Raw genomic sequence first — 55,896 nt, 5'->3', positions numbered from 1 at the left:
GGAGCCGAAGGGGCTGATGCGGGCGAGACGGTGGGTTCCCGCCTCGACGCTCAGGGTGCCGAAGGCGTAGGGCGCATCCACTTCGAAGGTCGCCGACTTGATGCCCGCACCCTCCGCGTAGGACGTGTCGAGCACCTTCACCGGGTACTTGTGGCGTTCCGCCCAGCGCAGGTACATGCGCATGAGCATCTCGGCGAAGTCGGTGGCGTCGTCGCCGCCCGCTCCCGATCGGATGGTGACGACGGCGCCGCGGTCGTCGTACTCGCCGTCGAGCAGGATCTGCACCTCGAACTCGCCGAGGGTCTTCGTCAGCGACGCGAGCTCGTCGCGGGCCTCCTGCGCGCTCTGCTCGTCGTCGCCCTCGATCGCCATCTCGACGAGCACCTCGAGGTCGTCGAGGCGGCGCTCGATGCCGACGATGCGGGCGAGCTCGCTCTGTCGGTGGCTCAGCGCGCTGGTGACCTTCTGCGCGGCGTCGGGGTCGTCCCAGAGGTCCTGCGCGCCGGCCTTCTCACTGAGGTCGGCGATCTCGGCTTCGAGTCGCTCGACCCCGATGACGCTGCGGATGTCGTTGAAGGTGCTGCGGAGGGCGGCGATATCGGCGCCGAGGTCGAGGTCGATCATGACCTCCTCAGACTACGGCGTAACGTGAGAGCCGATGGTTCCGTCCGACCGCCCGTTCCGCTGGAGATCCGTCATTGCGGTCGTCTTTCTGCCGACAATCGTGTTCTCGATGGGGCAGTACGCGATCATCCCCGTCATCCCGGCGCTCGCCCAGGATCTGGGGAGCGATCTCGGCGCCGCCGCGCTCATCGCCTCGATGCTCGTCGTCGGGCAGCTGCTCGGCGACATCCCGAGCGGTGCCCTCGTCGCCCGCATCGGGGAGCGCCGCGCGATGATCGCCGCGACCGGCCTGGCGCTGGTCGCCGTCGTCGCGATGCTGCTCGCGCCGCATCCGGCCGTGCTCGGTCTCGGGGTGCTGCTGCTCGGCATCGCCGGGGCGTCGTTCGGACTGGCCCGCCACGCGTTCATGACGAGTTTCGTGCCGTTACGCTCGCGGGCACGTGCCCTCGCGACGCTCGGCGGCAGCAACCGGCTGGGTGCCGTCGCGGGTCCGCTCGTGGGCGCGGCGCTGCTCGCGGCGACCGGCGAGCCGGCGAGCGTGGTGGTGCTGCTGGCGGTGTGCTGCTTCGCCGCCGCCACCGTGCTGCTCGTGCTGCGCGACCCCGCCGCCGCGGTGGTGCGCGGGCCGCAGACCTCGGGTGAGACCGAGGTGCGGGCGGAAGCCGTCGGGCTGTGGGCGACGCTCGCCGCACAACGGAACGTGCTGCTCACGATCGGCGTCGGCTCGGCGATCCTCTCCGGGTTGCGGCAAGTGCGCCAGGTGGTGCTGCCCGTGTGGGCGATCAGCATCGGCCTCGACGAGGCGACCACGTCGCTCGTGATCGGCGTCGCCGCCGCCATCGACTTCTCGCTGTTCTTCCTCGGCGGCTGGATCATGGACCGCTTCGGCCGGCTCTGGACGATCCTGCCCTGCGCCATCGGGCTCTCGGTCGGGCTCATCGCGCTCGCCTTCACCCACGACCTCGACGCGCGGGTCGGCTGGTACATCGGCATCGCGCTGTTCCTGGCCCTCTCCAACGGGCTCGGCGCCGGCATCCTGATGACCCTCGGCGCCGACCTCGCCGACCGGCGCAACCCCGCACCGTTCCTCGGCGCCTGGCGGTTCACGACCGACCTCGGCGGAGCCGGCGCGCCGGTGCTGGTCACCGCGCTCACCGCGGCATTCAGCCTGTCGATCGGGGTCGGCGTGCTCGGGGGAATCGGGCTGGTCGGCGCGGCGATACTGCGGTACTTCGTGCCGAGGTTCGTGTCGTCGCGTCCCGGGCACGACGCCTCCGCCTGATGGCGGAGACCCGCCCTCCGATGACAGAGAATGGCCGGGTGCCCAGCCCGCTCGCCCGAAGCCCCTACGCGGTGCTCGGCGTCTCGGAGCAGGCGAGTCACGCGGAGCTGCGGCGGGCGTACCGGCGCCGCTTGCGCGAGACCCATCCCGATACGGGCGGCAAGGCGGTCGACTTCGACCGGGTGCAGCGTGCCTGGGAACAGGTGGGAACCCCGGAGGCGCGCTCGGCGTACGACTCCGGCGCTGCTCGCGATTCCGACACCCCCAGTCGCACCTGGGCACCCGCGGCCCCCGCCAAGCGGGCGAGCGCGTCGCGTCCGCAGGCGCGCACACACGGGCATCCTGGCGGCTGGTACCGCGAGCAGTACCTCGCCCTGCTGCAGGAGTGGGTCGGGCGCGGCGCCGCGATCCCCAACCCCTATGACCCGACGCTCGTGCGGTCGGCGCCGGGCGAGATCCGGCACCTGCTCGCCTGCGCGATCGCCGAGGAGGAGACGGCCGTCGTGCTCGCCGGTCTCGGGATCGGCTTCACGGTGTGGCATGACGTGCTCAGCGACCCGGCCCGCGGAGGCGCCGGCAAGATCGACCACATCGTGCTCGGACCCACCGGGCTGTGGGCGATGCTCAGCGAAGACTGGGGCGACCACGTGGCGACGCGACGCGGCGACCTCATCGGCCCCGGCATCCGCCCCGACGAGCGGCCGATGCACGACCTCGCCGGCCGTGCGCGGCGCTTCGAACGTCAGGCGAAGGTGCGGTTCACCGCTCTCGCGATCGTCATCCCCGACGACACCAGCGCCGAAGGGGTCGTCGCGCTCGGCACCGTGCGGGGTGCGCGCGCCTTCCTGGTGCAGCGCGCCCGCCTGGCCGATCTGGTGCAGACCCGCGCCGCCGGTGTCGCGTTCGGCGGCACCGACCACTTCGAGGTGCGCACCCGCGTGCAGGGTGCCGCGCAGTACGTGTAGCTCTACCCGAACACCGCACGAGCGGTCGCCGTGGTCTCGATGCGCACGCCCTCCGGGAAGAACACCGTCACGATCGGCGGACGCCAGATCGCCGACAGGGTCACCGTCGCCGTCTCGCCGTCACGGGTGGTCGCCTGCTCGAGCACGAGCTGCTCGAATCCGCCGTTGGGCGTCGAGGCGAGAAACGCCGCGACGTCGCGATGAACGTCGGCGGGCTCGAGCCGCACTCCCGGCCGCCCGTCGGTGACGGTCACCTCGGAGAGGTCGAAAGCTTCAGCCCCGACGAGTGCGGCGCCGTCGGCGAGGGTGAACAGCTGTTTGCGTTCCAGGTAGAGCGAGGATGCGGCGGCCGCGACCAGCACGAGGGCGAGAGCGAGGGCGCCGAATCCCGCCACCAGCGGGAGGGTCGATCCCTCCTCGTCGCTCATCCGCCGCGCGCGCATCATGAGCCGGCGAACCGCGACACCTGCTCGGTCGCGACCGCGTCGATCGGAACCCCCGGCGGGATGTCGGCGTCGAGCACCGCGGGAAAGAACGGAAGCGGAGCGACCGTCGTGATCGTGATGGTGACGTAGCCGCGCCGGGTCAGGCAGTCCGCGGGGTTCGGCCGGCAGGTGATGACGACCTGAGCGTCGTCGGCGTCGAGTCCGTAGTCGGCGAGTGTCACCGCGACCGCCCGGGACGCCGCCGCCTGCCCCTGCGCGACCGTCTCGGCTTGCACGAACACCCGCGCCGCGTGCCGAACCGCCCCTTCGACGGCGAACGACGCGCTCTGGATCGACGACAGCGCGATCACCAGATAGACCGTGGGAACGAGCAGCAGCATCCCGACCGTGATGAACTCGATCGCCGCCGAGCCGTCGTCGCGCGCGACACGGGCGACGACGGCGTCAATCCAGCGTCTCGATCGCCGCATGACCCGACACCTCCAGCGCTCCCCCGACCCCGAGCAGCCCGACCACCGGCAGCGTCGTGCGCACCGTCACCGTCACCGCGGGATGCCCCATCCAGTCACCCGTGCCGACCGTGATGTCGGTCGCATACTCGGCCCCGATCGCCTCCGTGATGAGGGTGCGGGTGCGGGCGACCCCATCGGCGGGCGCGTTGTCGGCGAGCGCCCCGAACCGCGCGCCCTCGGCAGCGGCATCCAGCACCGTGTTGCGCACGTGCAGCGCGAGACCGAGCTGGATGACGGCGAGCGTCAGGATCGTCAGCAGCACCCCGACGAGGGTGAACTCGACGACCGCCGAGCCCGACTCGTCGCGGAGCCTGGGCATCGACTCAGAACCCGGTGACGCGAGCGAGTGCGCTCTCGAAGATCGCCCCCAGCGCCGGCCCGGCGATCGCCCAGATCGCGATCACGAGGCCCGCCGTCATCAAGGAGATCAGCACCCAGCCCGGAACGTCGCCACGCTCCTCGAGAACCTTCTTGGCGATTCTTCCCCTGGTTTTCATGGGCAACAGGGTTGCGCAAGTCGACGCGGACGGTCCGAAGTAGTCCACAGGTGGTGACGACGAACGACTCCCGAACTAGGCGACCCAAGCACCCCAGATCGGATGGCTGTCTCCAGGTCGGCGAGCGCGTCACCGAACCTCGCGAGCCGGTCCAGGTATCGGCATGGGTGCTCTTCCGCGAGGCGCGGATCGTGGCGACCGCCTGGACAGAGCGCGCCATCCGGGTCGAGTTCGCGAAGCGCGACGGGACGAACCTCGCCGCATGGGTCTGGGCGTCTGCTGTCAGACGGACGTGAGTGGAAGGATCGGCGCGTGAAGCCGAAACCGCCGCCGCCGCCTGACATTCATGCGAGTGCGTTCGCAGACCTGAATCGAGACTTCTACCGCGCGGAGCCCGCCGAGTACCTAGACAATCGGCTGTGGTCGCTTCTCACGATGATCGGCGAGACAGGCCGCCCTCGACCCGCACGTCAACGACGGCGCTATGGCGAACGGACGTATTCCTGGACAAGCGACCCCGAAGAGGTCCGAGATCGATACGCCGCTCTCGAATCGACGGTACTTCTGCATCACGCTTGCGAGGCCCTCCTCCGGCTGTATCTTGCTCACGCATTCGCAGAACCATGCCCATGGCTCGCGATCTCGAAACTTCGTGGACCCGGAGTGTTTCCATCCGCCACTGACCTCCTACGAGAAGACCTGCGCAATCCGAAAAGAGTCACAGACCTTCTGCTCACGTTCACCGCGTCCAAGACCGCGGCTGAGTTCAATCCAGCTTGCACAGCGGAGGCGTGGGAAAGTCACGAGAAAGGGCTCATCGCACTCATTCGCTACGCGGCGCGAACAGTTCGCGAGGATGCTCCGTTCTACAACAGTGCAAAGCACGGGCTAGCGATCCTTGCTGGACCCATGATGTTTTCGTTGACAGCCGAGGACGGGAGCGGATTTTCTCAGGCCGGGCCAACGCTTGAAGTTCTCGATGCCGAACTCGTGGACAAGGCCACGAAAGCGCGCGAGTGGCGGCGGTCCGCTCGGTGGCTCGACCCTCCCGTCGCCGTGGAGATCGCCGCCGCGATAGTAAAGGTGATCCAGTCACTGTGGGACGCTGCTCGCCTCCGCAACGGCCTCCCCTGCGAGCCCCGTCGAATCGTTCTCCTCGACGCGGCACAGATCGAGGGGCTCGTGCTGCGAGCGAACTCTTCAGGCCCGCTCACGCGCACCTCTTTCAACATCCCGCACGTTTAGCGCTCGCGGCTGGCCTCCGCTTCCGCGGACTGGTCCGTAAGGTCTGGGCCGGTCGTGTTCACCCGTCCAGGCCCCGCACCCAGAGCCGTTAGGGGCTCGTGATCGTCACGAGATCAACCTCGTCACGGCTGTATGCCGTCGGGTCGTCGTATCCAGGCACGCTGAAAAGGAACGAATCGGCCGCCTCAGGGACGCCGTCGATCTTGAAGTAGGCATTGCAGACCGCGTGACCGTCCACAAGGCCATAGGCAGAATGCGTCAACTCGCCAACGCCGAGTTCCTGTCCGCGGTCATCGCGCACGGTGACCGATCCGTCCGGGTATTCGCATGGTGCGGCCCAAACCGCTCCAGCCGCGGATGTTGGGAACTGCCAGGAGCCCTCGATGGTGAATGTGGCCGCACTCGCACAGCCTGATAGAACCAAACCGGAAACGACGATTGATCCGACGAGCACGCTTGACCTGGGCACGCTCCGAGGCTATTGGGTCGAATCGGTGGCGACTTACCGAGGCTCACTGGGTCGGGCCTGAGGTCATCAGCGAGATCAGCACCCAGCCCGGAACATCTTCGCGTTCCTCCGTAGCCCTCGCCGCGAGCTTTCTCCCGACCGTCTTCATGGTGAGCATCGTGCCTCGGGCAGACGCCCCGGCGGGAAAGGTTTCCACAACCCGTCCTGCGCTCGCGTGAGCGAGCAGGACGTTCACACCTTGACGACTAGCCCAAGGCCAATTGCGACGCCCATGGCGACCGTGATCACGATCGTCGCCCCTCCGCTCACCAAGAAGCCGACCATGAGAGCACGGGAAGGGACCTTGCCGCGCAGCCGCACGACGAGCCCTGCCACCGCGAACGAGCTGACCGCGAGACCCGAAGCACCAAAGGCCACGAAAAGGATCAGAGCGAGGGGCTGAACGGTGGCCATGACCGACAGGGTAGGGCAGTCCCGCTTGACCCCTGGCGGGAAGTGTGTTCGCAGAAGGTGGTGAACACTTCGACCAAATCAAGGAGATCGCTGACTGCGGCCCCAGGTGCTACGGAGCTGTCGTCCGACCGACGCGAATCTCCTTGATTTGGTCAACTGCCGGTTCGCTCGATCTCGGGCATCGGCCGTCGCTCAGGCGAACGCGAACAGCGGTGGGAGCACGAGGATGACGACGAGCACCCAACCGAGGAACACCGGTAGGTAGGCGGTCTGCCACCTTTCGAGCTGAACGGGGCGGCTGCGGCCGGCGAGCAGGGTGGCGGTGAACCAGGCGGTGCCGACGAGGTTGACGAGCAGCACCAGGTTGAGACCGAGCGCCGCCGCGCGGTTGACGGTGAAGCCGAGGTCGCCGATGCGGGCGAGCATCGCCACGAGCACGAGGAGGTCGAGGGCGATCGCCGCGACGACGGCGACGAGGCGGATGACGTCCATCAGTCCGGCGCGCTGCGTCGCCGAGCGGGCCGAGATTCCGTAGACGACGAGGCCCAGCACGACGAGCAGCAGCACGTCGAAGACGGCCAGCAGGTCGCGGTCGAAGTCGCGGCCGAGGCCGGTGACGGCGTAGCCGACCGCGGCGACGACGAGCATCACGGCGAACAGCGGCGTGAAGATCGCGGTGAGCACCGGGGCGAGGTTCTCGATGATGCTCTTCTTCGCCTCGACGAGCCACGCGGCCACGACGACCGCTCCGGCCGCTCCCGCCGGGGCGATCCAGCCGATGAGGTCTTCGATGATGAGGTCGGGGGCGATCGGGGTGAGAACGAGGATGGTGAGCCCGAGCAGCACGAGACCGCCGAGGGCGATGAGGGCGTAGTAGATCGCCCACTCCCCACTGAAGCGGATGACATCCATCCGTCGAGCGGACGACAGCGCCTCGCGACCGGCGTACGCGATCCCGACGACGAACCACAGGGCGACGGGCAGGTGGATCCACACGAGCTGGTCGCTCGCCGACCCCGGCGCGTAGGGGAAGAGGTTGACGGCGAGCGCGAGCACCGCGACGCCGGCGGCGAGCACGAGCACCCGGCGCGTGGGGGTGCGGCGCACGACCACGAAGTAGGCGGCCAGCACCGGCAGAACGAAGAGTCCGAGATCGCGGATGAACCAGGGCGAGATCGGTCCGTTGAGCAGCAGCACGTCGCTCGCCGTCGAGGACGCCAGCAACCGGGCGATCAGCACGATGGCGGCGGCGAGCGCCGCGAACGCGAGCATCACCGCGATCGAGAGCCGCCCCGGCGTGTCGGGGGCCGGCGCGCGGAGCTGCTTCCACATCCGATCGCCGTGTTCGCGGGCGTACTCGGCGGTGAGCTGGTCGACCTTGCCGAGCCGCCCGACCGCGATCTGGAACGCCTCCTCGTCGGTCAGGCCGACGCTCTCGAGTTCGGTGATCTGGTCGCGGAGGTGGCTTTCGAGTTCGTCGGCGTCGGCGTCATCGACCGCGCCGCTGCGTTGCAGGGCGGCGCGCCAGTCGCCGATCCAGGTGTCCCGGGCGTTCATGGTCAGGCTCCCGTCGCCGGAAGGGCGAAGCCCCAGATGCCGCCGAGGGTGCGCGTGGCGGTCTCCCACTGGCGGCGCTGGTCGGCGAGCTGGGCGCGGCCGGAATCGGTGATGCGGTAGTACTTGCGGCGCCGGCCTTCGGGCGATTCGCCCCATTCGGCGACGATGTGGCCGAGGCGCTCGAGACGGTGCAACAGGGGATAGAGCATCCCGTCGGTCCACTGCACCTCCCCCGCCGAGACGTCGCGCACTCGCTTGAGGATGGCGTAGCCGTAGCTGGAGCCCTCGGCGAGGATCGCGAGCACGAGAGGCGTCGCCATCGCGGCGACGAGATCCTTGTCGATGTTCACGACCCGATGATACCTCGCGGTGCTACGTATACGCCTAGCTGTTCTATGTAAATTCTCAGACACGAGGGACCAACGGCCCTGCCCGTCGCCCGCGCCGGTGGCTACCGTCCCGGGCATGACAGCAGAGACTCCGCAAGCGCCCGCGCGTCGAAACGGCGCGCTCATCGCCGTGCTCATCGTGATCGCCGCCCTCGTGCTGCTGGCCGTGGGTGCGGCCGTCATCGCCACCGTCGTGCGGTCGCAGGTGCACACCGATCAGACGGTCGAGATCGGGGATCGCCTCGAGGTCGACATCCCCACCGCAGAACTCACCTTCGTCGCCTCCGACCGCGACGACGTGAGGATCGAGGTCGACGGCGCCTACCTGTTCGGCGCGCCCGAGGTGACGACCACGACATCGAACGGCCTGACCCGCATGACCGGCGGATGCCCGACGATCCCCTTCTCGATCTGCTCGGTCGAGGTGACCGTCGAACTCCCCGCAGACCTCGACCTCGACATCGTCGGCACCAACGGCCGCATCTCGATCGACGGGGTGACCGGCGCCATCGACGTCATCACGACTAACGGCGGCATCGACGTCAGCGGTGCGGAGGGCGACCTCGCGCTGTCGACGACCAACGGCTCGGTCACGGTGACCGACGCGTCGTCGACCGACGTCGTCGGGGCGACGACCAACGGCGCGGTGAGCCTGAGCTTCGCCACAGCCCCCGACCGGGTCGAGGCACGCACCACGAACGGGTCGGTCGCGATCACCCTGCCCGACGACGACGAGCCCTACGCGATCGACGCGCAGACGACGAACGGCTCCGTCGACCTCGTGCGGGTGACCAACGACCCGGATGCGGATCGCAGCATCTCGGCCCACAGCGTCAACGGAAGCGTCGAGATCGTCGCTGAGTGAGTGGCGGGGTGCCGGGACCTTGTGCCCTGTACCCCCTGTTCGCGGGGCGGAAGGATGCTCACAACCAGGGGCCCGCAGCCGAGGGAGTTGAGCCGCATGTTGATCCGACCGCAGTCCCGAGACGTCAGGCGTCTCGGTGAGATCCGCGCCCCGTGGTGCGTCACCATCTACGGCGCCGCCGACGACTGGGCACGCGGCAATCACCAGTCGGCGGCCGCCGGGTCGCAGATCCGCTCCGCCGCCGAACAGTTGCGTCGGGTCGGGGCGACACCCGACATCGTCGCGGCAGTGCGCAGTCGGCTCGAGCAGGTCGCGGAACACTCCGTCGAGGAGCCGGGACAACTCGACCCGCACGCTCGCGCCGTCGCGATCTTCGCGACCGATCGCGACCTCGAGTCGTACGTGCTCACGACGTCGCCGAAACCCTGGGTGGGCGTCGGCGACCGCTTCCTCATCGGACCGTTGCTCGAAGGCGTGCTCGGCCTTCATCCGCCGGTCATGGTGCTCGCCCTGTCCGAATCCGAGGTGCGGCTCATCGACGCGAGCGCGCGTCCCGTCACGACCGTCGACGTTCCGGGGCTCCCGCGCGACTTCGAGGATGCCCTTGCCCTCGACCTCGGCAACGACCGGCAGACCCTCTCCCACCTGCGTACCTCCGAGGATCCCAAGGGGCGCCTGCTGCAGTACTGCCGCATGATCGACGAGGCCATCGCGCCGGTGCTGCGCCGCGAGGGGACGCTTCTCGTCATCGCCGCGGCCGAGCCGCTCGCGAGCATCTTCCGCACCGCCACCCGCCATCCGCTGGTGGCGGCGGCGACGATCACCGGCAACCACGACGGCGACACGCCGTACGAGCTCGCCGACCTCGCCGCGCCCGCGATCGAACAGCATCGGCGCACCGGGGTGGAGGCGCAGCTCGCCCGCTTCTCGGAGCTCCCCGCCCGCGGCCTCGTCGCGGCCGAACTCCACGAGGTCGCGGAGCGGGCGCGGGCCGGCGCCGTCGACACGCTCTTCGTCGACGTCGACGAGCGGCATCCGATCGACGCCGAGACGTCGTTCGGGCCGGCGACCATCGACCTGGTCGACGAGATCGTGCGCTCGGCACTGGCCACCGATGCGACGATCGTTCCCGTGCACGCCGACGACCTGCCGACGACCGACCCGGTCGCCGCCGTACTGCGGTACGCGAACCGACCCTCGGAGCAGGCAGCGCCGCGCTCCCGGAGCTGACGGGCAGCGCCGTGCACGAGTTCCTGGACCGCGCGGATGCCGGACGACGACTCGCCGCTCGGCTGACGTCGCTGCGCGGGCCGGATGTCGTCGTACTCGGGCTGCCGCGCGGGGGCGTGCCGGTGGCCGCCGAGGTCGCCGCGGCCCTCGAGGCGCCGCTCGATCTCATCGTGGTGCGCAAACTCGGCATCCCGTTCCAGCCGGAGGTCGCGATGGGGGCGATCGGCGAAGGCGGGGTGCGGGTACTCGACGAGGCGCTCGTCGCCCGGGCGGGCGTGAGCGCGGCCGACGTGGATGCCGTGGAGCGCCAGGAGCGCGCGACCCTCGACTCGCGGGTGGCGCGATTCCGCACCGGCGCTGAGCGACTCGACCTCACCGGGCGCACCGCGATCATCGTCGACGACGGGATCGCGACCGGAGCGACGGCGACGGCCGCGTGCGGGGTGGCCCGGCAGCTCGGCGCGGCCCGGGTGATCGTCGCCGCTCCCGTCGGCGGGCCCGACGCGGTGCCCCGGGTCGGCGGGGCCGACGACGTCGTGTGCCTCATCCAGCCCCCCGGCTTCTATGCGGTCGGCGCCCACTATCGCGACTTCGGGCAGACCTCGGAGGAAGAGGTCGCCACGCTGCTCGCCGCGGCTCGCCGCCGGATGGCGGGAGGTGCGCCGTGATCGACCGCTCGCCGGCCGCGCGGGTCGCCGACATCCGTTCGCTCGCCCGCCCGCTCACGACCGACGCCGACCTCGACCCGCTCGTCGCCCGGGCCCGCGACCGGCGGTTCGTGGCGATCGGCGAGGCGAGCCACGGAACCCACGACTACTACGACTGGCGCAGTCGGCTGACGCGACGACTCATCCAGGAGCAGGACGTCGGCTGGATCGGCGTCGAAGGCGACTGGCCCGACTGCTGGCGGATCGACAGGTGGGTGCGGGGGCTCGCGGACCAGCACCTCGACGCCCGCACCCTGCTGGCCGGTTTCGACCGCTGGCCGACCTGGATGTGGGCGAACGCCGAGGTCGCCGAGTTCATCGACTGGCTGCGCGCCTGGAATGCCGACCGGCCCGAGGCGGCGCAGGTCGGCTTCTACGGACTCGACGTCTACTCGCTCTGGGACTCGCTCGACCGCGTCATCGGCTGGGTCGGCGCACACGCGCCGGATGCCCTGCCCGACGCGATGCGCGCCTGGGAGTGCTTCCAGCCGTACCAGGAAGACCCGCACCGCTACGCCTGGAGCACCCGGCTGGTTCCCCGATCGTGCGAGCTGGATGTCGTCGATCTGCTCGTCGAAGTGCGCCAGCTGGCCGCGTCCGACGGCGACGACGCCTTCGACGCGGCACAGAACGCGGCGATCGCGGTCGGCGCCGAGCGGTATTACCGGGCGATGGTGCGCACCGACCGCGAGTCGTGGAACATCCGCGACATCCACATGGCCGACACGATCGACCGCCTCACCCGGCGCCACCGCCCCGCCGCGAAGGGCGTGATCTGGGAGCACAACACCCACGTCGGCGATGCCCGCGGCACGCCGATGGCGGGCGAGGGGATGGTCAACGTGGGGCAGCTGCTGCGCGAACGTCACGGCGACGAGGGGGTGCTGTTGGTCGGCTTCGCCGGGTATCGGGGCGAGGTGATCGCCGGGTCGCACTGGGGTTCGCCGGAGCAGCGGATGCCGGTGCCCGAAGCCCGACCGGGAAGCCACGAAGACCTGCTTCACGAGGCGTTGCACGCGCCCGCTCTTCTCGACTTCGGCGACGACCGGGCCCGCACCTGGCTGTCGACGGCGGCCGGTCATCGGGCCATCGGGGTCGTCTACTCGCCGCAGCGCGAGGCGGGCAACTACGTTCCCACCATCATGGGTCGCCGATACGACGCCCTGCTGTGGCTCGAAGAGACCTCGGCGCTCACCCCGCTGCACCACGAGGGTCCGCCGGACGAGCCGGAGTTCGAGACCGAACCCACCGGTTTCTGACGCCCGGATGAACGACGATTCCGCCGCGACCGAGTGGCACGCGAAGCCGGCGGTCGACGCCCTGACCGCCGTCGGGGGCCGCCCGACGGGCCTGTCGGACGCCGAGGTCGCCGACCGGTTGCGGCGCGACGGCGCCAACGCTCTCACGACGCGCACCCTCGAGCCGTGGTGGCACGTTCTCGGCCGTCAGTTCGCGAGCGTCATCATCCTGCTGCTGCTCGCCTCCGCCGCCCTCACCGCGGTGCTGCAGCGCTGGATCGATGCGATCGCCATCCTCGTCGCGGTGCTCGCCGACGTCAGCCTCGGGTTCACGCAGGAGATGCGCGCAGCACGCGACGTCGCCGCGTTGCGCCGGTTCCAGGTGGGCACCTCCCACGTGCGGCGATCCGGCGTCGTGCGTGCCGTGTCGACCGAGTCGATCGTCGTCGGCGACATCGTCGTGCTCGAGTCGGGCGCCCGCGTGCCCGCCGACCTGCGGCTGCTCACGACCAACCGCCTGCGCCTCGACGAGTCGCTGCTCACCGGCGAGTCGGTGCCGGTCGCCAAGTCTCCCGAGGCGACCCCCGAGTCGACGCCGGCGGCCGAGCAGGCGGGGATGGCGTGGGGCGGCACCCTCGTCGTCTCGGGCCGCGCGGAAGGGGTGGTCGTCGCGACCGGTGCCGCCACGGTGATGGGGGTGATCGACACCCTCGTGCGCTCGGCCGACACGCCGACGCCGCTGCAACGACTCATGCGCCGATTCGAGACCAAGCTCGGCATCTTCGTGGGGGTCGTCGCCGCGGGGGTGCTCGTCGCGGGCGTGCTGCTCGGCCACGGCTTCGGCACCGCCTTCCTCACCGCCGTGTCGCTCGCGGTCGCCGCCGTGCCCGAGGGCCTCCCGATCGTGCTCACCGTCGCCCTCAGCCTGGGTGTGTCGCGGATGGCCCGACAGCGTGCCGTCGTGCGCACCCTGCCCTCGGTCGAAGCACTCGGCTCGACGACCGTGATCGCCTCCGACAAGACCGGCACGCTGACCGAGAACCGCATGACCGTCGAACGCATCTGGTCGCCCCGCGACTCGACCGTGGTCGACCCCGGCGTCGAACCCGAGTTCGGAGCGGGATGCCGTGACGTTCTGCGCGTCGCCGCCCTCAGCAACGACGCGCACCACGACCCGGCGACCCGCGACCTGGTGGGCGACCCCGTCGATGTCGCCATCGCGGCGCTCGCCCTGCGGGGCGCAGCCCTCGCCGACGCGGAGTTCTCGGCTACGCCGAACGCGCACGCGCCCTACGAGCCGGAGCGGCGACGTTCCACGACCGTTCGCGACGAGCACGGCATCCCGCAGCTGCTGCTGAAGGGCGCCCCCGACCTCGTGCTCGCCGCATCGACAACGATGACCGGTGCGACCGGGCCGGTGCCGATCGAGGCCGACGCGGTGCACGCGGCGCACGACGCTCTCGCCGCCGAGGGGATGCGCGTGCTCGCCGTCGCCCGCCGGCGAGTCTCGTCCGGCGATGACCCGCACGACCTGTTCGACGCGCTGCGCGACCTGGAGTTCGTCGGGTTGATCGGGATGTCGGATCCTCCGCGCGCCGGCGTGGCCGACGCGATCGCCGCTTGCCGTCGGGCGGGGGTGACCGTCATGATGCTCACCGGCGATCATCCGCGCACCGCGGTCACGGTCGGTCGACGGCTCGGCCTCGGCGGGACCGGCGAACCGGTCACGGGCACCGAACTCGCCGCCATCGACGACGACACGCTGGTGCGTCGGCTGCGCGGCAGCCGGGTGGCGGCACGGGTCACCCCGCACGACAAGCTGCGCATCGTGCGCGCCCTCGAAGCCGCCGGCGAAGTCGTGGCGGTGACCGGGGATGGCGTCAACGACGCTCCCGCGCTCCGCGCCGCGTCGCTCGGGGTCGCGATGGGGCGCGGCGGCACCGACGTGGCCCGCGATGCCGCCGACATCGTGCTCACCGATGACGACTTCCGCACGATCGTCGGCGCCGTCCGCGAAGGGCGCATCACCTTCGCCGCCGTGCAGAAGGCCACCTTCTTCCTGCTCTCCACCGGGTTCGCGGCGTTCGTCGCTGTCGTCGCCGACCTCGCCGTCGGCGGGCCGCTCATCTTCCTGCCGGTGCAGATGATCTGGTTCAACCTGGTCTCGAACGGCGTGCAGGATGTCGCCCTCGCCTTCGAACGCGGCGACGGCGACGAACTCGACCGCCCACCCCGCTCACACGCCGCGGGGCTGCTCTCGCGGCGACTCTGGGGGCGGGTCGTGCTGACCGCGGCCTCGATGGGCCTGGTCGTGCTCGGCGCGTTCCACGGTGCCCTCGCCACGGGCGCTCCGGTCGACCAGGCACGCACCTTCGCCCTCACGACGTTCGCGTTCCTCAACCTGTTCCAGACCTTCAACGCGCGCTCGGAACGCCGTTCGGTGTTCCGCCAGTCGCTCGCGACGAACCCGCTCCTGCTCGCGGCCGCCGCGGGCTCCCTCGCGCTGCACATCCTCGCGGTCACCACCCCGCTCGGCTGGACGCTGCTCGGTTTCGCTCCGCTGACCGGCATCCAATGGCTGATCGCGATCGGCCTGGGCGTGACGGTGCTCGGGGTCGTCGAAGCCGACAAGGTGGCCGCACGTCTCGTGCGCCGCCGCCGGGCCTGACTACGCTGACGGCAACCGCAGCGACATCCGCTCGCACTCCCGAAGCGGCTCGACCGGGAGCGCACGAATGACCGCAGGACACGTCAGCATCCGCAAGATCTACAGCCGCGACGGGCTCGCACCGGGCGCGAGCGAAGCCCGAACCTGGAACAAGCCACCCCAGAACACCGTCGTGACCTACTGGGCGGTGGCCCGGCCGCCCGCGGCATCCGGGCCGCACGGAACCTCGAGCGGCAAGGTGGCGATCACCCGAGTCGAGCACACCTACACCCGCGACAACTACAACGAAGACAGCTGGCGCTCGACGATCACGGTGAAGAACACCGGCGACGACGTCACCGGCTACGACGTCTGGCAGAGCTGGGTCGACCTCGAATAGCGACGCTACGACGACGTGTCGGGAACGTCGCCGAAGGTGCCCCAGCTGAGCTCCGGCCCGTTCGGGCCGAGCACCGAGAGCTGGAACGGGATCGAGTAGCCCTCGGGGTCGGCGTCGGCCAGTGCCGGATCACGCAGTTGCGCGTCGACCCGGGCCCGCTGCTCTTCGGTGAGATGTGCGACCCAGAGCTCGGGCCAGCGGTTGCCCTCCGACGTGAGCGACTGCAGCTCGACCTCGGCCTCGGGGTTCTCGACCGCGATCCTGATCACGGCTTCGATGGCTTCGGTCGACATCCGCTCGGGGATGTGTACGACGTGCAAGGTCGGGAGCTCGCCGACGTAGGAGTACGCGGCCCCCTTGGCGAATTGAGGAAGCGCGCTCAGTGTGCGGAAGGTCGAGGCGAAAGTATCGAGCGAGGTGAGCTGCACCGATGGCCAACCCTCTGCAGAGATGTGGGCGCTCGCGACATCCGGCAACTTCTCGAGGGCGAGCACCAGCGTCAGGTCCGCCTCGATCTCCGCGGGATCGCCGGGGTAGATGTCCTGGGTCCACGGCGACAGGGGTGTCATGTCGGTTTCGGGGTCCAGACCGGTGCTGGCGCGGGTCAGCGTCACTGAACCCGGCCAGTTTGCCTCATCGGCCCACGCGGCTGCGGAGCGGGCGACCGCGAGGACGGTCGGGTCGTCGGCATCCCGAGCGATAGACACGGTCAGGTACTCGTCACTTGGAGAGGCGTCAGCCGAGATCACGCCGTCCAGCGTCGTGATGCGTTCGAGCAACCATTCCGCGGGCGACGGCGACGGACTGGGAGACCCTGCAAGGTCGGCGCAACCCGTGATGGTCAGCAGGAGAAGGACGACGGAGAGCCCCCTGATCCGAATCCACACTCGGTCAGTATCGCGCCGAATCCTGAGAATCGATCACTCGGACGCCACTCCGGGCCGGGTCAGTGCGCGGCGGGCTCCGCCTGCATCGCCTCGATGTACTCCCTGATGGTCGGCATCGCGGTGAGCTTGTCGCGGAAGAACGTGTTGACGAGGTTCACGACCCGTGCCTGTGCACCGTCGACCTCGGCGGAACGCGCCTCACCGGGCGGCTGGAACTCGAGGGTGCGGCTCAGCTGCTGCAGCGCCTCGACGATCTCGGTCTCCTCGGCGCCCTCGAGCGCCCGCACGACCTCGAGCACCAGCGCGTCGGCCTGCGCGCGCACGTCGGAGATCGGGATGCCGGAGCCGGGCTGGGTGGCGTTGTCGAGCGTCACGATGAGCGACCAGACCTGGTACAAGATCGTCGTCGGCTCGTCGAAGAGCTCGCGCACGAACGCGGCATCCAGGTGTCGGCCGGAGAGCCGGAAGACGTTGTACATGCGCTTCGCGGCCTTGCCGTAGTTGAGGTGCTTCGTGAGGTACTTGCGCACCTCCCCCTCGAGCTGCTCGACGTACTCGTCGAGGGCGTCGTCGGAGACGTGCTGCACGACCTTGGCGAACGTCGGCACCGACTCGGCGTCGAGGTACACCTCCTGGAAGTAGGTGTCGAGGTAGCCGTCGAGCGGCACGATGTCGCCGTTCGGGGCCTCCCAGGTGACGTCGATGACGTTGCTCGCGTTCGACAGTCGATGGCGCGCCGGATCGGTGACCACCCAGTCGGCCTTCACCCAGCCCGGGTCGCGTGCGGCATCCTCCCAGCGCACCTCGCCGTCGACGGTCTGGATGACGCCGGCCTCGATGTCGGCGAGGGTCCACGAGATCGGGGCGCCCGCCTTCGTGCTGCCGAGCTTCGCTTCGAGGAACTGGTAGGTGGTGCCGCGGGTGAAGGCGAGCACCTTCTCTTTCAGCGACCGGGCGAGGATGGCGCAGGCCTCGTCGCGCGTCGGTGCCTTGATGTTGAAGCGCTGGAAGAAGTCGGCGTCGCCGGGGTAGCTCTGGATCTTCGACTGCGCCGCCGAACCCGAGAGCGCGAGCGCCCCCTCGGTGACGTCGGGATCGCCGGTGAGTTCGACGACCTTGCCGATCGCGCGGAACCGGGCCAGATCGCGCGGCGTGAAGTCGAGCATCGCGACCCGGTGCCCGAAGGTGCCGCTGGCTTCGTCGACCTCCAGGTCGGTCTCGGTCTCGGCGGCGATCGCGGTGAGCCACTGCACCGTCTCGGCCTCGTCGAGCTCGACGCCGAGGCGCCTCGCCGACTCGATGATGCTCTGGACTTCCACTTCGGGCGGGGTCGGGTTGTCGCTCACGATGCCTCCTCGGCCTGTGTGCTGGCGGCGCGCAGGGCTGCGGCGTCCGCTGAGATCGCCCTGAACAGCTCCGCCTGATCGCGCGCGTCACCGAGTGCGTTGTGCGACAACGGTCGCCCCGCGAGGTACTTCGGTGACAGGTGCCTCATGCTGGTCTGCTCCCAGGTGGAGCCCATCATGCCGACGTAGTAGGACTTGATGTCAAGACCCCCGTGCCCGAACGGGTTCTCGATGCCGTACCGCACGAAGTATTCGTTGACGAACATCCAGTCGAAGACGGCGTTGAATCCGACGAACACCGCGCGGTGGGTCTGCGGTGGGACGACGTCGCGGATCCACGCGGCGAACTCCTCCATCGCCTGCTTCGGCTCGGTGCCGTGGGCGCGGAGGTCGTCCATCTTCAGGCCGCTCACCTTCAGTGCCGACTCCACCACGGCATCCCGATCCGGCTTGAGCTCGACATAGAACCCGCGCTCGGGTTCGTCGACGAGGCAGGCGCCGATCGACACCATCGCGTAGTCGCCCGGGGTCGGCCCGGCGGTCTCGACGTCGACGCTGACAAGACGCTCGGGGCGCACCCGCTGCGCCCGCTCGGCGGGGGTCATCGCTGGCCGAGGTGCGCCGTGACCTCGATCTCGATCTTCATCTCCGCGCTCGACAGGCCGGCCTGGAAGGCCGTCGCGGCGGGGCGCACCTCGCCGAACACCTCCTGCAGAGCCGGCCAGGTCTTCTCGAAGTCGCCGAGGTCGGGCATCAGGTAGTGCACCCGCACGACATCCGCGAAGGATGCCCCCGCCTCGGCGAGGGCGGCGCCGATGTTGCGCAACGTCTGCCGGGTCTGCTCTTCGACATCGTCGGAGATCGTCATCGTGGAGTAGTCGTATCCGGTGGTTCCCGAGACGAACACCCAGTCGCCGGAGACCACGGCACGCGAGTACCCGATCTGCGACTCGAAAGTGGACCCGGACGAGATGAGCCTGCGCATCCCGTCAGGCTACCGGCGCAACCCCCTTCCCGAGTCGAACTGCGGCGCGCAGGCTGAGGGCATGGCTGATCACAAGGAACCGACCGACCACCTGCCCCCTGCCGACGAGCGCGAGCCCGACGACGAGCGCACGACCGCGGGAACCCCGTACCCGGGCGGCGGGGCCCCCGACGATGCGGGCGGCGTCAGCGAAGAAACCGCGGCCGAGCCCGACGAACCCCGGGTGCACGGCATGCAGAAGCCGCCGCGCTCACAGTTCTGATCGCAGGGTCAGCGTGTTGCGACCGGCTCAGTCGCCGTACCCAACTCTCGGTCTGACGGAGGTTCGTCGACGTCTCGTGGATGAAGCCTCTCGTTTCCGAGAGTTGGGTCGGGCTGCTTCTCGGAGCGCACGCACGCGATGCCCGCGAGGATGAGCACTCCCCCGAGCAGCTGGAACACCCCGAGGCCTTCGCCCAGCAGCAGCCAGGCGAACAGCGACGCGAACACGACCTCGAGCATTCCGACGAACGACATCAGGCGCGAGCCGAGCCGCTGCGACGCGGTGATGCTGAACGCGTAGCCGATCGCGGTGGTGGCGGCGAGGATCGACAGCGGCATCCACCAGGGCACGACGCCGCCGAGGGCGCTCACCTCGGTGAGCACGATCTCGAACGGCACGAGGCCGGCGAGCCCGACGATGCCGAGCGACAGTGACCCGAGCAGGAGGCCGAACGCGGCGAAGGCGACCGGCGGCAACCCGTGGGCCGGGCGCGCGGCGATCACGTAGTAGAGGGCGCAGCCGACCGCGGCGACACCGGCGAGGAGGTAGCCGAGGGCGTCTCCCCCGCCGACCGGGCCGATGATGAGCACGAGCCCGGCGATCGCGACGACCGAGCCGATGAGCACGATCGGCCGCGGCATCCGCCTCGTCGCGACGGCGACCCCGGCGACGAGCAGCAGGGGCGCGAGGTACTCGATGAGGAGGCCCGACGACACTGGGATGCGCTGAATGGCGGCGAAGTAGACGAGTTGCGTGCCGGCGACGCCGATGAGCGCCATGCCGAGGATGCGCCACCGCGCACGCCACACGGCATCCCACTTTCCGCGCAGCGCAGCCAGCGCGAACGGCACGAGCAGGATGCCGGCGAGCCCGGCCCGTACGGTGACCGCGGCGGCCGGGCTCCAGCCCGCCTCCATGAGCGGCTTCGCGAGCGCGCCGGAGGTGCCGAAGGCGACGGAGGCGAGCACGCCGATCACGAGTCCGGTGGACACGCGGGTGGAGGTCATCAGGCTGGCTTTCTCACATGCAGGCTGTCAGGAGCAAGAGTGGTTACGCTCGTGACGGTACTCTCCGCAACGGTAAGGGTTCAACTTGCATTTCACCCCTGACACCGAGGACACCCTCGCGTTCCTGATCGACCTCGCGAACACCCACCCCTCGGCATCCCGCAGCGGCGCCGACGAACTCGCCACCCCCGCCGAACTCACCGCGCTGCTCGACCACCACGGCTACACCGGACGCTTCGACCACGACCAACCCGAGCTGGCATCCGTCGTGCATGTGCGTGAGGATCTGCGCGCGCTCTGGTCACTGCCGCGCGACGAGCAGGTCGGCGAGATCAACCGCTGGCTACGCGAGGTGAACGCGCTGCCGTTCCTCGTGCGGCACGACCGCTTCGACTGGCACCTGCACGCCACCGGCCCCGACGCCCCGCTCGCCGACCGGATGCGCGCCGAGGGGGCACTCGCACTCGCCGAAGTCACCCGCGCCAACGCCAACGACCGCATGCGGGTGTGCGCCGCCGCCGACTGCACCGGTCTGCTGCTCGACCAGTCGCGCAACGGCTCGAAGCGCTTCTGCTCGGTGCGCTGCGGCAACCGGGTCAACCAGCAAGGCTTCCGCGAGCGGATGTCGGAGAGCTGACCTCAGGCAGGCGGTTCGGCGCTCGCGGCGGCGGATGCGGCGGCCGGGAGGGCGGCGAGGATGCGGTCGAGCGCGGGTTCATCGTGGGCGGCGCTGAGGAACCACGCCTCGAACACGCTCGGCGGCAGCGACACCCCCGCCTCGCGCATCGCGTGGAAGAACGGCGGGTAGCGCCACGCCTCCTGGTCGCGCGCGTCGGCGTAGTCGCGCACGGCATCCGATCGGAACGCGACCGAGAAGAGTGAGCCGGCGCGCGGGATGACGTGGGTGACTCCCGCGGCAGCTAGCGCCTCGTGCAGGGCCGTCGCGACGACCTCCGCCGCGGCGTCGACGCGGGCGTACACGTCGGGGGTCGCGTTCCGCAGGGTCGCGAGCCCGGCGGCGACGGCGAGCGGATTGCCGCTGAGCGTGCCCGCCTGGTACACCGGCCCGGCGGGGGCGAGCAGGTCGAGGATGCCGGCGCGGCCGCCCAGCGCGGCGAGCGGCATCCCGCCGCCGATCACCTTTCCGAACGTGACGATGTCGGGGGTCCAGCCGGTTTCGCCGACGAGACCCGCCGCTTCGAGGCCCCAGCGACCCGCGGGCCCGACGCGGAAGCCGGTGAGCACCTCGTCGAGGATGAGCAGCGCCCCGTGCTCGTGCACGAGACCCGCCAGATCGCGGTTGAACGACGGGTCGGGGGCGAGCACCCCCGCGTTGGCTCCGACGGCTTCGACGATGACGGCGGCGATGCGCCCGGGATGCTGCGCGAACGCCGCGCGCACCGCGTCGAGGTCGTTGTAGGGCAGCACGAGGGTCAGCGCGGCGATCTCGGGCGGCACCCCCGCCGACCCCGGAAGCGCGAAGGTGGCGAGGCCCGAGCCCGCCTCGGCGAGCAGCCCGTCGGAGTGCCCGTGATAGTGCCCGGCGAACTTCACCACGAGGTCGCGAGCGGTGGCCGCCCGGGCGACGCGGATGGCGGTCATCGTCGCCTCGGTGCCGGTCGACACCAACCGCAGGCGCTCGATGCCGCGAGTGCCGGCGACGGTGAGCCGGTCGATGACGACTTCGGCGAGTTCGGCTTCGGCGGGCGTCGAGGCGCCGAACGACAGCCCGCGCGCCGCGGCCTCCTGCACGGCGGCGACGACGTCGGGATGCGCGTGCCCGAGCAGCGCCGGCCCCCACGACCCGACGAGGTCGACGTACTCGGTGCCTTCGACATCGGTCACGGTCGCGCCCCGGGCCGCCACGATCGACAGCGGCGTGCCGCCGACCGAACCGAACGCACGCACCGGCGAGTTGACCCCGCCGGGGATGACGGCCCGGGCCCGGGCCGCGGCGTCGGCGTTGGTGGTCACGCGCCCCAGTCCTTCTCGGCCGCTTCGATCGCGTAGTAGGTGAGCACGGCATCCGCCCCGGCCCGCAGGATCGAGACGAGTGCCTCGGCGGCGGCGCGGTCGCGGTCGAGGTAGCCGGCGGCACCGGCGGCCTCGATCATCGAGTACTCGCCGCTCACCTGATACGCCCAGACCGGCACCGGAGAGCGGTGCGCGGTCGCGGCGAGCACGTCGAGGTAGCCGGATGCCGGCTTCACCATGACGATGTCGGCGCCTTCCGCGAGGTCGAGGGAGGTCTCGAGCAACCCTTCGCGCGCGTTGCCGGGCTCGAGCTGGTAGCTGCGGCGGTCGCCGACGAGCGATGAGGCGACGGCTTCGCGGAACGGGCCGTAGAACGCGGAGGCGTACTTCGCGGAGTAGCCGAGCAGGGGCACGTCGCTGCGGCCCGCCGCGTCGAGCGCGGCACGAACGGCGGCGACCTGGCCGTCCATCATTCCCGAGAGGCCGAGCAGCTGGGAGCCGGCCGCGGCCTGAGCGAGCGCCATCGCGCGGTAGCGCTCGAGGCTCGCGTCGTTGTCTACCCGACCCTGCGCGTCGAGCACTCCGCAGTGCCCGTGGTCGGTGAACTCGTCGAGGCACAGGTCGGTCTGCACGACGAGCGCGTCCCCCGCCTCGGCGACGGCGACGCGGGTGGCGACGTTGAGGATGCCGTCGTCGTCGGTCGCCCCCGACCCGATCGCGTCCTTGTGCTCGGGCACCCCGAACAGCATGATGCCGCCGATGCCCGCGGCGGCGGCCCGCGCGATTTCGGCCTTGAGCGAGTCGAGGCTGTGCTGCACGACCCCGGGCATGGATGCGATGGGTCGCGGTTCGCTCGCACCTTCGCGCACGAAGAGCGGCAACACGAGCTGGGTCGCGTCGACCCGGGTCTCGCGGTTGAGGCGGCGCCAGGCGGGCGTCGCGCGCAGGCGGCGGGGGCGGATGCTCGGCACGTCGTTCATCGGGATCCCCTGATCGGCGCGAGGTCGGCGGCACCGGCATCGAGCAGTTCGGTGGCGGCGCGCGCCGACAGCTCGCCCGCCGGATCCTTCGAGTCGGCCGCGTACAGGGCGTGCGACGCGGTGAGCTTGGCCGACCCGTCGAGGGCGTAGACGCTCGCGGTGAGGAACATCATCCCGTCCTCTGAGAACGCCGTCGCCGCGATCGGCGCCGAGCACCCGGCCTCGAGGCGGGCGAGCACCCCGCGCTCGGCCTCGGCGGCGAGCCGGGTGGGCCGGTGGTCGAGCTTCGCGGCGATGTTCGTGTCGCCGGCGCGGGTCTCGACGGCGAGGGCACCTTGCGCGGGGGCGGTCGGCCACCACGCGAGCTCGAGGTGCTGGGTGATCGCGTCGGCGCGACCGAGCCGGTCGAGCCCCGCGACGGCGAGCACGACGGCGTCGAGCGCGCGCTCGGGATCGTCGGAGCCGACGCGGGCCAGCCGGGTGTCGACGTTGCCGCGGATGTCGACGATCTCGAGGTCGGGCCGACGCGCGGCGAGCTGAGCCCGGCGGCGCGGTGACCCGGTGCCGACCTTCGCACCCTCGGGCAGGGTGTCGAGGGTGAAGCCGTCGCGGGCGCAGAGCGCGTCACGCGCGTCCGCGCGCGGCGGAACGGCGGCGATCGCGAGGCCGTCGGCCGGGGCGGTCGGCAGGTCTTTGAACGAGTGGATGACGACATCCACTTCGTTGGCGAGCAGCGCGTGCCGCAGGGCCGTGACGAACACGCCCGTGCCGCCCATGAGCGCGAGCGACTCGGTCGACCGGTCGCCCTCCGATTCGATGACGACGACCTCGGCGCCGAGCTTCTCGGCGATCGCCTGGGACTGGGCGAGGGCGAGGGCGCTGCCGCGGGTTCCCAGCCGGAGCTTGCCGACGCTCATGGCGCCACCCCGGCAGCGGCAGGCTTGAACCCCGCGCGGATGTTCTCGCAGCAGCCCGGGCGGCAGACGTCGAACCACGGCCCGAGGTCGGTGAGGGCGGGCCGCTCGGCGACCGGGGTGCCGTCGCGGCGCTCGAGCACGAGGTCGACGAGACCCTCGACGAACCGCTGGTGCGAACCGGGCGTCGGCGTGCGCACGGCGGCGAGACCGGCCTCGCGGGCCGACTCCAGCGCCTCGGTGTCGAGATCCCAGAGCACCTCCATGTGATCGGAGAGGAACCCGACGGGCACGATCGCGACGGCCCGCACGCCCTCGCCGGGCAGCTCGGCGATCCGGTCGTTGATGTCGGGCTCGAGCCAGGGTTGCGTCGGCGGGCCCGAGCGCGACTGGTACACGAGATCCCAGCCGAGGCGGTCGACACCGAGAATTCGGGCGGCCTCCGTCGCCACGATCTCGCTCACCGCGAGGTGCTGCGCGGCGTAGGCGCCGCCTTCACCGAAGGCGCGGTCCCGCGGGCCGGAGCGCTCGGCATCCGCCGTCGGGATCGAGTGCGTCGCGAACAGCAGTCGGATCCTGCTCGCGTCGCCGTCGACCTGGGGCAGCAACTCGCGCACTCCGGCGACGACGCCCTCGACGAACGGCTCGACGAATCCGGGGTGGTCGAAGTACTGGCGCACCTTGTCGATCGTGAGCTCGCCGCCGAGTCCCGTGGCGTCGAGAGCGATCGCGATGTCTTCGCGGTACTGCCGGCAGCTGGAGAACGACGAGTAGGCGCTCGTCGCGATCGCGAGCAGCGTGCGGTGACCATCCGCGTAGGCGGCGCGCACGGCATCCGCCAGATACGGGTCCCAGTTGCGGTTGCCCCAGTACACCGGCAGGTCGATGCCGCGGCGCTCCAGCTCGGCTTCGAGTGCCGCCTTGAGCTCGCGGCTCTGGTCGTTGATGGGGCTCACCCCGCCGAAGTGGCGGTAGTGGTGGGCGACCTCTTCGAGGCGTTCGTCGGGGATGCCGCGGCCACGGGTGACGTTGCGCAGGAACGGGATGACGTCATCCTGCCCCTCGGGCCCGCCGAAGCCGGCGAGCAGGATCGCGTCGTAGGCGACCGGCTCGGTGACGTGTTCGGGTCCGTCCGCGGCGGCCGGGGATGCCGCGAGCACGGCGGTTGCCACCGGTTCGGTACTCACGACAACACCTCGGCGACCTCGGCGGGGTCGAGCAGCCGCCCCGTGAAGAACGGCACCTCTTCGCGCACGTGCCGCCGGGCTCCGGTCGAGCGGAGGGCGCGCATCAGGTCGACGAGTTCGACCGGGTCGTCGGCTTCGAGCGCGAGAATCCACTCGTAGTCGCCGAGGGCGAACGAGGCGACGGTGTTCGTCTGCACGCTCGTGAACGCCGCTCCCGCGCGGCCGTGCTCGCCCAGCAGGCCGCGGCGTTCGTCGTCGGGCAGCAGGTACCACTCGTAGGAGCGCACGAACGGGTAGACGCACAGCCACGTCTTCGGCGGCAGGCCGCGGGCGAACGCCGGCAGGTGGTCGCGGGTGAACTCGGCATCGCGGTGCACCCCGAGGGCGTTCCAGGTGGGGTCGAGCACCTCGAGCTCGGCGCTACGACGCAACACCCGCAGCGCCGTCTGCAACACGTCGGCGGAGTCGCCGGTCAGCCACAGCATGAGATCGGCGTCGGCGCGCAGGCCCGAGACGTCGTAGATCCCCCGCAGCGTGGCACCTGCGGGCAGAGCGTCGATCGCGGCCGCGAGGGTCTCGCCGCCGGAGGGAGTCGCGCGCGTGCGGCGCAGCACCGCCCAGAGCGTGAAGTGGGAGGGCTGGTCGGCACCGGAGTCGGTCACCCGTCCATCCTCTCCCCCGTCGCGGCGGGGCGCGAATCGGTGAGGATCGCTGCCGCGAGCGACTCGGCGTGCGCGACGACGGCGGCGAGCCCGGAGCCGGCGACCGGCTCGCCCGTGCGCAGCGTGCCGTCGTCGTGCGTCTCGGGGGCCGGGCGGTGCCAGGTGCGCACGGCGCTGTCGAGCGGGTCGGGCAGGTCGACGCCGAAGATCGTGGATGCGTCGCGCCGCGCCTGCGCGACGGCGTCGGTCGGCACCCCGTCGTACGAGAGCCGCAGCGCGTGGGCGCCCTCGAACGCGTCGGCGATCCAGTCCCACTTCGCGGTGAGGTGGGTGAGCGCGCGGGCCTCGACGCCGCCGCCCGGCGCGACGAGCACCCCGGAGCCGCGGGGGGCGCCGTCGAGAAGCGGGGTGCGCACGACCAGCGTCACGACCGTCACCGTGCGACCGGGCGCGGCCCCCGGTGCGGGCGCGGCGAGCACGACCCGTCCGGGCGGCAGTGCGTCGACCCGCACCCCCGTGCGGAGGTCGACGCCGCTCGCTCGACACGCGTCGGCCAGCGCGGCGGCCAGTCGGAACATGCCGCCGCGCAGGCTCGCGACCAGCGACCCGGCGGGGGCGTTCGCGCGCAGACCCGCCACGGCCGCGGCCAGCGACCCGTGCTGCCGCAGCCGATCGAGCAGGGTGGGGGCCGCGACCGCGAGCGGCAGATCGCCGGGCTCGCGCGAGTACACGCCGCGCACGACGGGGGTGACGAGCGCGTCGAGCACGGCGCGGCCCATGCGCGCTTCGACCAGCTCCCCCAGCGTCGTCGCGTCGCCTCCGACCCGACGCGGCAGCACGGCGTCGAGACGCGCCCGCCAGGCGCCCGCGAGACCGATCGCGCGCACGACATCGGGAGCGAGAGGGTGCGCCGGGATGCCGAGCACCCCCGCCGCCGGGAGGGGCACCGCCCCGCGCGCCCGGTGCAGCCAGGCCGTGCCGCCCCCGGGGATGACGACGTCGCCGTCGAGGCCGAGCTCGGTGAGAAGGGCGGTGACCGCGGTGCCGCGCGTCGCGAACGACTCGGCGCCGGCATCCAGCTCGACTCCCGCGAGGCGTTGGGGGGCGAGCTGCCCGCCGAGGCGGTCGGCGGCTTCGAGGAGGGTCACGCGGTGCCCGCCTTCGGCGAGGCGCAGGGCGACGAGGAGGCCGGCGATTCCGCCGCCGATCACGGTCGTGGCGGGGGCTTCGGCGGGTGGGGTTTCGACACGCGTGTCGCGCGGGCTACTCAACCACCGAGTCCTTGGGCATGGACGAACTCGACGATGTGGGTGAGCACTCCCGGGTCGGCGTCGGGGGGAACGCCGTGGCCGAGGTTGACGATGTGGGCGGGGGCGGCGTCACCGCGGCGCAGCACGTCGGCGACGTGGCGGTCGAGCACTTCAGCGGGCGCGAACAGCAGCGCGGGGTCGATGTTGCCCTGCAACACGACACCCGGCAGCCGGCGCGCGGCTTCGTCGAGCGGCACGCGCCAGTCGATCCCGATCACATCAGCTCCGGCGGTCGGCAGCAGGTCGAGCAGGTGCGCGGTGCCGACCCCGAAGTGGATGCGCGGGATGCCGAGGTCGGCGACCGCGTCGAGCGCCCGCTTCGAGTGGGGCAACACGGAGCGCTCGTAGTCGGAGCGCGACAGCGACCCCGCCCACGAGTCGAACAGCTGCACGGCGCTCGCGCCCGCGAGCACCTGCGCCTGCAGGAATGCGCCCGTGACGTCGGCGCACCAGTCGAGCAGCGCGGCCCAGGTCGCGGGGTCGGAGTGCATGAGGGCGCGAGTCTGCAGCTGCTCCTTCGACGGCCCGCCCTCGACGAGGTAGGAGGCGAGCGTGTACGGCGCCCCGCCGAATCCGATGAGCGGGGTGTCGCCGAGTTCCGCGACGACGCGGGCAACGGCATCCGAGATCGGGGCGAGCGCATCGGGGTCGAGACGGGGCAGGCGCGCGACATCCGCCGCGGATCGCACCGGTTCGTCGAACACCGGGCCCCGACCCGGCACGATCTGCACCGCGACGCCGGCGAGCAGCACGGGCACGACGATGTCGCTGAAGTACACGGCCGCGTCGACCCCGTGGCGGCGCACCGGCTGGAGGGTGATCTCGGCGGCCATCTCGGGATTCAGGCACGCCGCGAGCATGTCGCCGCCGGCCCGCAACTCCCGGTACTCGGGAAGCGACCGGCCGGCCTGCCGCATGAACCACACCGGGCGCACGGGCGGGCGCGCGCCGCGAGCGGCCTGAATGAGCGCCGACGAACCGGTGCGCCCGTCGGCGAGGGGATGGTCGGCGGGAAGGGGCATCCTTCCACCCTAGGTAGAATCGGCTGGTGCTGTTCTGCCTGACGGCGAACCATCGCAACACCGAGTTCGACGTTCTCGACCGTATCTCGCGGGTCGCTTCGACGACCGCCGCGGATCTCATCGTCGAGTCCGATTTCGTGCGGGGCGCCGTCGTGCTGGCCACCTGCAACCGCTTCGAGGCCTACATCGAGCTCGACGAGCCGCTCACCGCGGGCCCCGAACTCGCGATCGAGGCGGTCATCGACGCGCTGGCGCTGCGGGCCGGTGAGGATGCCGAAACGCTGCGGGCGACCGCCGTCGCGCTGACCGGTCAGGATGTCGTGCGCCACCTCTTCGCGGTCAGCTCCGGGCTCGAGTCGATGGTCGTCGGCGAGGAGGAGATCGCGGGCCAGGTGCAGCGCGCCCTGCGCGAAGCGCGAGAGGCGGGCACCACATCCAGCGGTCTCGAGCTGCTGTTCCAGCGCTCGGCCCACGCCGCCCGCGAGGCGCGCGCGCACGGCGACCTCGCCGCGGCGGGCCGCTCGATCGCCCGCGTCGCCCTCGACATGGCCGACTCGCGCGTTCCCGACTGGTCGGATGTCGCGGTGCTTCTCGTGGGAACGGGCAGCTATGCGGCGACCACCGTCGCGGCGCTGCGCGCCCGAGGTGCGACCGACATCCGGGTGTTCTCAGCCACCGGTCGCGCACAGCAGTTCGCGGTGCGCTACGGGGTGGGTGCCGAGCGCGACCTGCGCGAGGCCATCCGCTCGGCCGCCGTCGTCATCACCTGCACCGCCCGCTACGTCGTGACCGCCGCCGACATCCCCGACGACGCGCCTCGGCTCGTCATCGACCTCGGGCTTCCGCGCAACGTCGAGCCTGCCGTCGGCGCGCTGCCGGGCGTCGAGCTGCTCGACCTGGAGTTGATCGGCCGCCACGCGGTGCTTCCCGAACTCGGGGCCGGAGTACACGAGGTCGTCGGCAACGCGGCCGCCGCGTTCGAGTCCGACCGTCGTGCCGCGCCGGCGATCGTCGCACTGCGCCGTCACGTCGACGAGGTGTTGCAGGCCGAGATCGCCCGGCACCGTGCCCGGCACGGCGTCGACGAGCGCACCGAGGCCGCGCTGCGTCACCTCGCAGGTGTGCTGTTGCATCAACCGTCGGTTCGGGCCCGCGATCACGCGGCCTCGGGCGACCTCGACGCCGTGGAACGCGCCATCGAGACGCTCTTCGGCGTCAGCCCCCAATCGCCGAAAGCCGTGGAGGACGACGCCGTCGGATGACGTCGGGGTGACGACCCGGGTTTGACTCCTCAGGTGGAGTGGATGTTAGGTTAGCCTGACCTAACAACGCTCGACCTGAAAGGCTCCCCTGCCGTGAGATTCCCCCGTGTCCTCGGGATCGTCGCCGTCGCGACCGTCGCCCTCTCCCTCGCCGCGTGCGCCACCCCGCCGACCGGCTCCGGTGGCACGGCGTCGGATGGCGCCTTCCCCATCACGATCGAGCACGCCTTCGGCGAGACCACGCTTCCCCAGGCGCCCGAGCGGGTCGCGACCGTCGCGTGGGCGAACCACGAGGTGCCGCTCGCACTCGGAATCGTGCCCGTCGGCATGAGCAAGGCCACCTGGGGCGACGACGACGGCGACGGCGTGCTGCCGTGGGACGAGGAGCGGCTCGCCGAGCTCGGCGCCGAAACGCCCGTGCTCTTCGACGAGACCGACGGCATCGACTTCGAGGCCGTCGCCGACACGCAGCCCGATGTGATCCTCGCCTCGTACTCCGGCCTCACGCAGGAGGAGTACGACACGCTCTCGAAGATCGCGCCCGTCGTCGCCTACCCCGAGACCGCCTGGGGCACCTCGTACGAGGACATGATCCGCCTCAGCTCGACGGCGCTCGGGCTCGCCGCGGAAGGCGACGAGCTGATCGCCGACCTGCACGCCGAGGTCGACGCCGCGCTCGCCGAGCACCCCGACCTCGCGGATGCCACGGTGCTGTTCTCGTACATCGACCCGAACGACCTCAGCCAGATCGGCTTCTACACGAGCCACGACACCCGCCCCGGGTTCCTCGAGAGCCTCGGGCTGCCGACCCCGGCGATCGTCGAGCAGGAGTCGGCCGGCACCGACGGGTTCTACGTCACCGTCAGCGCCGAGCAGGCCGACCAGTTCGCCGACGTCGACCTCTTCGTCACCTACGGCGACACCGAGGGCGCCCTCATCGCGGCGCTGCAGGCCGACCCGCTGCTGTCGCAAATTCCAGCGATCGCCGAGGGTCGCATCGCGATCCTCCCGGAGTCGACGCCGATCGCCGCCGCCGCGAACCCGTCGCCGCTGTCGATCCGCTGGGGCATCGAGCAGTACTTCGACCTGCTCGCCGCCGCCCTCACCCCGGCCGGGTGAGCACCGCACGACTGGCGTGGGTCGGTGCGGGCGCGGGATGCCTCGTGCTGCTGGCGCTGGCATCCGTCGCGTTCGGCAATCGCGAGATCTCCCTCCATGAGCTGATCGCGGCGTTGGCCGGCGATGCGAACGGGGTCGGGCAGGCCGCGGTCGCTGCTCGAGTGCCGCGAACGGTGCTCGCGCTGCTCGTCGGCGCCGCCCTCGCCCTTTCCGGCGCGACCATGCAGGCGGTGACGCGCAACCCGCTCGCCGACCCCGGCATCCTCGGTGTCTCGAGCGGAGCCGCCCTCGCCGTCGTGATCGGCATCGCCTTCTTCGGGCTCTCCGACCCCTACGGCTACATCGGGGTCGCGACCCTCGGCGCCGCGGTGGCCGCGGTGTTCGTCTACGCGGTCGGGTCGCTCGGCCGCGGGGGTGCGACGCCGCTCAAGCTCGCCCTCGCCGGGGCCGCGACCTCGGCGGCGCTCTCGTCGCTGGTGAGCGCCGTGCTGCTGCCGCGCGTCGACATCCTCACGACCTTCCAGTTCTGGCAGATCGGCGGTGTCGGCGGTGCGGAGTGGGATCGCATCGGCGTCGTCGCGCCGTTCCTGCTGGCTGGGGCCGTGATCGTCGTGCTGTCGGGGCGCGGCCTCAACACCCTCGCCCTCGGCGATGACCTCGCGGCGGGGCTCGGCACGCAGGTGCGACGCACGCGCCTCATCGCGGCGCTCGGCGCCGTGCTGCTCTGCGGGGCGGCGACCGCCGTCGCGGGCCCGATCGGGTTCGTCGGACTCGTCATCCCGCACCTCTGCCGGCTGGTCGTCGGCTCGGATCAGCGCTGGCTGCTGCCGTTCACGGCGATCGCCGGAGCCGGGCTGCTCGTCGCGGCGGACGTCCTCGGGCGCGTCGTCGCCCGGCCCGAAGAGATCGAGGTGGGGATCGTCACCGCGCTCATCGGCGCCCCGTTCTTCATCTGGATCGTGCGCCGCCAGAAGGTGCGTGCCCTGTGACCGCCACGACTCTTCGCGCCGGCCGGGTGCACCGCCGGCAACGGAATGCGCTGCTCATCGCCGGGCTCTGCGTCGCGCTGCTCGGCGTCGTCGCCGTCACTCTGATGGTCGGCAACACCTTCTACTCCCCCGACGAGGTGCTGCGGGTGCTGCTCGGTGAACAGGTGCCCGGAGCGTCGTTCACCGTCGGCGAGCTGCGGCTGCCGCGCGTCGTGCTCGGGATGCTCGCCGGCCTCGCCTTCGGCATGGCGGGGATCACGTTCCAGACGATGCTGCGCAATCCGCTCGCCTCCCCCGACATCATCGGCATCTCGACCGGGGCGAGTGCTGCGGCGGTCGTCGGCATCGTGGTGCTGTCGCTCGATGAGACGGCGGTGTCGTTCCTCGCCCTCGCCGGAGCCCTCGTCACCGCGACCGCGATCTACGGGTTGTCCTGGCGCCGCGGTTTCGCGGGGGCGCGCCTCATCCTCATCGGCATCGGCGTCGCGGCGATGCTGCACAGCGTCGTGTCGTACGTGCTGACCCGGGCGGCGGCGTGGGACATCCAGGCCGCGCTGCAGTGGCTCGCCGGCAGTCTCAACGGGGCCTCGTGGGAGCGGGTGGCGCCCCTCGCGCTCGCGACGCTCGTGCTCGCTCCCCTGCTGGTGTCGCGACGCCGCGACCTCGACGCGCTCCGGCTCGGCGACGACGCAGCGGCGGCCCTCGGCGTGCGGTTGCGCCCGACCCGGCTGCTGCTCATCCTCGCCGCCGTCGCCCTCATCGCCTTCGCGACCGCCGCGGCCGGGCCGATCGCCTTCGTCGCCTTCATGGCCGGACCGATCGCGGCACGCATCACGGCATCCGGAGCTTCGCTGCTCGTGCCCGCCGCGCTCGTCGGGGCGCTGCTCGTCGTCGCCGGCGACCTCGTCGGCCAATTCGCGCTCGGCACGCGCTACCCGGTGGGGGTCGTCACGGGCCTCATCGGCGCGCCCTACCTCGTCTACCTGCTCGTCAGATCGAACCGCTCGGGAGCCTCACTATGACCCTCACCCATCAGCTCGTCGCCGACGAGATCACCCTCGCCTACGGCGATCGCCTCGTCGTCGACGAGCTCGCGCTCGAGGTCGCCCCCGGCCGCATCACCGCGATCGTCGGGGCGAATGGATGCGGCAAGTCGACGCTGTTGCGGGCGCTCGCCCGGCTGCTGTCGCCGAAGTCGGGGCAGGTCGTACTCGACGGCGTCGAGCTGAACTCGCGCCCCACGAAAGAGGTCGCGCGCCTGATCGGTCTGCTGCCGCAGAGCCCGATCGCCCCCGAGGGGATCGTCGTCGCCGACCTCGTCGGCCGCGGGCGGCATCCGCACCAGGGGCTGTTCGCGCGCTGGAGCCGCGCCGACGACGAGGCGGTCGCCGCCGCCCTCGACGCGACGGGCATCGCCGACCTCGCCGACCGCTCGGTCGACGAACTCTCCGGCGGCCAGCGTCAGCGGGTGTGGATCGCGATGGCGCTCGCCCAGCAGACCGACATCCTGTTGCTCGACGAGCCGACCACCTTCCTCGACGTCGCTCACCAGATCGAGGTGCTCGACCTGCTCGCCGACCTCAACCGCGCGCGCGGCACGACGATCGTCATGGTGCTGCACGACCTCAACCTGGCCTCCCGCTATGCCGACGAGATCGTCGCCGTGTGCCGTGGGCGGGTGCACGCTCTCGGCGAGCCGGGGGTTGTTGTCACCGCCGAACTCGTCAGCGAGGTCTTCGGCCTCGACAGCGAGGTCATCGCCGATCCCCTGACCGGAAAACCGCTCGTTCTGCCCCGAGGAAGGCACCATGTCTCCTGATTCCCCGTTCGTGCTCGCCACCGCGACCGTTGCCGCTGTCGAAAGGGTGTCGCCGAGTTTCGTGCGCATCACCTTCGCCGGCGCCGACCTCGCCGACTTCGGAACCCCCGGGCGCGTGCTCGACCAGCGCATCAAGCTGGTGTTCCCCGCGTCGGGGGCTTCGGTTCCCCGGTTGCCTCCGAGCGCCGACTGGTACAGTGTGTGGCTCACCCTGCCCGACGACGAGCGTGGCTCGATGCGCACGTACTCGATCCGGGGCCTCGAGGTCGAGGGTGAGACGACCCGGCTCATCATCGACTTCGTCCTGCACCTCGCCCCCGGCTCGACCGGCCCGGCGTCACGCTGGGCCGACGCCGCCGCCGTCGGCGACGAGCTGCTGGTGATCGGCCCCCGCCGCGGACGCGCCGAGGACGGCGGCATCGAATACGCCCCGGGCGAGGCCCGCGCGATCCTGCTCGCCGGCGACGAGACGGCGGCCCCGGCGATCGCCCGCATCCTCGAAGACGTCGACCGCGACACCCAGGGGGTCGCCTTCATCGAAGTACCCGAGGATGCCGACATCCTTCCGATCGCGACCCCGCCGGGTGTCGAGGTGCGGTGGTTGCCGCGGTCGGGTGACGCGCACGGCACGCGGCTCATCCCGGCGGTGCTGGATCACCTCGGCGGTGGTGCGGCGGAGGTGCCGATTCGGGATGTCGACACCGAGGACCCCCTGTGGGAGACGCCGAAGTTCTCGAGCCTCGGCGAGTCGATCTCGCAGTCGCCGAACCACGCCGACCGCTACTTCTGGATCGCCGGCGAGAGCGGCGTCGTCACCACCCTGCGCCGGCACCTCGTGAAGGATCTCGGGGTCGACCGCTCCCAGGTCGCGTTCATGGGGTACTGGCGGCGCGGCGTCGCGATGCGCGGCTGAGGCCTCGGGCGCGTCAGCCTCCCGGCCGGATGGAGCCGATGGCGAGGAACGAGAAGATCAGCACGTCCTGCCAGAAGTGGATGAACCACGCCCAGAACAGGCCGCGGGTCTCGAGCATCGACCGGGCGAGCAGCCAGCCGAGGAAGAACGCCATCGCGACGCCGACCACCCCGTAGGGCACGCCGTAGTAGTGGCCGAGCCCGAAGTAGGCGGCCACCATGAGCAGCGCGTGGCTCCGGCCGACCGGGCCTTCGAGCACCGACAGGAACGACGCCTTGTAGGTGACCTCCTCGTTGAACGCGTTGAGCGCCGCGGCGGCGAGCACGACGGGCAGCAACGGAGCCGCCTGCACGACGAGGTCGGCGGGCGGCGCCCCCGCGATGAGCAGGAACGCGAGGGTGCCCCCGCACAGGGCGACGGTCGCGATCGGCCCGAAGCGACTCCATCGGGTGCCCTCCTTCGCCCCGAGCCAGCGGATGCGCCGCATCGGCGCCGACAGGGTGCCGACACTCAGGAAGAACCGTCTCGGATGCCGCCGCAGCACCATGAGCGCGACCACCACCAGGAAGGTCACCATGAGGCGCAGCGACTGCTCGGCCGGCATGTAGACGGCGAACGACGGGTCGCTCAGCCACGCGCGGTAGGCGGGATGCTGGTCGACCACCGAGAAGACGAGCCACTCGGCGCCGACGAGCACGACGAAGAGGATGAGGAACGGCAGCAGCGCACGCAGCGCGCGCCAGAAGACCGCGAGCAGCAGGGCGACCGCCAGCACCCCGCCGGAGATGAGCGCGGCCGCCGTCGCCGACACCTCGACGCGGAACACCTCCTGCAGGATGACCCGCGGCAGCAGCGAGGCGAGGATGACCACCACCCACGCCACGACGAGGCCCGCGCGGGCGATCTTCGGCTCATCGACGGTGACGGCCACCATGGCCCTCTCCTTGTGCCGCCCGGCTAGCTCGCCGGGTCGTACATGAACTCGCGCAGCTCCTGCGGGGTGCGGCAGGCCGCCGCGATCTTGCGTGCCCACTCGACCGCGTCGTCGCGTGTGGGCAGTTCGAGCACCGTGAACCCGCCCCGGATGTCGGACCCGGGATTGATCTCGCTGCTCACGGAACCGTCGGCGGTGACGAGCACCGGCGCGACCTCTTCGTTGACCCCGCCACCGAACACGTAGACGCCAGCCGCCTTCGCCTCCTCGATCACGGCGTGCGAGTCGGCGACGACGATCGGGAACTCCTCGTCGGTGAGCACCATGGTGTCGCTGGGGAAGGAGATGAGGTATTTAGTCACCCCACGATCCTGCCCGTGATGGCGCCACGACTCCAGGGGTGTCGCCGCAGCGACGATCAGCGCGGGCCGTAGACATCGGCGCGGTGGGCGATTCGCAGCACGTGCACCAGACGCGCGTCCTCGTCGATGCGCACAAGAACGCGATACGCGATCCCGACATACCCAGCCCGGAGCCCCTCGAGTTCCGCCCCGAGGGCTTTCGTCGCACGCAGCGGGTTGTCGGCCAGCGGACCCTCGAGGTAGCGGATGACGGCGTCGACGAGTTTGGGCGGCAAGCGTTCCAGCGAGCGGACTGCGGGCCCCGAGAGTTCGACGCGGCAGGGCGGGCTGGTCACCGCTTCGCCAGCTGGGCGCGCACCTCTTCGAGGGAACGCATGCGACCCTTCACGATGTCATCCTCGGCTTCGGCCATCTCTGCCGCGTGATGCGGATCCGACAGCCACGCCAGGGTCTCTTGCAGCGCGTCGAGGTCGTCGGGTGAGATGAGCACCGCCGCCGGCTTGCCGTGGCGGGTGATCACGACGGCATCGTGAGTCGACTCGACGCTCTCCACGAGCGCGGAGAGGTTGTCTTTCGCTTCGCTGACCGACACGGTGTTCATCCCCTCATTCTGGCCTATCTTTCGGCCAGATTTCTCGCCGAGAGACAGGCGCGACCTAAAAGCCGAGCTGCAAGACCATCACGCCCGGGAAGATCGCAAACGCCACCGTGACCGGCAGGATGAGGAACACGAGCGGAACGAGCATCGCGATCTCCTTCTTCCCCGCCGCCTCGAGCAGTGACCGCTTCGCGTCATCCCGCGAGTCCTGCGCCTGAGCCCGCAACACGTCGACGAGCGGGGTACCGCGATCCAACGCCCCGACGAGTTGATCGACGGTGCGCGACAGGGCCGGCAACTGGATCTCGTCGGCACACCGTTCGAGCGCCACCGCCAGCGGCACCCCCGCGTTGACCTGCGCGACGACAATCGCGATCTCGCGGGCGAGGTCGCCGTTGCCTGCGCGAGCGACGCGGCGCAGGGCGTCGAGCACCGCTTCACCGGCCGAAAGCGAGAGCGTCAAGAACTCGAGCACGGTCGGCAGCTCCGCGGCGATCCGGTCACGGCGAGCCCGCGCCGCCCGCGAGAGCAACTGGTCGGGCGCCAGCACCCCGATCGCCGCGCACACCGCGACCACCACGCCGAGCAGCAGCGGCGACACCGCAGAGGACCGGGCAAGAGCGACCGCGAACAGGATGCCGATGCCCGCTCCCGCCACTCCCCCGAGCAACTGCCGCCCCCGCAACGCCTCGACCGTGAGCGACCAGCCGGCCTGCCGCAACCGCCGCTCGACCGAGTCGTCACCTCCGAACACCGCGACAAGAGCCGAGCGGATGCGGCGGCCGGCTGGGGCGAGCAGCCCACCGACGAAAGGCAGCGGCTCGGCAGGTCGCCGGTCGAGGAACTCGCGGGCTTCCGGTGAGACATCCGCGATGTACGGGGCGACCCGGGTAGCGAGCCGCGTCGCACCGACCCGCGGGACGAGGCCGAGCAGCGTCCACAGCCCGAGCCCGAGCGTCACGCCGACGGGAACCGCGACCGCGATGAGCGGTGTCACGCGAACCACCGCCGCTCGTCGGGTAGCCGGCCGAGCGCGATCATCACCCGGTAGGCGACGACCGTGACGACCAGCCCGACCCCGAGCAGCACCAACCCCGCCGGGCTGTTGTACGACGCCGCAGCCTCGGGCCGCGAAGCGAGCAATAACAGCACGACCCACGGCGCGACGACACCGAGGCGGGCGGCGCCCCGCACCCACGACTGCCGTGCTTCCACTTCCGAACGCACCGCGGCATCCGCCCGAAGCGACGTCGCGAGCGCTCGCAACACCGACGGCAGTTCGGAACCGCCGACCTCCCGCGCCATCTTGAGCGTCTCGACGATGCGGTCGGCGATCGGGTCGGCGAGGTCGGACTTGAGTCCGTCGAGCGCCGAGGCCAGGTTGCCCGAGCCGAGAGCGCGGCGCTCGAAGGTGCGGAACGCGACGCAGGTCTCGGCCGGCCCGACCTCGGCGAGCGCGCCGACCGCTTCGGCGAGCGGCAGCCCCGCCCGGATGCCGGACACCAGGTGATCGACGAGGTCGGGCCAGGCGAGGCGCAGCGTCTTGCGCAGCGCCCGGGCTCGCGCCGACAGCACCGCGAGAGGTACCGCCGCTCCGAGCCCAGCGGCGCCGAGCGCGAGGGCCGGAACCGGCGCGATAGCGAGCACGATGGCAGCGGCGACGAGTCCCGACAACACGCTCACCGCGATCGGAACCCCGACCGCCACCGTCCCGAGGCCGGCCTGCGCGAGGCGCGTGCGCCATCCGTCGAGCAGGGCGCGGCGCGGGCGGGCGGATGCCGTGGCCGGCCAGAGGAACGGCGACGCGATGAGCAGCAACCCGACCCCGAGCAGCAGCCCTGCCGCGAATGTCATTTCGTCGTCCGCAGGTAGTCGGCCGGGTCGACCCCCGCGCGCGTGAGCTTCTCGCGTTGCACTGGCAAGGCTCCCGTCGCGACGAGGCCTTTCGCGGTGCGTGTGAAGAGCCATGTCGACTCGACGATGCCATCGGCCACGCGCCCGGTCGGCGCGACGATCTCGACGACGTGCCGGTGGCCGGTGCGGTCGAGTTCGGCGTGGACGACGAGGTCGATGCTCGACGCGACCGTCGGAAGCACAAACGAGGCGTCGATGTTGCGGCCCGCGAGCAGCGGGAGGGTCGCCAGCTTCCGCAGCGCGTCGTCGGCCGAGTTGGCGTGCAGTGAGCACATCCCCGGCAGCCCCGAGTTGAGCGCGATCAACAGGTCGAGCGACTCGGCTTCGCGCACCTCGCCGACCACGAGGCGGTCGGGGCGCATCCGCAATGCCTCTTTCACCAACCGCCGGAGGTTGACCTCGCCGGTGCCCTCGAGCGACGCCTGCCGGCACTGCAGCGCGACCCAGTCGGGCGCGGCGAGGGCGAGCTCGAAGGTCTCCTCGACGGTGACGATGCGTTCCTCGGGAGGCGCCGACGCGAGCAGCGCGCCGAGCATCGTCGTCTTGCCGCTCTGGGTGGCACCCGAGACGAGGATGTTGAGCCCCGCCCACACGCTCGCATGCAGGAACTCGGCGGCCTGCGCGCTGAGCGACCCGAGGCGCACCAGCTCGCGCAGGTCGCGCATGCCGGAACGGAACTTGCGGATGTTGACGGCCCAGTGCGCCCGCGTGATGTCGGGAATCGCGACGTGCAACCGCGACCCGTCGGGGAGGCTCGCGTCGACAAACGGGCTCGACAGGTCGACCCGGCGGCCGGTGCTGCGCAGCATCCGCTCGACCAGATCGCGCACGTCGGCTTCCGTGAGGTCGAGCTGGATGCGCTCCGAGACGCCGTTGCGGGCGATGAAGATGCGGTCAGGCGCGTTGATCCACACCTCCTCCACCGTCGGGTCATCGAGGAACGGTTGCAGCGGCCCGAGTCCGGTGACGGCGGCGATGATCGTGCGCGCTGCGGCCTGCTCGTCGGCGATGAGGGGGGCGGTACCGCCGAGGGCGCGCTCGGAGTAGCTGCGCAGTTCTTCGCGCACGAAGCGATGGGCGAGGTCGGAGTCCGCGGCGAGGTCGACGCCCTCCCGGCGCACACGTTCGCGCACCCGGTTCGTGATGAGGTCGACGGCTGCGCTCACCCCGCCATTGTGCGAACCCCGCGCCGTCGTCGGCGGGCGTTCTCCACAGAGGCGCGGTTGGCAAGGGATCGCAATCACCCCACCCGACCGGCAAGCTGTCACAGTGACCGACACCCGAGCGCCCGCGATCGTGTCACTGGAACGGCTCCGCGCGTCTCTCGCCGACCCGGGCCTCGACATCCCCCTCGACGGGGCGGCCGAACACCGCGAAGCGGCTGCAGCTGCCGTGCGGCAGATCGACGACTACATCCGGCCGCGCCTCGCCGACCTCGACGCTCCGCTGCTCGCGGTCGTCGGCGGATCGACGGGGTCGGGTAAGTCGACGATCGTGAACGCCCTCGTGGGCACTCCCCTGACCCGGGTCGGGGTGATCCGCCCGACGACGCGGCAGCCGATCCTCGTGCACGCACCGGCGGATGCCGGGTGGTTCACGTCCGACCGCATCCTTCCCGGGCTCGCGCGGGTGCGCGGCACGCTCAGCAGCCCCGGCACCCCGGCATCCGCCGCGGGCGACTCACCGGCGGCGTCGCGCATCCACGAACTCATGCTGCTCGCCCACGACGCGGTGCCGACGTCGCTCGCGATCATCGACGCGCCCGACATCGACTCGGTGGCCGAAGACAACCGCGCGCTCGCCGCCCAGCTGCTCGCCGCCGCCGACCTGTGGGTGTTCGTCACGACCGCCAACCGCTACGCCGACGCGGTGCCGTGGAAGCTGCTCGACGGTGCCGCCGCTCGATCGATCACCGTCGCGGTCATCCTCAACCGGGTGCCGCCGGGCGCGGTCGATGACGTGCTGCCCGATCTCACCGCGATGCTCGCGAAACGTCACCTCGCCGACGCGCCCGTCTTCGTGATCGAGGAGCAGCCGCTCGACGACCTCGGCATGTTGCCCGCCGAAGCCGTCGCCGCGACGAAGAAGTGGCTCACCGACATCGCGGGCGACCGGGCCGAGCGCACCCGCATCGCCGCGCGCACGCTCGGCGGGGCGATCGAGGATCTCGACCGGCGGGTATCAGACATCGCCGAGGCCCGGCAGGCGCAGCTCGACTGGATCGTCGGCGTCGAGGCGATGGCGGCCACCGAGTACCAGAAGGCCGTGGACGCCGTCGACGAGGCCACCCGCGACGGCGCACTGCTGCGCGGCGAGGTGCTCGCGCGGTGGCAAGACTTCGTGGGTACCACCGACTTCTTCCGCAAGGTCGAGTCGTGGTTCTCGCGCACCCGCGACAGCGTCACGGCGTGGGTCATGGGCAAGCCGAGTCCCGTGGTCGACGTCGAGACGCAGATCGAGAGCGGGCTGCACGCCGTCATCGTCGACGAAGGCGGGCGCGCCGCAGCGGCGACCTGGGCGGGGCTGCAACGCACCGTCGCCGGGCGCGCGGTCGCCGAACGGCATCCCGAACTCGCCGGCGAGAGCACGAACTTCACCGACGACGCGGCGGCGATGATCCGGGAGTGGCAGGGCGCGCTGCTGCAACTCGTGCGCGACAACGCCGGCAACAAGCGCATCAAGGCCCGCGTGCTCTCCGCCGGCCTCAACGTCATGACCGTCGCCCTGATGATCGTCGTCTTCGCCTCGACCGGCGGGCTCACCGGCGGCGAACTGCTCATCGCGGGCGGGTCGGCCGTGCTCGGCCAGAAGCTGCTCGAGACGGTGTTCGGTGAGGATGCCGTGCGCCGCCTCGCCGCGGAGGCTCGCCGCGACCTTCAGGAGCGCCTGCAGAAGCTGTTCGACACCGAGCGAGCCCGCATGACCACCGCGCTCGAGACGCTGCGCTTCGGTTCCGCGCCGGACGCGTTGCGGCGGGAGTCGCGGGCGCTGCTCGACGACGTGCGGGCCGCCGCGGGATCGCCCTCGTGACCCTCGACGACCGCCTGGCCGCTCTGCGCACGCTGCGCGCCGCCGGGGGTGAGCGCATCCCGGCCCCGCTGGCGGCCGAGGCGGATGCGCTGCTGGAGCGGGCGGGCCGGCGTCGCGAGCTCTCGCCCGGGTCGACCGTCGTCGGGCTGTTCGGAGCCACCGGGTCGGGCAAGTCGAGTCTCGTCAACGCGCTCGTCGGCGCCGAGGTCGCCCGCACGCATGTGCGACGGCCCACCACGTCGGCGGCGCTCGCGGTGACCTGGGATCCGGAGGGTGCGGTCGACCTGCTCGACTGGCTCGAGGTGCGGGAGCGCGTGGTGCGCGACGAGCCGATCGACCCGCGGGCGCGGCAGCTGGTGCTGCTCGACCTTCCCGACTTCGACTCGATCGAGGCGGGTAACCGGGCAATCGCCGAGCGGCTCGCGGCTCAGGTCGACGCCCTGGTGTGGGTCGTCGACCCGCAGAAGTACGCCGACGACGTGGTGCACGCGCAGTTCATCACCCCGCATGCCCGGCATTCCGACGTCACTCTCATCGTGCTCAACCAGACCGACCTGCTCGCCCCCGCCGACGTGCCGAAGGTCGTCGCATCGCTGAAGCAGATCGTCGACCGCGACGGCATCCCGAAGGCGACGGTGCTGCCCGTGAGCGCCCGCACCGGGCACGGCATGCTCGCGCTGCGGAAGGCGATCGGCGACCTCGCCGCCGCCCGCAGCGCCCGGGATGCCCGGCTCGCCGCCGACGTCGCCGCCCTTGCCGACCGGCTCGAATCGCCCGGGCAGGCGCGGCGCCTCGACCCCCGCGCGAAAGCCCACCTCGTCGAAGAGGTCGGCGTCGCCGCGGGAGCGGATGTCGTCGCGCGCGCCGTCGCCGGGTCGTACCGCAAGCGTTCCGCGCAGGCCACGGGCTGGCCGGTCGTCTCGTGGATCGCGCGGCTGCGCGCCGACCCGCTCACCCGCCTCGGGCTCGGCCCCGCCCGTGCCGGCAAGGACCCCGCCGTGCACCGCACGAGCCTGCCGCCACCGAACGCCGCCGCGAAGGCGCGGGTGTCGATCGCGGTGCGCGAGTTCACCGACACCGCCGCCGACGGACTCACCGAGACCTGGCGCAGCGCCCTGCGCGCCGACGCCGAAACCGCCCTCGCGACACTGCCGGACGCCCTCGACCTCGCGATCGCCCGCACCCGACTGCCCGCCGGCGGGTCGTGGTGGTGGGTGATCTTCGCGATCCTGCAGTGGCTCGTCGTGGTGGCCGGCCTCGTCGGCGCCGGCTGGCTGCTCGCCGCCGCACTGCTGCCGCGCATCGGGATGCCCGCACCCGAGATCCCGGTCGTCGAAGGATGGGCGGTGCCGACCCTGCTCATCGTCGCGGCGGTGCTCGCCGGTATGCTGCTCGGTCTTCTCGGCGCGGCGCTCGGCGCTGTCACCGCGGCATCCCGCCGCCGCCGCGCGAGGAAACGGCTGATGGCCGAGATCGAGCAGGTCGTCGCCGCCAAGGTCGTCGCCCCACTCGAGGCGGGTCTGACCCGCGCGAGAGACTTCGCGGCAGCCCTCAAAGTCGCTGGAAACTAGGCCTGCCGGCGAGGGTAGGTTCGCTTCATGACCGATCTCGCCGTGCCGAATCTGCCGTCGCGCGACTTCGACACCACGGTCGCGTTCTACGGCGGATTCGGCTTCGCACCGTCCTATCGGGACGACAGCTGGCTGATTCTGAGCCGCGGAAGCCTTCAGTTGGAGTTCTTCCTCTTTCCCGATCTCGTGCCCGACGAGAGTTCGTTCATGTGCAGCGTCCGCGTCGACGATCTCGATGGCCTGTACCAACAGATTCGCGACGCGGGCGTGGCGGAGAAGGCGGTCGGCATTCCGCGGCTTCGTCCCGTGCTGATGCAGCCGTGGGGGCAGCGGGCAGGCTTTCTGGTCGATCCCGAGGGGACGCAGCTGCACCTCATCGAGAACGCTGCCTGACAGCCTGCCTTAGGCGCGAGCCAGCCCTCTTTCGGGACGCAGCCGCACCCGCACGGCGAGGGCGGCGCAGAGGATGACGACGAGCCCGCCGAGCAGCAGGGGCAGCGTGAGTTCCTCCCCGAGCAGCAGCGCGGCCCAGACGAGCGTCAGCACCGGTTGCACGAGCTGCACCTGGCTGACCCGGGCGACCGGGCCGATCGCGAGGCCGCGGTACCAGGCGAAGAACCCCAGGAACATGCTGATGACCGCGAGATAGGCGAACGACGCCCACTCGATCGGGGTGGCATCCGGCGGTTGCACCGCCCACGCGATCACCGTGAGCACCACCATCGCCGGGGCCAAGATGACGAGCGCCCACGAGATCGTCTGCCACGACCCGAGTTCGCGGGAGAGCAGGGCACCCTCCGAGTAGCCGAACGCGGCGGAGATGACGGCGCCGAAGAACAGCAGGTCGGTCCACTGCGGCGCCCCGAGGCCGTCGCTCTGCAGCGATGCGAACGCCAGCGCCGCGACCGCGCCGAGCACCGCGAAGACCCAGAACGGCAGCGGCGGCCGCTCGTGCCCGCGCAGCACCGCGAACACCGCCGTCGCCGCCGGCAGCAGGGCGATCACGACGGCGCCATGGCTCGCGGATGCCGTGGTGAGCGCATACGAGGTGAGCAGCGGGAATCCGACGATCACCCCCGCTCCGGCGAGCGCGAGCCGCCACCACTGCGACCCGCGCGGGCGACGCTGCCGGGTGACGCCCAGCACGACGGCGGCGAGCAGCGCGGCGATCACCGCCCGCCCGCATCCGATGAACAGCGGCGACAACCCGCCGACCGCGATGCGCGTCAGCGGCAGGGTGAGCGAGAACGCCGCCACGCCGATGAACCCCCACAGGAGTCCGAAGCGGGAGGCGGCCATCCTCGGACTCTACGGTCGAGGGCCGTCAGCCGTTCAGAGCCGATCGACGACGAGTGGCTCGCGACGGCCGTCGGCCGATGGGGCGTCGGCGAACCGCGCGATCTCACCGAGCACAGCTGCGTCGCTGAGGATGCGCACGTGCCCGAGCCCGTCGGTGCTGATCACGCGCGTCGGTCCGTTGTGCGCCTCGGCGATCAGCTCCGACTGCCGCGGGTCGACGACCGGGTCGCGGCTGTCGTGCACCACCAGCACAGGAGTGCGAGTGTCGGCGGGGTCGAGCTCTGCGACGAAGCGACGCCAGATGTCGGGCACCTGCGGGAAGGTGCGCCGCTCGATGCGGGAGCGCAGCCCGGTGCGGGCGCGCCCGGTGAGCCCGGCCAGCCGGGTGAATTCGTCCATGATCTCGTCGACGTCGTGCACCCCCGAGATGCTGACGATGCGGCCGGCGAGCGCTCCTTCGCGCACCGCGAGGAAGGTCGCGAGCACGCCGAACGAGTGGGCGACGATCGTGTCGAACCCGCCGTACCGGGCACTCAGCCGCGCGATGACCTGCGCGTATTCGAGCACCGTCACGCGGTTGCCGGCGGAGTCGCCGTTGCCCGGCGCGTCGAAGGCGACGATCGTGCGGCCGGGCGATTCGAGTTCGCGCACGACGGCCGAGAACCGCGACGCCCGGCTGCGCCAGCCGTGCACGAGCAGCACGACCTCGGGCCCGTCGCCCCAGGTGTAGGTCGTGACGGGCGTGCCCGCAAGGTCGAGGATGCCGCGCTCGGCACGAGCGTGTACGTCGGCGTCGTGTGCACGCACGCTCTCCGGCGTGCCGAGGTGGCGCCAGAGCCGGAACCCGAGCTCGGCGGCGAGCGGCGGGGCGACGACACTGAGCGCCTTGAGGGTGGTCCGGGCGGCGCGGGGGGCGAAAGCCATGGGTCTCTCCATCTATCCGTACGATCGTTCGTATATAATCAGAACGAACGATCGTTCGCAAGGTGGAAGATGGATGTCATGACCGTCACCGATGGCCGCCGAGCGCGCGGAGACGTCTCGCGTCAGGCCGTGATGGCGGTCGCCGTCGACCTCGCGACCGTCAACGGGCTCGACGGGCTGTCGATCGGCGGCCTCGCGTCGGCGGTCTCGATGAGCAAAGGCGGCATCGCCGGCCTCTTCGGCTCGAAGGAGGAGCTGCAGCTCGCCACGGTCGCGGCAGCCGCCGAGATCTTCCAGCACACGGTCATCGCCCCCGCCCTGACCGCTCCCGCCGGACTCCCCCGGCTGCGCGCCCTCATCGAGGCGTGGCTCGACTACAGCGAGAGCCGGGTGTTCCCCGGCGGTTGCTTCTTCGCCGCGGCCACCGCCGAATACCGATCGCGGCCCGGGCCGGTGCGGGATGCCGTCGCTGCGAACCTGCTGCGCTGGCGCACCTTCCTCGCCGAGGCGATCACCCGGGCCATTGCCGCGGGCGACCTGGCCGAGAGTACCGACGCGACGCAGCTGGCGTTCGAGATCAGCGCGATGCTGGATGCCGCCAACGACCAGTCGCTCATGTTCGACTCGGCAGCGCCGTACGCGCGCGCCCGCTCAGCCGTCGACGCGTTGCTCGAGAGGGCGCGCCGAACGGGGCTGGCACACAGGAACGAGCGGTAGATTGACGGTATCTGGAGCGTTCCGCTCACTCGCCGGCTGGGAAGTCGTACCCGACGTACCCGAGGCCGATTTTGACTCTCGCCCCCGCTGCTGGCTCCTTTCGCACCACCACCCCGCGCACCGCTGAACCGAGCGGCTTCGCGCCGCTTCTGAAGCGCGTGAAGGACGCCCGCCTCCTGCGCCGCAGTCAGGTGTTCTACATCTCGCTGCTGACGACTCTCGTGCTCGCCCTCGGCGGGGCGATCACCGGGTTCATCCTGCTCGGCGACTCGTGGTTCCAGCTGCTCATCGCGGCCGCCCTCGGCGTGATCTTCACGCAGTTCGCGTTCCTCGGGCACGAGGCATCCCACCGGCAGGTGTTCACGTCGGGCAAAGCCAACGACCGCATGGGCCGGGCGCTCGCGTCGGGAGTGGTGGGCCTCAGCTACTCGTGGTGGATGAACAAGCACACCCGCCACCACGGCAACCCGAACGTCATCGGCAAAGACCCCGACCTCGACATCGACACCGTCTCGTTCGTCGACGCCGACGCGGCATCCGCCCGCGGTCTGCGCCGCCTCATCACCCGCCACCAGGGGAAGCTGTTCTTCCCGCTGCTCGCCTTCGAGGGCATCAACCTCCACGTGAAGTCGTTCGGCCACGCCTTCGGCCGCGGCAAGGTCGACAACCGCACGATGGAGATCGTGCTGCTCATGGCCCGCATGGCGATCGTCGTCAGCGCCGTCTTCCTCGTGCTGCCGCTCGGCATGGCGTTCGCGTTCCTCGGCGTGCAACTCGCCGTCTTCGGCGCCTACATGGGCCTCGCGTTCGCCCCGAACCACATCGGCATGACGATGTTCGCGCTCGATGCGAAGCCCGACTTCCTGCGCAAGCAGGTGCTCCCGTCACGCAACATCCGAGGTGGCTGGGGCATGACGATGCTCATGGGCGGACTCAACTTCCAGATCGAGCACCACCTCTTCCCGAGCATGGCGCGGCCGCACCTGTTCGCCGCCCGGCGGATGACGCGCGACACCTGCACCGCCGAAGGCATCGTCTACACCGAGACGAGCCTGCGCGAGGCGTACCGGGTCGTGCTGCGCTACATGCGCACCGTCGGCCGCAGCGCCCCGCGCATCTTCGAGTGCCCTGTCGTCTACCAGTACGGCCGCATCTAAACCCGGCCCTCGCCCTCAGGCCGCCGGGATGACCTTGCGCACGACGTTCTTGCGCAACCCGAGCGGGCGGATGTACTCGAACCCGGCCCTCTCGAACATCTCGCGGGTGCCGTTGTGCAGGAACGACGACGAGGTCTTCTTGCCCTCGACCAGTGTGTTCGGGTAGCTCTCGACGACTCCCCCGCCCGCGGCGGCGATGAGGTCGAGCGCCCCCTGCAGTGCCTCGTAGGCGACGCCGGCCCGCCGGTGATCACGGTCGACGAAGAAGCACGTGATGCGGTAGTTCGCGGGGTCGATGCCCGACGCATCGCGTTCCTTGCGGTGGTAGATGTTGGGCAGCTCGACCGGGGCGCCGTACTCGGCCCAGCCGATCGCCTGGTCACCGTCGAACACGAGCGCCGCGTGCGCGATGCCGAGTTCGACCATCCGCCTCTTGAACGCCGGGCCACCGAGCTCCTTCTTGCGGACGGCGTCGGTGTCTTCGTGGAAGTAGGTGCACCAGCATCCGCCCCACACGCCGTTGTGCTTCTCGATGAGGGCCGCGTACGCGCCCCAGGTTTCGAGAGAAAGCGCCCGGATGACGTGCTCGGCCATACGGAGTGTCTACTCCGATGAGCCGACACGGGCGAGCGTCAGCGTCGCGCGGGAGCGTGCGCCGGTGCCGACGTTCCACCCCTGCGGCCGCTCGCGGGCACGGTGTGCACGCCGGGGCGCAGCGCGGGACGTTCGAGCGAGGCGCCCTCGACATCCACATCGGGCAGGATGCGGTTGAGCCACTTCGGCAGCCACCAGGCCGACCGGCCGAGCAGGTGCATGAGCGCCGGCATCAGCAGCAGTCGCACGACGAACGCGTCGAACAGCACGCCGACCGCCATCCCGAAGCCGAGCGGACGCACCATCGCGAGGTGGCTGAACACGAACCCGCCGAACACCGAGATCATGATGATCGCCGCGGCGATGACGACGGCCCGCGCGCCGCGCACTCCCGCCGTGACCGCGACCCGTGCCGGGGCACCGTGCACGAACGCTTCGCGCATGCCCGAGCCGATGAACAACTGGTAGTCCATCGCGAGCCCGAACAGCACACCGGTGAGGATGATCGGCGCGAAGTTGAGCACCGGGCCGGGGTCGTGCACGCCGAAGATCTCGCCCAGCCAGCCCCACTGGTAGATCGCGGTGACCGCACCGAGGGCGGCGAACAGCGACAGCAGGAACCCGCCGGTCGCGATCAGCGGCACGAGGATCGAGCGGAACACGATGACCAGGATGATGAGCGACAGCCCGATCACGATGGCCAGGTAGAGGGGCAGCGCGTCGGAGATCGTGGCCGAGATGTCGATGTTGCCGCTCGCCGCACCGGCGACGCCGAGGGTGATCGCCCCGTTGTCGGCGGAGTCGATCGGCGACAGGCCGCGCAGGGCGCCGACCAGCTCCTCGGTCGACACGCTCGACGGGCCGTCGACCGGCACCACGCGGAAGGCGAGCAGTTCGCCGTCGTCGGAGACCCCCGCGGGCGAGACGGCGACGACATCCTGGTGTGCCATGAGCACGTCTTCGATCTGCACCTGCAGGTCCATGACCGCGAGCTGGTCGTCGGCGTCCACCGCCGTCTCGGGCTCGGCGACGACCACGAGGGTTCCGTTGGTGCCGGCGCCGAACTCTTCAGCGACGATCGAGTAGGCGCGGTACTGGGTCGAGTCCTCGGGCTCACTCGAGCCGTCGGGCAGGCCGAGGCGTAGCGAGAGGGCGGGGATCGCGGCGACGAGCAGGATGCCGACCGCCGTCACGACGGCGACGATCGCCCGCCACGTGGGCATCGCCTTCGGTGCGGTGGCCACGTGATCGGGATGTCCGATCTTCGCCCGTGCACGCTTGCTCAGCACGCGCATGCCGACGAGGCTCAGCAGCGCCGGGGTGAAAGTGACGGCGACGAGAACGGCGATCAGCACGCACGCCGCCGCGACGGTTCCCATGACGCCGAGGAACGGGATGCCGGTGACGTTGAGCGCGAGGAGCGCGATCACGACCGTGGCTCCCGCGAAGACGACGGCGTTACCGGCGGTTCCGTTCGCGAGCGCGATCGACTCGCGCACGTCGGCACCGTCCCGCAGCTGACGCCGGTGGCGGTTGACGATGAAGAGCGTGTAGTCGATGCCGACCGCGAGACCGAGCATCACCCCGAGCACGGGAGTGACCGAGGCCATCTCGACGACGCCCGAGAAGGCGAGCGAGCCGGCGACGCCGACCCCGACGCCCAAGATCGACGAGACGAGCGGCAGCGACGCGGGGATGAGCGCCCCGAGCATGATGACGAGCACGAGCGCGGCGGCGAGAAGCCCGACGACTTCGCCGACCCCGATCAGCCCCTCGAGCGAGTTCGCGATCTCGCTCGAGTACTCGATCGTGACGCCGTCGATTCCGGCGTCGTCCAGTTCGGTGGCAACTGAGGTCTTCACCTCGGCAGCGAGGTCGGTGGCGGTGTCGTCGAAGATGACCGCGGCGACGGCGGTGGCGCCGTCGGTGCTGACGGTGCGGATCTCGGCCGCGTTGTCGAGCAGGCTCGTCGCGAGATCGACCTGCTGTCGCTGCGCCAGCAGCTCGGTGGTCGGCTCCATGCCCGCCTGCTCGAGCTGCGCGAACGCCTGTTCGAGCTGGGCCGCCCCGTCGGCCAGTTGCTGCGCCGCGCCCGCCCGCTCCTGAGCCGTGACGAACGGGTCGACAGCCGTCGCGACACCGTCGAGGTCGCCGATCGAGGCGATGACGTCCGAGATCTCGGACTGCTGCTCCGCGGTGAACGCGGTGCCGTCATCCGTCTGGAAGACGACCGTTCCCACGGCGCCGCCCACGCCATCCAGCTCGGCGCTCAGCTTGTCGGTGACCTGCTGCGTGGGGGTGTTCGGGATGCTGAACCCGCTCGCGAGCTGACCCCCGGTGAGCAGGAAGGCGCCACCGGCGGCCGCGAGCGCGAGCACCCACCCGATGATGACGAGCCAGGGGCGACGGCTGGAGAAGCGACCGAGACGGGCGAGAAGTCGAGCCAAGACAGAGCCTTTCAGGAGGAATCGAGTCTCACTCCATTGGGCACCCCTACGCTATCCGACACTTGTCGGAAAAACGACGAGTGTCGGCAAACTCGCAGGTTTCCGGCATCTCCCTGACACAATCGGTGCATGGACCCCCGGATCGCGCGCACGCGGCACAGCCTGCAGACGGCTCTCTTCGAGCTCGCTCGCGAACGCGACCTCGATGACATCTCGATCGCCGACATCGCCGAGCGGGCCGGCGTGAACCGCAGCAGTTTCTACCAGCACTACTCCGACAAGGACACCCTGCTCGCGGACGCGATCGACGCGGCCGTCGAAGAGGCCGGCGCGGACCTTCCCGAGTTCCGCGAGCTCACCACGGAGGCTCCCGAGATCCTGGTCGGCTACCTCCGCCACGTCGAACACAACGCTGCCGTCTATGCGCGAGTGTTCGGCAGCCGCGGGTCGCCCGTCGCCGTCGCCCGGCTGCGCGCCCGCATCGAATCGATCGCGGCCGCCGCCGTCGCGGAACGCGCCGACATCTTCGACGACATCCCGGTCGACGTGCGCGCCGCAGGACTGTCGGGATCGGTGCTGGGCGTGCTCGAAACCTGGCTCGCGCGCGACCCGCGACCGCCGGTCGAGATCGCCGTGTCGTGGATGTGGCGGATGCTGCTCGGCCCGATCGGGCTGACGCCCGGAGAGATCGCTACCGGCTCGTCCATTCCCGCAGCTCGGCCAGCGGCCAGGTCGTGACGATCCGATCGGCCGGCACGCCCATCCGTTCCGCCCGCTCCGCGCCGTAGTCGAGCAGCGAGAGCTGCCCGGGCGCGTGCGCGTCGGAGTCGATCGCGAACAGGCAGCCCGCATCCAGAGCCATCGCGATCAACTCGTCCGGCGGATCCTGCCGTTCGGGGCGCGAGTTGATCTCGACGGCCACGCGGTGTTCGGCACACGCGTCGAACACCGCCGCGGGGTCGAACGTCGAGCCGGGCCGCGTTCCCCGGGATCCCTCGACGAGCCGACCGGTCACGTGGCCGAGCACATCGGTGTGCGGGTTGCGGATCGCCCCCAGCATGCGCTTCGTCATCTCCTTCGGGTCTGACTTCAGCTTCGAGTGCACGCTCGCGACGACGACATCCAGCTTCCCCAGCATCTCGTCGGTCTGGTCCAGCGAGCCGTCTTCGTGGATGTCGACCTCGATGCCTGTGAGCAGCGTGAAGCCGTCGTCGCGAAACGTCTCGACCACGCCGAGCTGCTCCTCGAGGCGCTCCGCCGAGAGCCCGCGCGCGATCGTCAGCCGAGGCGAGTGGTCGGTGAGCGCGAGGTACTCGTGCCCGAGCCGCAGCGCCGCCGCGACCATGAGGTCGATCGGCGTCGTGCCATCGCTCCACTCGGAGTGCGCGTGCAGGTCACCGCGCAGCTTCGCCCGCAGTTCGCTGGGTTTGGGTCCGTTGTCGGCGCGCAGCCGCGCGAGGTAGTCGGGCACCTCGCCGGCGAGCGCCTGCTGGATGACCTTGAACGTGGAGTCCCCGATGCCCGGAACTGCCTTCAGCCGCACGGGGTCGTTCAGGATGCCAGGGTCGATACTCGCGATCGCCGCACCGGCGGTACGGAAGGCTTTCGATTTGTAGCGGGAGGCCCGCTCGCGCTCGAGCAGGTACGCGATCTCGGTGAGCGCGTCGAGGGGATCCACGACTCAAGTGTGGGCTAGCTCAGTGCCTCGCCGTAGGCGGCCCCGAGCTTCCAGTCGGTCATGATGCGGCCCATCCAGCGCTTGTTGACCGCCGCCCACTCCCCCGCGGGGATGCCGTGGCGTTGCGCCACCTCGTCGGCGGGCGTCGTCGGGTCGTCGCGGATGGCGACGGTCGCGGCGATGAAGGTCTCCCACGACACCGGATCCTCGGCGGCCGGGCCGGCGTTCATGTCGAACCCCATCATGCCGCCGGTCGTCGCCGCGACCTTGTCCTGCATCCGGTCGAGCAGTCCTTTCTTGCCGAACCCGGGGTGCGTGTTGGGCTCGCCCGCGCTCATCGCGGACCCCGACCCCGTGCTGGATTCGATGCCTCCGGCGATCGGTGCGACCCCCACGCCCGGACTCGCGACGGCCGCGGCGGGCCAGTCGATGCGGATCTTGCGGGCGTCCCGAGGATGCTGAAGGGCCGGCAGCGTCGTGCCCTTCCCGCCGAGGTGGCTGGCGTAGAACGGCGGAGCGTACTTGTCGATGAGCGCCTCGGTGCCGTCGTTGAACCGCACCTTCGCCTGCGTGACCGTCGTGAGCCCGAGCATCCCGGCGCGCGTCCCCAGGTCGAGGATCTCGGCCTGGCCGCTCGCCCAGCCGCCCCGCGGTGGTCCGTCGACCTTGTCTTCGATCCCCGACGCCGGCGGCTTCACGGTCTTCCAGCGGTTCTCGACCGGGGCGCCCCAGCGGATGACCGCGGCCTTGCCCTGCCGATGCACCGTCACCGGCATCCCGAGCCGCACCTCCTGCCGCGGCGACAGCTTCTGCCGGATGCCGAGCAGCTCGCCGCCAAGGTCGACGGCGTAGTCCTCGACCTCATACGTCGACTCGTCTTCGCTCACCGTGGAGCGGCGGATGCCGACGATCTTGCCCTCGGCGGGCGTTCCCTGCTGCCACACCTTCATGAACGACGGTCCGAAGAGGCCCATGCGCACACCGTAGTGACCGGCGACAGCGGTGACTACGCTCGCACTTGCTTAAACGCTTATGCAGTGCCAGTATGGCCTCCAATGGCGCTGCTTAAACGCCTAACCAACTTCCGCAAAGGACAACGACGTGCCGACCCCCCTCTTCCTGCGCCCCGCCGAAGGCTGGGTAGGAGACCTGATTCCCTTTCACCGGGACGGGCGGGTCAACCTGTTCTTTCTGCATGACCTCCGGGACGACCGACGCCCGGGCATGTCGTGGAACCTCTACACGACCAGCGACTTCGCTCACTACGACGACCACGGAGTCTCCCTTCCCCACGGAACCCCCTCCGATCAGGACCTGAACGCCTACACCGGCAGCGTCGTCGAGCACGAGGGCACGGTTCACCTCTTCTACACGGGCTACAACCCCGCCTTTCCGTCCCCGCGAACGGGTGGCGTCTCCCAGGTGGTCATGCACGCGACCAGCACCGACGGCATGGCGACGTGGACCAAGCATCCCGAGCACACCTTCGGCGCGCCGGACGGATACGCGCCCGGCGACTGGCGGGATCCCTTCGTCTTCCGGCCCGACCCGGAGGGACCGTGGCGGATGCTGCTCGCCGCACGAACCGACGACGGGCGACCCTATCGACGCAGCGGAGTGATCGCGCAGGCGGTGTCGGACGACCTCGAGAGCTGGGAGGTCGTCGAACCCTTCTGGTCCCCCGGTCGCTACATCACGCACGAGTGCCCTGAGGTCTTCCAGATCGGGGACTGGTGGTACCTCGTCTTCTCGGAGTTCTCCGATCACTTCGTCACCCGCTACCGCATGTCGCGGTCGCCCCTCGGCCCGTGGACGGTGCCCGAGCACGACACGATCGACGGTCGTGCCTTCTACGCGGCCAAGTCGGCGGAGCTCGACGGCAGCCGCTACTTCGCGGGCTGGATCCCGACTCGCGAGGGTTCGACCGACTCGGGCGCCTGGCAATGGGCCGGGCACCTCTCCGCGCACGTCGCGGTGCAGCGTGGCGACGGAACGCTCGCGTTCGCGATGCCGCCCGCACTCCACGCCACGTTCACCGACCGTCGGCAGCCCCCGTTCGATCCGATCCTCGGCGACTGGGTCGACTCGGGTGAAGCGCTCGGGGCCGTGGTCCCCGACTCCTACGCGGTCGCGGTGACACCGGAAGCGCCGCGCCAGTTCCTGTTCGAGGCGACGATCGACGTCGGCGCGAACACGACCGAATGCGGAGTCATCCTGCGGTCAAGCGCGGACGGCGAAGAGGGGTACGTCATCCGCCTCGAGCCTCGCGCCGGCCGGATGGTCTTCGACCGGTGGCCTCGCCCCCGAACCGGCGACGGCCAATGGCAGATCTCGGGCGACATCAGCCACGAGGTCGAACTCGAACGTCCCGTCGCGATCGCGCCCGGAGCCCACCGGCTCCAGGTGCTCGTCGACGACAGCGCGTGCGTCGCCTATCTCGACGGTTCCGTCGCGATGAGCGCCCGCATGTACGACAGGCAGACCGGGGGAGTCGGCTTGTTTGTCGGGGAGGGCCGAGCGGCCTTCACCGATGTGTCCATCGCAACACGACAATGAAACACTCTCAAGGAGGAGAACATGAAACACAAGAAGAGGCTGGCAATCGCTGGGGTCGCCATGGCGGCGACCTTGACCCTCATCGGTTGCGGGACCCCCGCGGGCCCCTCGCAGGAGGGTGAGATCGTCGGTCGCGAGATCTCGTGGTTGCTCTCGCGCCCCGCTGACGGCGGCATCATCACGGTGGTGAAAGAGATCGCCGACGAGTACGCGGAAACCCACCCCGGCTTCGCACTCAATCTGGTCACCACGCCGGATCGTCCGTCGTACCTTCAGAAGCTCGAGACCCTCGCGGCGGCCGACCAGCTTCCCGAGTTCTTCGACACCGATGCAACCCCGTTCACGAGGAAGCTCGTGGACCAGGGCAAGCTGGTCGACGTCGAAGCGCTTCTCAAGGACCTCGACATCTACGACGACTTCCGGCCCCTGGCACTCGACTACCAGCGCTTCGACGACGGCTCGCTCTACATGGTGCCGTTCGAGTTCGAGATGGAGTTCTTCTGGTACAACACGGCGCTCTTCGAGCAGGCCGGCGTGACGGTGCCGGAGACGCTCGATGACTTCGCCGACCTGTGCGGTCCGCTGCGCGACGCCGGCGTCATCCCGTTCGCGCTCGACGGGCAAGACGGCTGGCCGCTCGCTCGCTACATGTCGTACCAGCCGTTCCGTCTCGCGGGGCCGGACTACCTCAACGAGCTCAAGCGAGCCGAGGTCGAGCTCAGCGACGAGGTGGGCACGCACGCCTCCGAGTGGCTGGCCGAGCTCGGGTCGTCGGGATGCTTCGCCGAAGGGTTCTCGTCGCAGGGCTACACCGACGCCCGTGACCTGTTCACCAGCGGCCAGGCCGCCGTGTACCAGATCGGTACGTGGGAACTCGCGGCTCTCACCAGTCCCGACCTCCCCGAGGGCGTGAAAGGCAACATCGACTTCTTCACCCTCCCGACTGTCGAGGGCGCGGTGACGGCCGACAATGACTACACGGTCGTCTCCGGAATCGGCATGGGAATCAGCCAGAAGGCGTTCGACCCGCTCGTCGAGGACTTCCTCAAGTTCCTGCTGAGCGAGTACTCCGACCGCATCGTCGAGACGGGCCACATGTCCCCGATCGCCGGTTCGGACGTCGTCATTCCGGAAGGGGCATCCGAGCTCTACGCGCGTGCCCTCGCCGAGGTCGACAACCTGGGCGACGAGACGGCATTCCCGTGGGACACGCAGCTCGACCCGACGACCAACTCGCGACTCCAGCAGGATCTCGTGTTGCTCGTCCAAGGCGAGATCACCCCGGAGCAGTTCACGAAGACGATCGACGCGACTCTCGCCGAGAACGCCCCGAAGTTCTTCGACTGATCTCCCCTGTGTGCCGGCCCCTCGGGGCCGGCACACAGGCCCGAACGAGAAAGGAGGCCGGACGTGCTGCCGCACCGCTCCCGACTCTCCGTGCTGGTCTTCCTGCTTCCACCGCTGGCGCTGTACGTCATCGCCGTGTTGTTCCCGATCCTCCAGTCGCTGGTGCTCAGCTTCTTCCAGTGGGACGGCATCACCGACATGGAGTTCGTCGGCATCGACAACTACATCCGGATGTTGACCCGCGACGACATCTTCTGGAAGGCCTTCGGCAACGCGCTGGTCTATCTCGCCGTCTGTCTCTTCTTCCAGCTCGGCGTCTCACTCTTCGTCGCGAACCTGCTCACCTATGTGGGCCGGGGCAAGGAGGTCGTCAAGACGCTTCTCCTCCTGCCGGCGATCATCTCGACGGTCGCGATCTCTTTCCTCTTCCAGGAGATCTACTCGTTCGAACCCTCCGGTCTGATCAACCAGATCCTCGAGTTCGTCGGACTGGGAAACCTCGCGACCCCGTGGCTGTCCAACGTGGACACCGTGCTCGTCGCGGTCTCGGCTCCCGAGGGCTGGCGCTTTCTCGGTCTCTACATGCTGATCCTCTACGCGGCCA

At 70.7% G+C, this 55,896-nt stretch carries 60 protein-coding genes (2 of these 60 running past the window's edge); 26 read left to right on the top strand and 34 right to left on the bottom strand.

Annotation, left to right across the window (positions count from 1 at the left end):
- Window positions 1-624, bottom strand: the 5' portion of a protein-coding gene (prfB, locus tag IE173_RS00565) for a peptide chain release factor 2 (RefSeq protein WP_191281451.1). The gene continues 486 nt to the left of window position 1, outside the view; the window shows 624 of its 1,110 coding nt (coding positions 1-624); its start codon is at window positions 622-624; its stop codon lies off the left edge, out of view.
- Between the two features lie 34 nt (window positions 625-658).
- Between prfB and IE173_RS00560 the strand changes: the two genes are divergently transcribed.
- Window positions 659-1,906 carry an MFS transporter gene (locus tag IE173_RS00560; protein WP_191281450.1) on the top strand — a complete coding sequence of 416 codons (1,248 nt, stop codon included), beginning with the start codon at window positions 659-661 and terminating at the stop codon, window positions 1,904-1,906.
- A 38-nt stretch (window positions 1,907-1,944) separates the two neighbouring features.
- Window positions 1,945-2,871, top strand: coding sequence for a nuclease-related domain-containing protein (locus IE173_RS00555; protein WP_229841778.1), 927 nt, complete (start codon window positions 1,945-1,947; stop codon window positions 2,869-2,871).
- A 2-nt stretch (window positions 2,872-2,873) separates the two neighbouring features.
- Here the strand turns inward: IE173_RS00555 and IE173_RS00550 are convergent, their stop codons facing one another.
- Genes IE173_RS00550 through IE173_RS00535 form a run of 4 tightly spaced genes read right to left on the bottom strand, consistent with a single transcriptional unit; the run spans window position 2,874 to window position 4,326 of the window.
- The gene (locus tag IE173_RS00550) at window positions 2,874-3,299 is read right to left on the bottom strand and encodes a pilus assembly protein TadG-related protein (protein ID WP_229841777.1); all 426 of its coding nucleotides are present in this window, start codon (window positions 3,297-3,299) and stop codon (window positions 2,874-2,876) included.
- A 14-nt stretch (window positions 3,300-3,313) separates the two neighbouring features.
- Complete coding sequence (locus IE173_RS00545; RefSeq protein WP_229841776.1) at window positions 3,314-3,787, bottom strand: hypothetical protein; 474 nt, start codon at window positions 3,785-3,787, stop codon at window positions 3,314-3,316.
- Window positions 3,762-4,148: a TadE family protein gene (locus IE173_RS00540; RefSeq protein WP_191281447.1), complete on the bottom strand. Its 387-nt coding sequence runs from the start codon at window positions 4,146-4,148 to the stop codon at window positions 3,762-3,764. Before IE173_RS00540 ends, IE173_RS00545 begins: the two co-directional genes overlap by 26 nt.
- A gap of 4 nt (window positions 4,149-4,152) precedes the next feature.
- Complete coding sequence (locus IE173_RS00535; RefSeq protein WP_191281446.1) at window positions 4,153-4,326, bottom strand: hypothetical protein; 174 nt, start codon at window positions 4,324-4,326, stop codon at window positions 4,153-4,155.
- Between the two features lie 312 nt (window positions 4,327-4,638).
- Here IE173_RS00535 and IE173_RS00530 point away from each other — a divergent pair, with 312 nt between their 5' ends.
- Window positions 4,639-5,571: a hypothetical protein gene (locus IE173_RS00530; protein ID WP_191281445.1), complete on the top strand. Its 933-nt coding sequence runs from the start codon at window positions 4,639-4,641 to the stop codon at window positions 5,569-5,571.
- An 88-nt stretch (window positions 5,572-5,659) separates the two neighbouring features.
- Here the strand turns inward: IE173_RS00530 and IE173_RS00525 are convergent, their stop codons facing one another.
- From IE173_RS00525 to IE173_RS00510, 4 genes are all read right to left on the bottom strand, one after another.
- Complete coding sequence (locus tag IE173_RS00525) at window positions 5,660-5,872, bottom strand: hypothetical protein (RefSeq protein WP_191281444.1); 213 nt, start codon at window positions 5,870-5,872, stop codon at window positions 5,660-5,662.
- A 399-nt stretch (window positions 5,873-6,271) separates the two neighbouring features.
- A complete protein-coding gene (locus tag IE173_RS00520; protein ID WP_191281443.1) occupies window positions 6,272-6,493 on the bottom strand; it encodes a hypothetical protein in 222 nt (73 codons plus the stop codon).
- A 192-nt stretch (window positions 6,494-6,685) separates the two neighbouring features.
- The gene (locus IE173_RS00515) at window positions 6,686-8,050 is read right to left on the bottom strand and encodes a permease prefix domain 1-containing protein (protein WP_191281442.1); all 1,365 of its coding nucleotides are present in this window, start codon (window positions 8,048-8,050) and stop codon (window positions 6,686-6,688) included.
- 2 nt (window positions 8,051-8,052) lie between these two features.
- Entirely contained in the window at window positions 8,053-8,400 is a 348-nt protein-coding gene (locus IE173_RS00510) for a PadR family transcriptional regulator (protein ID WP_191281441.1), read from the bottom strand.
- Window positions 8,401-8,515: 115 nt separating this feature from the next.
- Here IE173_RS00510 and IE173_RS00505 point away from each other — a divergent pair, with 115 nt between their 5' ends.
- From IE173_RS00505 to IE173_RS00480, 6 genes are all read left to right on the top strand, one after another.
- Window positions 8,516-9,304, top strand: coding sequence for a DUF4097 family beta strand repeat-containing protein (locus tag IE173_RS00505; protein ID WP_191281440.1), 789 nt, complete (start codon window positions 8,516-8,518; stop codon window positions 9,302-9,304).
- Window positions 9,305-9,400: 96 nt separating this feature from the next.
- On the top strand, window positions 9,401-10,534 hold the full coding sequence (locus tag IE173_RS00500) for a baeRF3 domain-containing protein (RefSeq protein WP_191281439.1): 1,134 nt from the start codon (window positions 9,401-9,403) through the stop codon (window positions 10,532-10,534).
- Between the two features lie 11 nt (window positions 10,535-10,545).
- A complete protein-coding gene (locus IE173_RS00495; protein WP_191281438.1) occupies window positions 10,546-11,202 on the top strand; it encodes a phosphoribosyltransferase in 657 nt (218 codons plus the stop codon).
- On the top strand, window positions 11,199-12,500 hold the full coding sequence (locus IE173_RS00490) for an erythromycin esterase family protein (protein WP_191281437.1): 1,302 nt from the start codon (window positions 11,199-11,201) through the stop codon (window positions 12,498-12,500). The genes IE173_RS00495 and IE173_RS00490 overlap by 4 nt, the downstream gene beginning before the upstream one ends.
- Window positions 12,501-12,507: 7 nt before the next feature.
- Window positions 12,508-15,147, top strand: a complete 2,640-nt coding sequence (locus IE173_RS00485; RefSeq protein WP_191281436.1) for a cation-translocating P-type ATPase — start codon at window positions 12,508-12,510, stop codon at window positions 15,145-15,147.
- Between the two features lie 67 nt (window positions 15,148-15,214).
- Window positions 15,215-15,526, top strand: a complete 312-nt coding sequence (locus tag IE173_RS00480) for a hypothetical protein (protein WP_191281435.1) — start codon at window positions 15,215-15,217, stop codon at window positions 15,524-15,526.
- A 5-nt stretch (window positions 15,527-15,531) separates the two neighbouring features.
- Here IE173_RS00480 and IE173_RS00475 read toward each other — a convergent pair whose 3' ends face one another.
- From IE173_RS00475 to IE173_RS00460, 4 genes are all read right to left on the bottom strand, one after another.
- Window positions 15,532-16,233 carry a hypothetical protein gene (locus IE173_RS00475; protein ID WP_191281434.1) on the bottom strand — a complete coding sequence of 234 codons (702 nt, stop codon included), beginning with the start codon at window positions 16,231-16,233 and terminating at the stop codon, window positions 15,532-15,534.
- A gap of 239 nt (window positions 16,234-16,472) precedes the next feature.
- Entirely contained in the window at window positions 16,473-17,759 is a 1,287-nt protein-coding gene (locus tag IE173_RS00470) for a hypothetical protein (RefSeq protein WP_191281433.1), read from the bottom strand.
- On the bottom strand, window positions 17,756-18,364 hold the full coding sequence (locus IE173_RS00465) for a 3'-5' exonuclease (protein ID WP_191281432.1): 609 nt from the start codon (window positions 18,362-18,364) through the stop codon (window positions 17,756-17,758). The genes IE173_RS00470 and IE173_RS00465 overlap by 4 nt, the downstream gene beginning before the upstream one ends.
- Complete coding sequence (locus IE173_RS00460) at window positions 18,361-18,744, bottom strand: RidA family protein (protein ID WP_191281431.1); 384 nt, start codon at window positions 18,742-18,744, stop codon at window positions 18,361-18,363. The genes IE173_RS00465 and IE173_RS00460 overlap by 4 nt, the downstream gene beginning before the upstream one ends.
- 61 nt (window positions 18,745-18,805) lie before the next feature.
- On the opposite strand from IE173_RS00460, the gene IE173_RS00455 reads away from it, so the two are divergent.
- Window positions 18,806-19,006: a hypothetical protein gene (locus tag IE173_RS00455; RefSeq protein ID WP_191281430.1), complete on the top strand. Its 201-nt coding sequence runs from the start codon at window positions 18,806-18,808 to the stop codon at window positions 19,004-19,006.
- A gap of 8 nt (window positions 19,007-19,014) precedes the next feature.
- On the opposite strand, the gene IE173_RS00450 is transcribed toward IE173_RS00455, so the two are convergent.
- Complete coding sequence (locus IE173_RS00450; RefSeq protein ID WP_191281429.1) at window positions 19,015-20,013, bottom strand: EamA family transporter; 999 nt, start codon at window positions 20,011-20,013, stop codon at window positions 19,015-19,017.
- Between the two features lie 85 nt (window positions 20,014-20,098).
- On the opposite strand from IE173_RS00450, the gene IE173_RS00445 reads away from it, so the two are divergent.
- The gene (locus IE173_RS00445; RefSeq protein ID WP_191281428.1) at window positions 20,099-20,650 is read left to right on the top strand and encodes a CGNR zinc finger domain-containing protein; all 552 of its coding nucleotides are present in this window, start codon (window positions 20,099-20,101) and stop codon (window positions 20,648-20,650) included.
- 2 nt (window positions 20,651-20,652) lie between these two features.
- On the opposite strand, the gene IE173_RS00440 is transcribed toward IE173_RS00445, so the two are convergent.
- From IE173_RS00440 to hemE, 7 genes are read right to left on the bottom strand one after another with little or no spacing between them, the layout of a single operon-like run.
- Complete coding sequence (locus IE173_RS00440) at window positions 20,653-21,987, bottom strand: glutamate-1-semialdehyde 2,1-aminomutase (protein WP_191281427.1); 1,335 nt, start codon at window positions 21,985-21,987, stop codon at window positions 20,653-20,655.
- Entirely contained in the window at window positions 21,984-22,967 is a 984-nt protein-coding gene (gene hemB / locus IE173_RS00435) for a porphobilinogen synthase (RefSeq protein ID WP_191281426.1), read from the bottom strand. The genes IE173_RS00440 and hemB overlap by 4 nt, the downstream gene beginning before the upstream one ends.
- Complete coding sequence (gene hemC, locus IE173_RS00430; protein WP_191281425.1) at window positions 22,964-23,884, bottom strand: hydroxymethylbilane synthase; 921 nt, start codon at window positions 23,882-23,884, stop codon at window positions 22,964-22,966. The genes hemB and hemC overlap by 4 nt, the downstream gene beginning before the upstream one ends.
- Window positions 23,881-25,068: a ferrochelatase gene (locus IE173_RS00425; protein WP_373298439.1), complete on the bottom strand. Its 1,188-nt coding sequence runs from the start codon at window positions 25,066-25,068 to the stop codon at window positions 23,881-23,883. The genes hemC and IE173_RS00425 overlap by 4 nt, the downstream gene beginning before the upstream one ends.
- Window positions 25,065-25,730, bottom strand: a complete 666-nt coding sequence (gene hemQ, locus IE173_RS00420; RefSeq protein ID WP_191281424.1) for a hydrogen peroxide-dependent heme synthase — start codon at window positions 25,728-25,730, stop codon at window positions 25,065-25,067. The genes IE173_RS00425 and hemQ overlap by 4 nt, the downstream gene beginning before the upstream one ends.
- Window positions 25,727-27,001, bottom strand: coding sequence for a protoporphyrinogen/coproporphyrinogen oxidase (locus IE173_RS00415; RefSeq protein ID WP_191281423.1), 1,275 nt, complete (start codon window positions 26,999-27,001; stop codon window positions 25,727-25,729). Before IE173_RS00415 ends, hemQ begins: the two co-directional genes overlap by 4 nt.
- Window positions 26,998-28,062 (bottom strand): uroporphyrinogen decarboxylase, encoded by a 1,065-nt coding sequence (gene hemE, locus IE173_RS00410; RefSeq protein WP_191281422.1) that lies wholly within the window; start codon window positions 28,060-28,062, stop codon window positions 26,998-27,000. The genes IE173_RS00415 and hemE overlap by 4 nt, the downstream gene beginning before the upstream one ends.
- Before the next feature lie 26 nt (window positions 28,063-28,088).
- Here hemE and IE173_RS00405 point away from each other — a divergent pair, with 26 nt between their 5' ends.
- The 6 genes from IE173_RS00405 (at window position 28,089) to IE173_RS00385 (ending at window position 34,164) form a co-directional block, all read left to right on the top strand.
- Window positions 28,089-29,324 carry a glutamyl-tRNA reductase gene (locus tag IE173_RS00405; protein WP_191281421.1) on the top strand — a complete coding sequence of 412 codons (1,236 nt, stop codon included), beginning with the start codon at window positions 28,089-28,091 and terminating at the stop codon, window positions 29,322-29,324.
- Between the two features lie 93 nt (window positions 29,325-29,417).
- The gene (locus IE173_RS15420; protein WP_229841775.1) at window positions 29,418-30,443 is read left to right on the top strand and encodes an iron-siderophore ABC transporter substrate-binding protein; all 1,026 of its coding nucleotides are present in this window, start codon (window positions 29,418-29,420) and stop codon (window positions 30,441-30,443) included.
- Window positions 30,440-31,432 (top strand): FecCD family ABC transporter permease, encoded by a 993-nt coding sequence (locus IE173_RS15415; protein WP_229841774.1) that lies wholly within the window; start codon window positions 30,440-30,442, stop codon window positions 31,430-31,432. The genes IE173_RS15420 and IE173_RS15415 overlap by 4 nt, the downstream gene beginning before the upstream one ends.
- Window positions 31,429-32,454, top strand: coding sequence for a FecCD family ABC transporter permease (locus IE173_RS00395; RefSeq protein ID WP_191281420.1), 1,026 nt, complete (start codon window positions 31,429-31,431; stop codon window positions 32,452-32,454). The genes IE173_RS15415 and IE173_RS00395 overlap by 4 nt, the downstream gene beginning before the upstream one ends.
- Window positions 32,451-33,251 (top strand): ABC transporter ATP-binding protein, encoded by an 801-nt coding sequence (locus IE173_RS00390; protein ID WP_191281419.1) that lies wholly within the window; start codon window positions 32,451-32,453, stop codon window positions 33,249-33,251. Before IE173_RS00395 ends, IE173_RS00390 begins: the two co-directional genes overlap by 4 nt.
- On the top strand, window positions 33,241-34,164 hold the full coding sequence (locus tag IE173_RS00385) for a siderophore-interacting protein (protein ID WP_191281418.1): 924 nt from the start codon (window positions 33,241-33,243) through the stop codon (window positions 34,162-34,164). Before IE173_RS00390 ends, IE173_RS00385 begins: the two co-directional genes overlap by 11 nt.
- Window positions 34,165-34,177: 13 nt before the next feature.
- On the opposite strand, the gene IE173_RS00380 is transcribed toward IE173_RS00385, so the two are convergent.
- The 7 genes from IE173_RS00380 to IE173_RS00350 are packed head-to-tail and all read right to left on the bottom strand — an operon-like array spanning window position 34,178 to window position 39,138.
- Window positions 34,178-35,098, bottom strand: a complete 921-nt coding sequence (locus IE173_RS00380) for a CPBP family glutamic-type intramembrane protease (RefSeq protein WP_191281417.1) — start codon at window positions 35,096-35,098, stop codon at window positions 34,178-34,180.
- A gap of 23 nt (window positions 35,099-35,121) precedes the next feature.
- Entirely contained in the window at window positions 35,122-35,460 is a 339-nt protein-coding gene (locus IE173_RS00375) for a YciI family protein (RefSeq protein ID WP_191281416.1), read from the bottom strand.
- Window positions 35,461-35,516: 56 nt separating this feature from the next.
- Window positions 35,517-35,795, bottom strand: a complete 279-nt coding sequence (locus IE173_RS00370) for a type II toxin-antitoxin system RelE family toxin (RefSeq protein WP_191281415.1) — start codon at window positions 35,793-35,795, stop codon at window positions 35,517-35,519.
- Window positions 35,792-36,061, bottom strand: a complete 270-nt coding sequence (locus IE173_RS00365) for a type II toxin-antitoxin system Phd/YefM family antitoxin (RefSeq protein ID WP_191281414.1) — start codon at window positions 36,059-36,061, stop codon at window positions 35,792-35,794. Before IE173_RS00365 ends, IE173_RS00370 begins: the two co-directional genes overlap by 4 nt.
- A 55-nt stretch (window positions 36,062-36,116) precedes the next feature.
- A complete protein-coding gene (locus IE173_RS00360; protein WP_229841773.1) occupies window positions 36,117-37,064 on the bottom strand; it encodes a type II secretion system F family protein in 948 nt (315 codons plus the stop codon).
- Window positions 37,052-37,912: a type II secretion system F family protein gene (locus IE173_RS00355; RefSeq protein ID WP_191281413.1), complete on the bottom strand. Its 861-nt coding sequence runs from the start codon at window positions 37,910-37,912 to the stop codon at window positions 37,052-37,054. Before IE173_RS00355 ends, IE173_RS00360 begins: the two co-directional genes overlap by 13 nt.
- A complete protein-coding gene (locus IE173_RS00350; RefSeq protein WP_229841772.1) occupies window positions 37,909-39,138 on the bottom strand; it encodes a CpaF family protein in 1,230 nt (409 codons plus the stop codon). The genes IE173_RS00355 and IE173_RS00350 overlap by 4 nt, the downstream gene beginning before the upstream one ends.
- A 103-nt stretch (window positions 39,139-39,241) precedes the next feature.
- Between IE173_RS00350 and IE173_RS00345 the strand changes: the two genes are divergently transcribed.
- Genes IE173_RS00345 through IE173_RS00335 form a run of 3 tightly spaced genes read left to right on the top strand, consistent with a single transcriptional unit; the run spans window position 39,242 to window position 42,966 of the window.
- Complete coding sequence (locus IE173_RS00345) at window positions 39,242-41,002, top strand: dynamin family protein (RefSeq protein ID WP_191281411.1); 1,761 nt, start codon at window positions 39,242-39,244, stop codon at window positions 41,000-41,002.
- Entirely contained in the window at window positions 40,999-42,573 is a 1,575-nt protein-coding gene (locus tag IE173_RS00340; protein WP_191281410.1) for a GTPase, read from the top strand. The genes IE173_RS00345 and IE173_RS00340 overlap by 4 nt, the downstream gene beginning before the upstream one ends.
- A gap of 27 nt (window positions 42,574-42,600) precedes the next feature.
- Window positions 42,601-42,966 carry a bleomycin resistance protein gene (locus IE173_RS00335; RefSeq protein WP_191281409.1) on the top strand — a complete coding sequence of 122 codons (366 nt, stop codon included), beginning with the start codon at window positions 42,601-42,603 and terminating at the stop codon, window positions 42,964-42,966.
- A gap of 9 nt (window positions 42,967-42,975) precedes the next feature.
- Here the strand turns inward: IE173_RS00335 and IE173_RS00330 are convergent, their stop codons facing one another.
- On the bottom strand, window positions 42,976-43,872 hold the full coding sequence (locus IE173_RS00330) for a DMT family transporter (RefSeq protein WP_191281408.1): 897 nt from the start codon (window positions 43,870-43,872) through the stop codon (window positions 42,976-42,978).
- Between the two features lie 33 nt (window positions 43,873-43,905).
- Window positions 43,906-44,796, bottom strand: a complete 891-nt coding sequence (locus IE173_RS00325; RefSeq protein ID WP_191281407.1) for an alpha/beta fold hydrolase — start codon at window positions 44,794-44,796, stop codon at window positions 43,906-43,908.
- A gap of 78 nt (window positions 44,797-44,874) precedes the next feature.
- On the opposite strand from IE173_RS00325, the gene IE173_RS00320 reads away from it, so the two are divergent.
- Window positions 44,875-45,513, top strand: coding sequence for a TetR/AcrR family transcriptional regulator (locus tag IE173_RS00320; protein ID WP_191281406.1), 639 nt, complete (start codon window positions 44,875-44,877; stop codon window positions 45,511-45,513).
- Between the two features lie 158 nt (window positions 45,514-45,671).
- Window positions 45,672-46,670 carry a fatty acid desaturase family protein gene (locus IE173_RS00315; RefSeq protein WP_229841771.1) on the top strand — a complete coding sequence of 333 codons (999 nt, stop codon included), beginning with the start codon at window positions 45,672-45,674 and terminating at the stop codon, window positions 46,668-46,670.
- A 15-nt stretch (window positions 46,671-46,685) separates the two neighbouring features.
- Here the strand turns inward: IE173_RS00315 and IE173_RS00310 are convergent, their stop codons facing one another.
- Window positions 46,686-47,264 carry a GNAT family N-acetyltransferase gene (locus tag IE173_RS00310; protein WP_191281405.1) on the bottom strand — a complete coding sequence of 193 codons (579 nt, stop codon included), beginning with the start codon at window positions 47,262-47,264 and terminating at the stop codon, window positions 46,686-46,688.
- A 38-nt stretch (window positions 47,265-47,302) separates the two neighbouring features.
- Entirely contained in the window at window positions 47,303-49,711 is a 2,409-nt protein-coding gene (locus IE173_RS00305) for an MMPL family transporter (protein WP_191281404.1), read from the bottom strand.
- Window positions 49,712-49,840: 129 nt separating this feature from the next.
- Here IE173_RS00305 and IE173_RS00300 point away from each other — a divergent pair, with 129 nt between their 5' ends.
- Window positions 49,841-50,449: a TetR/AcrR family transcriptional regulator gene (locus tag IE173_RS00300; RefSeq protein WP_191281403.1), complete on the top strand. Its 609-nt coding sequence runs from the start codon at window positions 49,841-49,843 to the stop codon at window positions 50,447-50,449.
- On the opposite strand, the gene IE173_RS00295 is transcribed toward IE173_RS00300, so the two are convergent.
- On the bottom strand, window positions 50,403-51,389 hold the full coding sequence (locus IE173_RS00295) for a PHP domain-containing protein (RefSeq protein ID WP_191281402.1): 987 nt from the start codon (window positions 51,387-51,389) through the stop codon (window positions 50,403-50,405). The two genes, IE173_RS00300 and IE173_RS00295, sit on opposite strands and share 47 nt — an antisense overlap.
- 14 nt (window positions 51,390-51,403) lie before the next feature.
- Window positions 51,404-52,363 (bottom strand): hypothetical protein, encoded by a 960-nt coding sequence (locus IE173_RS00290; protein WP_191281401.1) that lies wholly within the window; start codon window positions 52,361-52,363, stop codon window positions 51,404-51,406.
- Between the two features lie 127 nt (window positions 52,364-52,490).
- Between IE173_RS00290 and IE173_RS00285 the strand changes: the two genes are divergently transcribed.
- The 3 genes from IE173_RS00285 to IE173_RS00275 all read left to right on the top strand — a co-directional run.
- A complete protein-coding gene (locus tag IE173_RS00285; protein ID WP_191281400.1) occupies window positions 52,491-53,945 on the top strand; it encodes a glycoside hydrolase family 32 protein in 1,455 nt (484 codons plus the stop codon).
- Between the two features lie 21 nt (window positions 53,946-53,966).
- Window positions 53,967-55,292, top strand: coding sequence for an ABC transporter substrate-binding protein (locus IE173_RS00280; RefSeq protein WP_191281399.1), 1,326 nt, complete (start codon window positions 53,967-53,969; stop codon window positions 55,290-55,292).
- Between the two features lie 63 nt (window positions 55,293-55,355).
- On the top strand, window positions 55,356-55,896 hold the 5' portion of the coding sequence (locus IE173_RS00275; RefSeq protein WP_191281398.1) for a carbohydrate ABC transporter permease. 347 nt of this gene lie beyond the right edge of the window; 541 of the gene's 888 nt are visible here — the first part of the coding sequence; its start codon is at window positions 55,356-55,358; its stop codon lies off the right edge, out of view.

Origin of the sequence: Pseudolysinimonas yzui, assembly GCF_014653215.1 — a bacterium.
Taxonomy (GTDB): Bacteria; Actinomycetota; Actinomycetes; order Actinomycetales; family Microbacteriaceae; genus Pseudolysinimonas_A; species Pseudolysinimonas_A yzui.
This window is presented reverse-complemented; position numbering and strand designations above follow the sequence as displayed.

What these genes read in the sequence shown, in the direction of transcription:
- IE173_RS00380 (WP_191281417.1), bottom strand. Translation starts at nt 35,098, where the DNA reads ATGGTGGCCGTCACCGTCGATGAGCCGAAGATCGCCCGCGCGGGCCTC.
- IE173_RS00280 (WP_191281399.1), top strand. Translation starts at nt 53,967, where the DNA reads ATGAAACACAAGAAGAGGCTGGCAATCGCTGGGGTCGCCATGGCGGCG.
- IE173_RS00365 (WP_191281414.1), bottom strand. Translation starts at nt 36,061, where the DNA reads ATGAACACCGTGTCGGTCAGCGAAGCGAAAGACAACCTCTCCGCGCTC.
- IE173_RS00540 (WP_191281447.1), bottom strand. Translation starts at nt 4,148, where the DNA reads ATGCCCAGGCTCCGCGACGAGTCGGGCTCGGCGGTCGTCGAGTTCACC.
- hemB (WP_191281426.1), bottom strand. Translation starts at nt 22,967, where the DNA reads ATGAACGACGTGCCGAGCATCCGCCCCCGCCGCCTGCGCGCGACGCCC.
- IE173_RS00500 (WP_191281439.1), top strand. Translation starts at nt 9,401, where the DNA reads ATGTTGATCCGACCGCAGTCCCGAGACGTCAGGCGTCTCGGTGAGATC.
- IE173_RS00535 (WP_191281446.1), bottom strand. Translation starts at nt 4,326, where the DNA reads ATGAAAACCAGGGGAAGAATCGCCAAGAAGGTTCTCGAGGAGCGTGGC.
- IE173_RS00300 (WP_191281403.1), top strand. Translation starts at nt 49,841, where the DNA reads ATGGACCCCCGGATCGCGCGCACGCGGCACAGCCTGCAGACGGCTCTC.
- IE173_RS00505 (WP_191281440.1), top strand. Translation starts at nt 8,516, where the DNA reads ATGACAGCAGAGACTCCGCAAGCGCCCGCGCGTCGAAACGGCGCGCTC.
- IE173_RS00465 (WP_191281432.1), bottom strand. Translation starts at nt 18,364, where the DNA reads ATGACCCCCGCCGAGCGGGCGCAGCGGGTGCGCCCCGAGCGTCTTGTC.
- IE173_RS00290 (WP_191281401.1), bottom strand. Translation starts at nt 52,363, where the DNA reads ATGGGCCTCTTCGGACCGTCGTTCATGAAGGTGTGGCAGCAGGGAACG.
- IE173_RS00515 (WP_191281442.1), bottom strand. Translation starts at nt 8,050, where the DNA reads ATGAACGCCCGGGACACCTGGATCGGCGACTGGCGCGCCGCCCTGCAA.
- IE173_RS00460 (WP_191281431.1), bottom strand. Translation starts at nt 18,744, where the DNA reads ATGCGCAGGCTCATCTCGTCCGGGTCCACTTTCGAGTCGCAGATCGGG.
- IE173_RS00545 (WP_229841776.1), bottom strand. Translation starts at nt 3,787, where the DNA reads ATGCGGCGATCGAGACGCTGGATTGACGCCGTCGTCGCCCGTGTCGCG.
- IE173_RS00320 (WP_191281406.1), top strand. Translation starts at nt 44,875, where the DNA reads ATGACCGTCACCGATGGCCGCCGAGCGCGCGGAGACGTCTCGCGTCAG.
- IE173_RS00560 (WP_191281450.1), top strand. Translation starts at nt 659, where the DNA reads ATGGTTCCGTCCGACCGCCCGTTCCGCTGGAGATCCGTCATTGCGGTC.
- IE173_RS00325 (WP_191281407.1), bottom strand. Translation starts at nt 44,796, where the DNA reads ATGGCTTTCGCCCCCCGCGCCGCCCGGACCACCCTCAAGGCGCTCAGT.
- hemE (WP_191281422.1), bottom strand. Translation starts at nt 28,062, where the DNA reads ATGCCCCTTCCCGCCGACCATCCCCTCGCCGACGGGCGCACCGGTTCG.
- IE173_RS00450 (WP_191281429.1), bottom strand. Translation starts at nt 20,013, where the DNA reads ATGACCTCCACCCGCGTGTCCACCGGACTCGTGATCGGCGTGCTCGCC.
- IE173_RS00335 (WP_191281409.1), top strand. Translation starts at nt 42,601, where the DNA reads ATGACCGATCTCGCCGTGCCGAATCTGCCGTCGCGCGACTTCGACACC.
- IE173_RS00330 (WP_191281408.1), bottom strand. Translation starts at nt 43,872, where the DNA reads ATGGCCGCCTCCCGCTTCGGACTCCTGTGGGGGTTCATCGGCGTGGCG.
- hemC (WP_191281425.1), bottom strand. Translation starts at nt 23,884, where the DNA reads ATGAGCGTCGGCAAGCTCCGGCTGGGAACCCGCGGCAGCGCCCTCGCC.
- IE173_RS00550 (WP_229841777.1), bottom strand. Translation starts at nt 3,299, where the DNA reads ATGAGCGACGAGGAGGGATCGACCCTCCCGCTGGTGGCGGGATTCGGC.
- IE173_RS00310 (WP_191281405.1), bottom strand. Translation starts at nt 47,264, where the DNA reads ATGGCCGAGCACGTCATCCGGGCGCTTTCTCTCGAAACCTGGGGCGCG.
- IE173_RS00390 (WP_191281419.1), top strand. Translation starts at nt 32,451, where the DNA reads ATGACCCTCACCCATCAGCTCGTCGCCGACGAGATCACCCTCGCCTAC.
- IE173_RS00520 (WP_191281443.1), bottom strand. Translation starts at nt 6,493, where the DNA reads ATGGCCACCGTTCAGCCCCTCGCTCTGATCCTTTTCGTGGCCTTTGGT.
- IE173_RS00480 (WP_191281435.1), top strand. Translation starts at nt 15,215, where the DNA reads ATGACCGCAGGACACGTCAGCATCCGCAAGATCTACAGCCGCGACGGG.
- IE173_RS00455 (WP_191281430.1), top strand. Translation starts at nt 18,806, where the DNA reads ATGGCTGATCACAAGGAACCGACCGACCACCTGCCCCCTGCCGACGAG.
- IE173_RS00355 (WP_191281413.1), bottom strand. Translation starts at nt 37,912, where the DNA reads ATGACATTCGCGGCAGGGCTGCTGCTCGGGGTCGGGTTGCTGCTCATC.
- IE173_RS00385 (WP_191281418.1), top strand. Translation starts at nt 33,241, where the DNA reads ATGTCTCCTGATTCCCCGTTCGTGCTCGCCACCGCGACCGTTGCCGCT.
- IE173_RS00485 (WP_191281436.1), top strand. Translation starts at nt 12,508, where the DNA reads ATGAACGACGATTCCGCCGCGACCGAGTGGCACGCGAAGCCGGCGGTC.